Source organism: Methylobacterium aerolatum, from assembly GCF_022179085.1.
In the GTDB taxonomy this organism is placed as follows: Bacteria; Pseudomonadota; Alphaproteobacteria; order Rhizobiales; family Beijerinckiaceae; genus Methylobacterium; species Methylobacterium aerolatum.
Genome location: NZ_BPQE01000012.1, coordinates 1 through 57,423 on the forward strand (window position 1 = coordinate 1; position 57,423 = coordinate 57,423).

General features: G+C 70.4%; 49 protein-coding genes (1 of these 49 only partly in view). 24 read left to right on the forward strand and 25 right to left on the reverse strand.

All coding sequences use genetic code 11. The features are described from left to right. The 5 genes from MFF06_RS09190 to MFF06_RS09210 form a co-directional block, all read left to right on the forward strand. On the forward strand, nt 1-314 hold a 314-nt coding region (locus MFF06_RS09190; protein WP_238203110.1), incomplete at its 5' end, for an SDR family NAD(P)-dependent oxidoreductase. A 5-nt stretch (nt 315-319) separates the two neighbouring features. After that, complete coding sequence (locus MFF06_RS09195) at nt 320-1,585, forward strand: ribulose-bisphosphate carboxylase large subunit family protein (protein ID WP_238203112.1); 1,266 nt, start codon at nt 320-322, stop codon at nt 1,583-1,585. Nucleotides 1,586-1,587: 2 nt separating this feature from the next. Next, entirely contained in the window at nt 1,588-2,964 is a 1,377-nt protein-coding gene (locus MFF06_RS09200; RefSeq protein WP_238203114.1) for a four-carbon acid sugar kinase family protein, read from the forward strand. Then, on the forward strand, nt 2,961-3,749 hold the full coding sequence (locus MFF06_RS09205; protein ID WP_238203115.1) for an SDR family NAD(P)-dependent oxidoreductase: 789 nt from the start codon (nt 2,961-2,963) through the stop codon (nt 3,747-3,749). The genes MFF06_RS09200 and MFF06_RS09205 overlap by 4 nt, the downstream gene beginning before the upstream one ends. Before the next feature lie 134 nt (nt 3,750-3,883). Further along, nucleotides 3,884-4,903, forward strand: a complete 1,020-nt coding sequence (locus tag MFF06_RS09210) for a TRAP transporter substrate-binding protein (RefSeq protein WP_238203116.1) — start codon at nt 3,884-3,886, stop codon at nt 4,901-4,903. A 12-nt stretch (nt 4,904-4,915) separates the two neighbouring features. Here MFF06_RS09210 and MFF06_RS09215 read toward each other — a convergent pair whose 3' ends face one another. From MFF06_RS09215 to MFF06_RS09225, 3 genes are all read right to left on the reverse strand, one after another. Further along, the gene (locus tag MFF06_RS09215) at nt 4,916-6,049 is read right to left on the reverse strand and encodes a M48 family metallopeptidase (RefSeq protein ID WP_238203117.1); all 1,134 of its coding nucleotides are present in this window, start codon (nt 6,047-6,049) and stop codon (nt 4,916-4,918) included. Between the two features lie 3 nt (nt 6,050-6,052). Beyond that, on the reverse strand, nt 6,053-7,336 hold the full coding sequence (locus tag MFF06_RS09220; RefSeq protein WP_370876732.1) for a YjgN family protein: 1,284 nt from the start codon (nt 7,334-7,336) through the stop codon (nt 6,053-6,055). Between the two features lie 309 nt (nt 7,337-7,645). Then, complete coding sequence (locus MFF06_RS09225; protein ID WP_238203119.1) at nt 7,646-10,810, reverse strand: efflux RND transporter permease subunit; 3,165 nt, start codon at nt 10,808-10,810, stop codon at nt 7,646-7,648. Between the two features lie 135 nt (nt 10,811-10,945). Between MFF06_RS09225 and MFF06_RS09230 the strand changes: the two genes are divergently transcribed. Both MFF06_RS09230 and MFF06_RS09235 read left to right on the forward strand, forming a co-directional pair. Next, entirely contained in the window at nt 10,946-12,124 is a 1,179-nt protein-coding gene (locus tag MFF06_RS09230) for an efflux RND transporter periplasmic adaptor subunit (protein WP_238203120.1), read from the forward strand. 7 nt (nt 12,125-12,131) lie between these two features. Beyond that, nucleotides 12,132-12,449 carry a DUF3862 domain-containing protein gene (locus MFF06_RS09235; RefSeq protein ID WP_238203121.1) on the forward strand — a complete coding sequence of 106 codons (318 nt, stop codon included), beginning with the start codon at nt 12,132-12,134 and terminating at the stop codon, nt 12,447-12,449. 203 nt (nt 12,450-12,652) lie between these two features. Here MFF06_RS09235 and MFF06_RS09240 read toward each other — a convergent pair whose 3' ends face one another. Next, nucleotides 12,653-13,786: a branched-chain amino acid ABC transporter substrate-binding protein gene (locus MFF06_RS09240; RefSeq protein WP_238203123.1), complete on the reverse strand. Its 1,134-nt coding sequence runs from the start codon at nt 13,784-13,786 to the stop codon at nt 12,653-12,655. 286 nt (nt 13,787-14,072) lie between these two features. Here MFF06_RS09240 and MFF06_RS09245 point away from each other — a divergent pair, with 286 nt between their 5' ends. The 12 genes from MFF06_RS09245 to MFF06_RS09300 all read left to right on the forward strand — a co-directional run bounded on the left by MFF06_RS09245 (nt 14,073) and on the right by MFF06_RS09300 (nt 27,389). Beyond that, the gene (locus MFF06_RS09245; RefSeq protein WP_238203125.1) at nt 14,073-14,990 is read left to right on the forward strand and encodes a branched-chain amino acid ABC transporter permease; all 918 of its coding nucleotides are present in this window, start codon (nt 14,073-14,075) and stop codon (nt 14,988-14,990) included. A gap of 5 nt (nt 14,991-14,995) precedes the next feature. After that, complete coding sequence (locus tag MFF06_RS09250; protein ID WP_238203127.1) at nt 14,996-16,225, forward strand: branched-chain amino acid ABC transporter permease; 1,230 nt, start codon at nt 14,996-14,998, stop codon at nt 16,223-16,225. 2 nt (nt 16,226-16,227) lie between these two features. After that, a complete protein-coding gene (locus MFF06_RS09255; protein ID WP_238203129.1) occupies nt 16,228-17,040 on the forward strand; it encodes an ABC transporter ATP-binding protein in 813 nt (270 codons plus the stop codon). Beyond that, nucleotides 17,027-17,722, forward strand: a complete 696-nt coding sequence (locus tag MFF06_RS09260; RefSeq protein WP_238203130.1) for an ABC transporter ATP-binding protein — start codon at nt 17,027-17,029, stop codon at nt 17,720-17,722. The genes MFF06_RS09255 and MFF06_RS09260 overlap by 14 nt, the downstream gene beginning before the upstream one ends. 20 nt (nt 17,723-17,742) lie before the next feature. Continuing rightward, nucleotides 17,743-18,888: an acetylornithine deacetylase gene (argE, locus tag MFF06_RS09265; protein WP_238203132.1), complete on the forward strand. Its 1,146-nt coding sequence runs from the start codon at nt 17,743-17,745 to the stop codon at nt 18,886-18,888. Between the two features lie 126 nt (nt 18,889-19,014). Beyond that, on the forward strand, nt 19,015-20,286 hold the full coding sequence (locus MFF06_RS09270) for a flavin-containing monooxygenase (protein ID WP_238203134.1): 1,272 nt from the start codon (nt 19,015-19,017) through the stop codon (nt 20,284-20,286). Between the two features lie 35 nt (nt 20,287-20,321). Beyond that, a complete protein-coding gene (locus MFF06_RS09275; RefSeq protein WP_238203136.1) occupies nt 20,322-20,747 on the forward strand; it encodes a RidA family protein in 426 nt (141 codons plus the stop codon). Further along, nucleotides 20,744-21,418: a DUF1028 domain-containing protein gene (locus MFF06_RS09280; RefSeq protein ID WP_238203138.1), complete on the forward strand. Its 675-nt coding sequence runs from the start codon at nt 20,744-20,746 to the stop codon at nt 21,416-21,418. The genes MFF06_RS09275 and MFF06_RS09280 overlap by 4 nt, the downstream gene beginning before the upstream one ends. 61 nt (nt 21,419-21,479) lie before the next feature. Beyond that, nucleotides 21,480-22,445 (forward strand): LysR family transcriptional regulator, encoded by a 966-nt coding sequence (locus MFF06_RS09285; RefSeq protein WP_238203140.1) that lies wholly within the window; start codon nt 21,480-21,482, stop codon nt 22,443-22,445. Nucleotides 22,446-22,837: 392 nt separating this feature from the next. Then, nucleotides 22,838-24,505, forward strand: coding sequence for an alpha-amylase family protein (locus MFF06_RS09290; protein WP_238203142.1), 1,668 nt, complete (start codon nt 22,838-22,840; stop codon nt 24,503-24,505). Nucleotides 24,506-24,576: 71 nt separating this feature from the next. Then, nucleotides 24,577-26,169 carry an alpha-amylase family glycosyl hydrolase gene (locus MFF06_RS09295; RefSeq protein ID WP_238203144.1) on the forward strand — a complete coding sequence of 531 codons (1,593 nt, stop codon included), beginning with the start codon at nt 24,577-24,579 and terminating at the stop codon, nt 26,167-26,169. A 38-nt stretch (nt 26,170-26,207) separates the two neighbouring features. Further along, entirely contained in the window at nt 26,208-27,389 is a 1,182-nt protein-coding gene (locus MFF06_RS09300) for an MFS transporter (protein WP_238203146.1), read from the forward strand. An 88-nt stretch (nt 27,390-27,477) separates the two neighbouring features. Here the strand turns inward: MFF06_RS09300 and MFF06_RS09305 are convergent, their stop codons facing one another. The 6 genes from MFF06_RS09305 to MFF06_RS09330 all read right to left on the reverse strand — a co-directional run bounded on the left by MFF06_RS09305 (nt 27,478) and on the right by MFF06_RS09330 (nt 32,698). Further along, nucleotides 27,478-28,761, reverse strand: coding sequence for a TRAP transporter large permease (locus MFF06_RS09305; RefSeq protein ID WP_238203149.1), 1,284 nt, complete (start codon nt 28,759-28,761; stop codon nt 27,478-27,480). Next, on the reverse strand, nt 28,758-29,345 hold the full coding sequence (locus tag MFF06_RS09310; protein ID WP_238203150.1) for a TRAP transporter small permease: 588 nt from the start codon (nt 29,343-29,345) through the stop codon (nt 28,758-28,760). The genes MFF06_RS09305 and MFF06_RS09310 overlap by 4 nt, the downstream gene beginning before the upstream one ends. A 27-nt stretch (nt 29,346-29,372) precedes the next feature. Beyond that, complete coding sequence (locus tag MFF06_RS09315; protein ID WP_238203151.1) at nt 29,373-30,374, reverse strand: TRAP transporter substrate-binding protein; 1,002 nt, start codon at nt 30,372-30,374, stop codon at nt 29,373-29,375. A 112-nt stretch (nt 30,375-30,486) separates the two neighbouring features. After that, nucleotides 30,487-31,314 carry an N-acyl homoserine lactonase family protein gene (locus MFF06_RS09320; RefSeq protein ID WP_238203152.1) on the reverse strand — a complete coding sequence of 276 codons (828 nt, stop codon included), beginning with the start codon at nt 31,312-31,314 and terminating at the stop codon, nt 30,487-30,489. Between the two features lie 2 nt (nt 31,315-31,316). Then, nucleotides 31,317-32,213 (reverse strand): NAD(P)-dependent oxidoreductase, encoded by an 897-nt coding sequence (locus MFF06_RS09325; RefSeq protein WP_238203153.1) that lies wholly within the window; start codon nt 32,211-32,213, stop codon nt 31,317-31,319. A gap of 92 nt (nt 32,214-32,305) precedes the next feature. After that, nucleotides 32,306-32,698, reverse strand: coding sequence for a carboxymuconolactone decarboxylase family protein (locus MFF06_RS09330; RefSeq protein WP_238203154.1), 393 nt, complete (start codon nt 32,696-32,698; stop codon nt 32,306-32,308). Between the two features lie 192 nt (nt 32,699-32,890). On the opposite strand from MFF06_RS09330, the gene MFF06_RS09335 reads away from it, so the two are divergent. Beyond that, nucleotides 32,891-33,580 (forward strand): GntR family transcriptional regulator, encoded by a 690-nt coding sequence (locus tag MFF06_RS09335; RefSeq protein ID WP_238203155.1) that lies wholly within the window; start codon nt 32,891-32,893, stop codon nt 33,578-33,580. Beyond that, nucleotides 33,577-34,824: an alpha/beta fold hydrolase gene (locus MFF06_RS09340; RefSeq protein WP_238203156.1), complete on the forward strand. Its 1,248-nt coding sequence runs from the start codon at nt 33,577-33,579 to the stop codon at nt 34,822-34,824. The genes MFF06_RS09335 and MFF06_RS09340 overlap by 4 nt, the downstream gene beginning before the upstream one ends. Here MFF06_RS09340 and MFF06_RS09345 read toward each other — a convergent pair. The 10 genes from MFF06_RS09345 to MFF06_RS22650 form a co-directional block, all read right to left on the reverse strand. Further along, entirely contained in the window at nt 34,809-35,513 is a 705-nt protein-coding gene (locus MFF06_RS09345) for an ABC transporter ATP-binding protein (RefSeq protein WP_442411847.1), read from the reverse strand. The genes MFF06_RS09340 and MFF06_RS09345 overlap by 16 nt on opposite strands. 1 nt (nt 35,514) lies before the next feature. Beyond that, nucleotides 35,515-36,243, reverse strand: coding sequence for an ABC transporter ATP-binding protein (locus tag MFF06_RS09350; protein WP_238203159.1), 729 nt, complete (start codon nt 36,241-36,243; stop codon nt 35,515-35,517). After that, a complete protein-coding gene (locus MFF06_RS09355; RefSeq protein ID WP_238203161.1) occupies nt 36,240-37,211 on the reverse strand; it encodes a branched-chain amino acid ABC transporter permease in 972 nt (323 codons plus the stop codon). Before MFF06_RS09355 ends, MFF06_RS09350 begins: the two co-directional genes overlap by 4 nt. Beyond that, a complete protein-coding gene (locus MFF06_RS09360) occupies nt 37,208-38,071 on the reverse strand; it encodes a branched-chain amino acid ABC transporter permease (protein WP_238203163.1) in 864 nt (287 codons plus the stop codon). The genes MFF06_RS09355 and MFF06_RS09360 overlap by 4 nt, the downstream gene beginning before the upstream one ends. 7 nt (nt 38,072-38,078) lie before the next feature. Next, nucleotides 38,079-39,299 (reverse strand): ABC transporter substrate-binding protein, encoded by a 1,221-nt coding sequence (locus MFF06_RS09365; protein ID WP_238203165.1) that lies wholly within the window; start codon nt 39,297-39,299, stop codon nt 38,079-38,081. 260 nt (nt 39,300-39,559) lie between these two features. Further along, entirely contained in the window at nt 39,560-39,766 is a 207-nt protein-coding gene (locus MFF06_RS09370) for a hypothetical protein (protein ID WP_238203167.1), read from the reverse strand. Between the two features lie 156 nt (nt 39,767-39,922). After that, on the reverse strand, nt 39,923-40,975 hold the full coding sequence (locus MFF06_RS09375) for a glycosyltransferase (protein ID WP_238203169.1): 1,053 nt from the start codon (nt 40,973-40,975) through the stop codon (nt 39,923-39,925). Between the two features lie 402 nt (nt 40,976-41,377). Then, complete coding sequence (locus MFF06_RS09380) at nt 41,378-42,706, reverse strand: HlyD family type I secretion periplasmic adaptor subunit (protein WP_238203171.1); 1,329 nt, start codon at nt 42,704-42,706, stop codon at nt 41,378-41,380. Beyond that, on the reverse strand, nt 42,703-44,427 hold the full coding sequence (locus MFF06_RS09385) for a type I secretion system permease/ATPase (RefSeq protein ID WP_238203173.1): 1,725 nt from the start codon (nt 44,425-44,427) through the stop codon (nt 42,703-42,705). Before MFF06_RS09385 ends, MFF06_RS09380 begins: the two co-directional genes overlap by 4 nt. Nucleotides 44,428-44,512: 85 nt before the next feature. Beyond that, on the reverse strand, nt 44,513-46,498 hold the full coding sequence (locus MFF06_RS22650) for a hypothetical protein (RefSeq protein ID WP_283207258.1): 1,986 nt from the start codon (nt 46,496-46,498) through the stop codon (nt 44,513-44,515). A gap of 345 nt (nt 46,499-46,843) precedes the next feature. Here MFF06_RS22650 and MFF06_RS09395 point away from each other — a divergent pair, with 345 nt between their 5' ends. Beyond that, nucleotides 46,844-47,065 (forward strand): hypothetical protein, encoded by a 222-nt coding sequence (locus MFF06_RS09395; RefSeq protein WP_238203175.1) that lies wholly within the window; start codon nt 46,844-46,846, stop codon nt 47,063-47,065. Between the two features lie 347 nt (nt 47,066-47,412). On the opposite strand, the gene MFF06_RS09400 is transcribed toward MFF06_RS09395, so the two are convergent. Continuing rightward, nucleotides 47,413-47,718, reverse strand: a complete 306-nt coding sequence (locus tag MFF06_RS09400; RefSeq protein ID WP_238203177.1) for a hypothetical protein — start codon at nt 47,716-47,718, stop codon at nt 47,413-47,415. Between the two features lie 470 nt (nt 47,719-48,188). Between MFF06_RS09400 and MFF06_RS09405 the strand changes: the two genes are divergently transcribed. Beyond that, on the forward strand, nt 48,189-48,887 hold the full coding sequence (locus MFF06_RS09405) for a lysophospholipid acyltransferase family protein (RefSeq protein ID WP_238203219.1): 699 nt from the start codon (nt 48,189-48,191) through the stop codon (nt 48,885-48,887). Between the two features lie 245 nt (nt 48,888-49,132). Then, nucleotides 49,133-51,286, forward strand: a complete 2,154-nt coding sequence (locus tag MFF06_RS09410) for a methyl-accepting chemotaxis protein (RefSeq protein WP_238203179.1) — start codon at nt 49,133-49,135, stop codon at nt 51,284-51,286. Nucleotides 51,287-51,400: 114 nt separating this feature from the next. Here MFF06_RS09410 and MFF06_RS09415 read toward each other — a convergent pair whose 3' ends face one another. From MFF06_RS09415 to MFF06_RS09430, 4 genes are all read right to left on the reverse strand, one after another. Continuing rightward, complete coding sequence (locus MFF06_RS09415) at nt 51,401-52,732, reverse strand: HlyD family type I secretion periplasmic adaptor subunit (RefSeq protein WP_238203181.1); 1,332 nt, start codon at nt 52,730-52,732, stop codon at nt 51,401-51,403. Nucleotides 52,733-52,745: 13 nt separating this feature from the next. Further along, nucleotides 52,746-54,905, reverse strand: a complete 2,160-nt coding sequence (locus tag MFF06_RS09420) for a calcium-binding protein (protein ID WP_238203183.1) — start codon at nt 54,903-54,905, stop codon at nt 52,746-52,748. A 1-nt stretch (nt 54,906) separates the two neighbouring features. Further along, entirely contained in the window at nt 54,907-56,652 is a 1,746-nt protein-coding gene (locus MFF06_RS09425; RefSeq protein WP_370876731.1) for a type I secretion system permease/ATPase, read from the reverse strand. A gap of 69 nt (nt 56,653-56,721) precedes the next feature. Beyond that, nucleotides 56,722-57,423: the 3' portion of a peroxidase family protein gene (locus MFF06_RS09430; RefSeq protein ID WP_238203184.1), read on the reverse strand. 7,392 nt of this gene lie beyond the right edge of the window; the window shows 702 of its 8,094 coding nt (coding positions 7,393-8,094); the start codon falls outside the window, past its right edge; the stop codon is at nt 56,722-56,724.

Here is a 57,423-nt window from a genome sequence, read left to right on the forward strand (position 1 = left end):
CCTACCACGCGGCGAAGGCGGCCGTGAACAGCTTCACCATGGGGCTCGCCCTCCAATACGCGAAGGAGGGCATCCGCGTGAACGCGATCATGCCGGGGCTGATGAACACCCCCCTGATCCACCAGCAGATCTCCGAGCAGTACGCCGACGCCGACGAGATGGTCCGGGCGCGCGACGCCGCCTGCCCCACGGGCAAGATGGGCACCGCCTGGGACATCGCGAAAGCCGCCCTGTTCCTCGTCTCCGACGAGGCCGCCTACATCACCGGCGTCAGCCTGCCCGTCGATGGCGGGCTCTCCTGCAGAGCAGCGTGATCCCCTTGAGCACCTTGACCCTCCCGCCGCTTCGGATCGAGGCGGACTACCTCGTGGAGACGGTGGGCGATCCCCGCCGCGCCGTCGAGACCATGGCCGGCGAGCAATCGAGCGGGACCTTCGTCCCGGTCCCCGGCGAGACGCCGGAACTGAAGGCCCGTTCGGCCGCCCGGGTCGAGCGCCTGGACCTGCTGGACGAGCGGGTCGAGACGCCCTCCCTCCCGACCACCGGACTGAAGGCCGGTGCCGACATCCGCCGGGCACGGGCGACGCTGTCCTGGCCGATCGAGAATGTCGGCCCCTCCCTGCCGAACCTGATGGCCACGGTGGCCGGCAACCTGTTCGAACTCCAGGCCTTCACCGGCCTGCGCCTCCTCGACATCCGCCTGCCGCAGGCCTTCGCGGACGCCTATCCCGGCCCACGCTTCGGCATCGCGGGAACCCGGCGGCTCTCCGGGGTCGCCACGGGTCCGGTGATCGGCACGATCATCAAGCCGAGTGTCGGCTTCGGCCCGGAGGAGACCGCCGCCCTGGTCGCCACCCTGTGCGCCGGCGGCATCGACTTCATCAAGGACGACGAACTGCAGGCGGATGGGCCGCACTGCCCCTTCGACCAGCGCGTCAAGGCGGTGATGCGGGTGGTGAACGCCCATGCCGACCGGACGGGCAAGAAGGTGATGGTCGCCTTCAACCTCACCGGCGACCTCGACCAGATGCGCCGCCGCCACGACCTTCTGGTCGCGGAAGGGGCCACCTGCCTGATGGCGAGCCTCCACGCGGTCGGCCTCGTCGGCATGATCGAACTCGGCCGGATGAGCGCCCTGCCGATCCACGCCCACCGCAACGGCTGGGGGGCGCTGACCCGGCATCCGCTCCTCGGCTTCTCCTACGTGCCCTGGCAGAAGATCTGGCGGCTGGCCGGCGCCGACCACATGCATGTGAACGGGCTGTCCAACAAGTTCTTCGAGGAGGACGAGAGCGTCGTCGCCTCGGCCTGTGCCTGCCTGACGCCGCTGTTCCCGGACAAGCCGTGTCTCGCCATGCCGGTCTTCTCCTCCGGCCAAACGGTCAAGCAGGCGCCGGGCACCTACCGCGCCCTCGGCACGACGGACCTGATCGTGACGGCGGGCGGGGGCATCGTCGCCCATCCGGGCGGGCCGGGGGCGGGTGTGATGGCCCTGCGGCAGGCCTACGAGGCGGCGGTGGCCGACATTCCCCTCAAGACCCACGCCCTGTCGCACCCCGAACTCGCCCAGGCCCTGGAGCCCTGACGGTGATCGGAGCCCGCCCCCTGCCCGACGGCCCCCTCGTCGCCTTCTACGGCGACGACTTCACGGGGTCGTCCGCGGCGATGGAGGTGCTGGCCTTCGCCGGCCTGCCGACGGTGCTGTTCCTCGAATCGCCCGCGCCGCACCGGCTCGCGGCCTTCACCGCGATGCGGGCCATCGGCATCGCCGGGACCGCCCGGGCGCAATCCCCCGCCTGGATGGAGGCGCATCTGCCGGAGGTCTTCCGGCTGATCGCCGGGCTCGGCGCGCCGGTCGCCCACTACAAGGTCTGCTCGACCTTCGACTCGTCCCCCACCACGGGCTCCATCGGCAAGGCCGCCGACCTCGCGCTGCCGATCTTCCGGCCCGAGTGGACTCCGATGGTCGTGGCCGACCCCGGCATGGGCCGCTACCAGAGCTTCGGCCACCTCTTCGCCATGGCGGGCGGGACCGGCTTCCGCCTCGACCGCCACCCGACCATGGCCCGCCATCCCTCGACGCCGATGGACGAGGCCGACCTCGGCCGTCACCTCGCCCGGCAGACGGAGCGGCGCATCGGTCTCGTCGATTTCGTGGCGATGAAGCGGGGCGAGGCCGAGGCGTGCCTCGACGCCGCGCGCGCCGGGGGCACGGAGATCGTCTCCCTCGACGTGCTGGACGCTGAGACGCTGATCGAGGCGGGGCGCCTGATCTGGGAGCGGGGCGGTGTCCCCGCCTTCACCCTCGGCTCGCAGGGTGTCGAGGCGGCCCTCGTCGCCTATTGGCGGGAGGCGGGGCTCCTGGCGACGGACGCGACGCCGCCGTCGCCGGGTCCGGTCGGGCGCATCGCCTGCGTCTCGGGCTCGGTCTCGCCGGTCACCGCCGGGCAGATCGCCCATGCCCTGGAGAACGGGTTCGCGGGTATCCGCCTCGACGCCCGCCTCGTCGTCGATCCCGTCGCCTGGGAGCGGGAGACCGGACGGGCCACGGAGGAGGCCCTGTCCGCGATCGGGCAAGGGCACGATCCCCTCGTCTACAGCGCGGCCGGGCCCGACGACCCCGCCGTCCCGGCCTTCAAGGATGCGATCCGCACCGCGGGCCTTCCCACGGAGCAGGTCAACGAGCGGCTCGGAGCCGGATTGGGGCGGATCCTGCGCAGCACGATCCTCCAGGCCAAGCTCACCCGCGCGGTGATCTCCGGCGGTGACACGTCGGGCCGGGCGGCGGCGCAACTCGGCATCGACGCGCTCACCGCCATCGGCCCCCTGGATCCGGGCTCACCCCTCTGCCGGGCCCATGGCGAGGACTGCCCGCTCGACGGGTTGGAGATCGCCCTCAAGGGCGGACAGGTCGGGCGACCCGATTTTCTTCAGGCCGTGAAGCGGGGAGGGCGCCGGACATGAGCGAGGACAGGATGGGCAGGCTCGACGGGAAGATCGCCCTCGTCACCGGGGGCGCGCGAGGGATCGGGCAGGCGGTCGCCCGCGCCTACGCCCGGGAGGGGGCGAAGGTCGTCATCGCGGACCTCAACGGAGAGGGCGCCCGGGTCGCCGCCGCCGAACTCGGTGCGGAGGCGATGGGCTTGGCCGTGGACGTCGCCCAATCCGGTTCCGTCGCGGCGATGATCGCCGCCATCATCGAGGCCCATGGGCGGATCGACATCCTCATGAACAATGCCGGGATCGGCGCCAACACGCCGTTCCTGGAGACGACGCTGGAGGACTGGAACCGGATCGTCGGCGTGAACCTCACCGGGGCCTTCCTGGTGGCGCAGGGCGTCGCCCGCGAGATGGTTCGGACCGGGGAGGGCGGCAAGATCGTCAACATCGCCTCCCTCTCGGGCCAGCGGGGCGCCAACGGCCGGGCCGCCTACGGCGCGTCGAAGGCCGGGCTCGAACTCCTCACCAAGGTCATGGCGGTGGAACTCGCCGAGCACGGCATCAACGTCAACAACATCGCGCCGGGCGCCATCGAGACCGACATCGCCAGGATCATGCACGACCGGGCGACCCGGGCCGCCTACGGCCGCCTGATCCCGATGGTCCGCTACGGCACGCCGGAGGAGATCGCCGACGCGGCGGTGTTCCTGTGCTCGGACGAGGCTCGGTACATCCACGGCCACACCCTCAACGTGGACGGTGGGTTCCGCGAGGCGGGGCTGATGTTCACGCGCGACGCGCCGGCCTGACCCTCCCCGCGAGCGGACGCGGAGCGATCCAGCCCAGCGGGCGATCCCCGGACGAGGCGGATCCCGGGATTGCTGTCCCGCCCTCGCAATGACGGCGGCGGGACCGGACGACACAACAACAACCGGAGGAGACGATGGGCAAGACCTTCACCCGGCGCCGCGTGGCGGTGCTCGGCGCGGCGGCGACGATCGGCGTCGGCTCCCCGCTCCGCTACGCCAAGGCGGCGGAGTTCAGCTTCAAGTGGGGAACGAACGTCCCCGATTCCCACCCCCTCAACGTCCACGGGCGCAAGGCGGCGGCGGCGCTGATGGAAGCCACGAACGGCCGGGTCGAGTTGCGGATGTTCCCCAACAACCAGCTCGGCGGCGACGCGGACATGTTCTCGCAGCTCCGTTCCGGGGCACTCGAATGCTTCTCCCTGTCGGGGGTCAACGTCCTCTCGACCATGCTGCCGGCGGCCGCCATCTCGGGCGTCGGCTTCGCCTTCAAGGATTACCCGACTCTCTGGAAGGCCATGGACGGGAAACTCGGTGAATGGCTTCGAGCCCAGATCGCCAGGACCGGCTTGGTGGTCCAGGAGAAGATCTGGGACAACGGCTTCCGTCAGGTCACGACGAGCACGCGGCCCATCCTCAAACCGGAGGATTTCAACGGGCTGAAGATCCGCGTTCCGGTGAGCGCCCTGTGGACCTCGTTGTTCCAGGGTCTCGGCGCCTCGCCGACGAGCCTGAACTTCGCGGAGGTCTATTCCGCACTCCAGACCAAGGTGGTGGACGGGCAGGAAAACCCGCCGGCGATCATCTCGGCGGCGAAGCTCTTCGAGGTGCAGAAGCACTGCTCACTGACGAACCACATGTGGGACGGCTGGTGGTTCTTGATGAACCGTCGGGCCTGGGGCCAGCTTCCCCCGGACCTGCAGCGGACGTTCTCGACCGTGATCGACGCCGCCGCGATGGCGCAACGCGAGGATGTCGCCCGCCAGAACGAGGCCCTGAAGGCCGATCTCGCGGCCAAGGGCCTGATCTTCAACGATGTCGATCCGGCCCCCTTCCGCGCCACCCTGAGCAAGGCCGGCTTCTATCAGACCTGGAAACAGAAATTCGGCCCGGAGGCCTGGGGCATCCTGGAGGAGAGCACCGGCCCCCTCGCCTGAGCGGCGGATCGCTCAGCGCGGCGCGGGCGTCTCCGACGCACAGAGACCTCGAAGGGCGGTCCACTCGTCTCCCGAGAGGATCGCCCGTCCAGGGGGAGCGAGACCCGCTTGCGCGCGGATCGCCGCGGCGCGCTCGCGGGTGAGCGGATGGCTGCGAAGAATGGCGAGCGCTTCACTCAAGCCACCCTTCTCGTCCCCGGCGATGCGTTCCAGGATGTCGGCGAGGGCCGCGCCGTTGCCGCCCGCCCTCGCCATCACATCGACCGCGAAGGCGTCTGCGGCCCGTTCCGTGTCGCGGCTGTAGCCGGCCGAGAGCAGGGCGTTGCCGAGCCCGACGATGATCGTCGAGCCGGTCAGGTCGCCCAGGACGAGGCTGAGCAGGAACGACGTGCCGGAGGCCCGGATCAGCGAGCGGGTCGGATCGCGCCCCCGCACATGGCCGAGTTCGTGCGCCACGATCGCCGCGACTTCGTCGGGGGTGCGGGCGCGGGTGATCAGGCCGGAGAGCACGATCACACGGCCTCCCGGCAGCGCAAACGCGTTCGCCATGCCGTGCCGCCGCACGCTGACGCTGAGGTCCGGTGGCAGCGAACCTCCGGGTCCCGCCGCGGCGACCAAGCGGGCGACGAGCCCGTCGAGAACCTCACGGCCGGCCGGTGCCGTGCAAGACCCTGGATCGCCGAGGATTCTCAGGAACTGCGGTTCCGCCATCGCTCCGAGCCGCGACTCGGCCGCGTCTGGAACCAGGGGGACCAGTAGGCCCGCGATGCGAGGCATGCCGAAGACCGCCACGAGCAGCACCGCCAAGCCGGCCGCGATGGACCAGAACACGAGCCGCACGGTGCCGCCCGGATCGTCCCGGCGGTGGAGGTTCGGGCAGCGGGCCGCGAGGGCGGCGGAGAGCGTGTCGTCCGAGAACTCGACGCCGCTCGACTCCCCGGCCGGGCCGACCCGCATCAGGGGCGGCACGGACACGGTGGCACGCAGGTCACGGGGGTCCCAGTCCCGGTGGAGAGCGGAGCCCGACACCCGGAAGCGATCGGTGAGTTGCACCGTCACGGGGTGGGGCAGCGCGCTCAGACCGTCGAAGAAGCGACCTTCCGCCGTGATCGGCACGGTCGCGGCCGGGATCGGATCGGCTGTCACCGGTCAGAAGCCGACTTGGAGCGCACCGCCGACATCGAGGGCATCGGCGAGCCCTTCCTGCAGGCCGCTTCCCGCCTTCCGGGCGGAGGCGACGACCTCGTGCAGGACCTCCGGATCCGTCACGGCCGTGCTGGTCGCCACGGCGGCCCACAGCTTGGCTTGCACCACCCGCACGTAGAGAGCCACCAAGAGGGGCATCAGGCCGAGATAGGCCGGGATGAGGAGCAGCGACGAGGGGCCGAAGCCACCGGGCGCCGGTTTGGCCACGAAGAACGACGCCACGAGGAGGCCGAGGCCGAGCAGCACGCCCGCGACCGACAGCATGTAGAGAAGATACGGCCCGTAGAACTGCCGCGCCCGCAGGGTGGAGCGAAGCCGGGCCCGCCCGAGGCTCGCGGCGTCGATGAAGGCCCGCGCTTCCCTGGCGCGATAATAGGGGATCAGCAGCAGCACCGCCGGCACGCAGACCGTGGCGAGCATCTTCAGGGTGAGGCCGAGCTGCAAGGCCGCGTAGGCGGGGTTGACGATGGTCTGCCCCGCCTTGCCGCCGGGCTTCGGCACGAAGAGGTTCTGGGGCAGAGAGAAGTCGGACGCGACGAGGAAGGCGATGCCGAGCGCGATCAGCGGTCCCAGCCCGACGACGTAGAGCAGCAACCAGGGGCCGAGGATGCTGCGTCCCCGAGCGGTGGACTGCATGCGGCTCGTACCGATCAAGGTATGGTTGATCCGGTAGCGCTCGAGGCTCGCGCGCATGAAGGGAAAGGCGAGGCCCGCCGTGCACAGCGTCAGCAGCATCCACCCGCCGGCGCGCGCCGCGTAGACGAGGCCCGAACCGTCCTGCCCCAAGCGGATCCCGCGCCACAGCGTCCGCATCGCCCGGTAGCGGCGTCCACGAAAGAGCGCGAACTGCCCGAGCAGATAGAGGGCGACGATGGAGACGACTGACGAGAACGGCGCGAGGGCGGGCACGACCAGCGAGAGGGCGAACACGGCGATGTAGGTCGGAACCAGGATCGCGAGGGCGACGAGGAAGCCGAGGAACAGCTCCTTGCCCGTGCCGGTGTACTCGGCGGGCGATCCATCGACCTGCGTGCGCTCCCAGAAGAACCGGCGCAAGTCGGTGATGTACCAGAACCGATAGATGCCGAATGTCGCGAGGGAGAGCAGGAGCCCCTTCAGCGCCAACCCGAACAGCCCCCCAAGCCGCTTGTCGAAGGTCACCGTCGCCGGGGGTGGCAGAGAGCCGCCGCCATCCGTCGTCGGTCGCGTTGTGAGTGCAAGAGGCATGGGACCGCCGACATCGCGTAAGTTTCTGCGCCCGGGAAGTATCGAACGGAGCGCTTTCCGAGCGGTTGAAATACCTGCTCGATCTGACGTCCAACGGTCAGGAATTGCTGTTGGGGTAAACGATCTGAGTATGTCTCCAAGACAAATGCTTCGTGATCGATGGGTTGAAAACTTGTGCCGGTGGGCTCCCGTGAGAGGTTGAACGGCGCACAAGACGTGCGCTGCGGTCTCGCTGTTCGGTGCGACACGCCAGGGACGGGTCGCGTCCTCGTGGAAACACCTCCTTGGAAAAAAACCTCCCGCCGACGCTCACTCGGCCGGTTGAACGCCACCGGACTTGCCTGAAACCGCCCCGGCGGCGGGCTTCTTCGCGCCGAACAGACGCTCGAAGGCGACGTAGAAGGTCGGGGTGATGAACAAGGTGATGAAGGTCGCCACGATCAGGCCGCCGATCACCACCGTGCCCATGGAGACCCGGGCGTTCGCCCCGGCGCCGCTGGCGATGGCGAGCGGGATCGAGCCCATGATGAAGGCGAAGGAGGTCATGAGGATCGGCCGCATCCGCAGGCGCGCCGCGTCCTGGGCCGCCTTGAGGGCGTCCTCCCCCTGCCGCCGCAGGTCCTCCGCGAAGGAGACGAGCAGGATCGAGTTCTTGGCTGCCAGCCCCACGAGGAGCAGGAGGCCGATCTGCCCGAAGATGTCGAGGGCGAGGCCGCGCAGGGCCAGTGACCCCACCGCGCCGAAGATCGCGATCGGCGTCGCGAGCAGGATCACGAAGGGCAGTCGCAGGGACTCGTACTGCCCGGCGAGCAGCAGGAAGATCATCAGCACGCCCAGCCCGAAGATCAGGGGCGCGAAGCCGCCCGCCACTTTCTCTTGATAGGCGACATCGGTCCACTCCACGGCGAAGTCGCTGGGAAGGCGGTCCTTGGCCAGCGCCTCGACCTCCTTGAGCACGGTGCCGGAACTCGCGCTCTCGGCCACCTCGATCGCCACCTCGATGGCGGGGTAGGTGTTGTAGGACAGGACCGCCGTCGGGCCGGTGGTGAACTCCGCCCGCACCAGGGAGCCGATGCGCACGGGCTCCCCTCTTCCGTTCAGCACGGGGAGGGCCTCGAGATCCTGGATGGTGCGGCGGCCCGCGGCCTCGCTCTGCACGTAGACCTGATAGACGAAACCGAACCGATTGAAGAGGTTCACGAAGCTCGATCCGACATAGGTCCCGAGCGCGTCGAACAGGTTCTGGAGCGGCACGCCGAGCTGCTCGGCCTTGGCCCTGTCGATCTCCAGCCGGATCTGCGGCACACCGTAGCTCGTGGTCGCAAGCGCCTGGGCGACGTTCGGGCTCTTCGTCATCTCGTCGATGAAGCGTTGGGCCGCCTGGGCGAGCTTGAGGCCGCCCGCGCCGCTGCGGTCCTGGATCTCGAGCGTCAGGCCGCTGCGGGTGCCGAGGCCCGGAAGGGGCGAGGGGTTGACCACCCGCACCTGTCCGGCGGGGTCGCGACGGAACTCCTTCTGGACGCGGGCGATGATGTCGTCCGCCGAGGCCGCGCGCTCGCCCCAGGGCTTCAGCACCGGGATCTGGAAGCCGTAGAACGGCGCCACCGCGTCCGCGAGGATGCTGCGTCCCACCACGCCGATCGTGTGGTCCGCCTCGGGCATGTCCCGCAGGGCCTTGCCCAGGCGCTCGACCATCGCGTCCGTGCGGGCGACGGAGGCGCCCTTGGGCAGGGCGACGTCGGCGAAGAAGTAGCCCTGGTCCTCGTTGGGCACGAAGCCGGTCGGGCGCTGCATCACGAGAAGGACGGTGAGCGCCGCGAAGGCGAGGAAGGCGATGCCGACCACCACGAGGTGACGACTCAGGGCGCCGATGACCCGGGTGAGGACGTCCGCGCTCGCTTCCAGGGCGCGGTTGAACCAGCGCAGCGGCGCCTTCCATCGGCTGCCGTGCCCGCCCGACCCCTCGGGCCGGTGCTTCAGGATCAGGCCGCAGAGCGCCGGGGTGAGGGTGAGGGAGACCACCGCCGAGATCATCACGGAGATCGCGATGGTGAGGGCGAACTGGTTGTAGAGCTGGCCCGTGAGACCCGGGATGAAGGCCACCGGCACGAACAGGGCCGCCAGCACCAGGGTCGTGGCGATGACGGGGCCCGCCACCTCGTTCACCGCCTCGCGGGACGCCTCGCGGGGCTCCATCCCCTCGTCCATCAGGCGCTCGGTGTTCTCCACCACGATGATCGCGTCGTCGACCACGAGGCCGACCGCCAGCACCATGCCGAGCAGGCTCAGGGTGTTGAAGGAAAAGCCGAGCAGCGCCATCGGCCCGAAGGTGCCCACCAGCGCCACCGGCACCGCGATGGAGGGGATGAGCGTGGCCCGCCAGTTCTGCAGGAACAGGTAGGTGACGACGATGACGAGGACGAGGGCCTCGAACAGGGTGTGCACCACCTCGGTGATGGCCTCGCGGACGAACTCGGTCCGGTCGAGGGCGATCTTGTACTTGAGGCCCGGCGGGAAGCGGCGGGCGAGTTCCTCCATCGTGGCCTTCACCCCGTCCATGACCTGGACCGCGTTGGCGCCGGGCGTCTGGTAGAGGCCGAGCGTCGCCGAGGGTTTCCCGTCGAAGCTGGAGCGAACGCCGTACTGCTCCGAGCCGAGTTCCACCCGCGCCACGTCGCGGACCCGCACCACCGAGCCGTCCGGGTTGGCCCGCAGCAGGATGTTGGAGAATTCCTGCGGCTGGCTCAGCCGCCCCTGCGTCACCACCTGCAACTCGAAGGGCGTCGGCTTCCCGTCGGTCGGCGGCTTGCCGAGGGATCCGGTCGTGATCTGCTCGTTCTGCTGGCTCACCGCCTTGATCACCGCGTCCGGGCTGAGCGCCAGCGCCTCCATCTTCACCGGATCGAGCCAAAGCCGCATGGCGTAGCGCTTCTGGGAGAAGTTCTGGATCCGCCCCATGCCGGACACCCGGCGCAGGGGCTTGATCACCTGCGTCTCGGCCCAGTTCGCCAGAAACAGCTCGTCGTAGGGGGAACCCGGTTCGGCATAGAGGACGATGTTGCCGAGCTGCTGGCGCGTGCTCTTCTGGATCTCCAGCCCCTGCGAGCGCACCGAGGCCGGGAGCTTCGCCTCCGCGCGGTTGGCGCGGGTCAGCACCTCGGCGGCGGCGGCGTCGAGGTCGGAGCCGATCTCGAAGGTCGCGTCGAGGTTGACGCTGCCGTCGGTGTTGCTGGTCGAGGCGATGTAGAGGAGGTGCTGCGCGCCGTTGATCTCCTGCTCCAGCGGCGTCGTCACCGCGTCGTAGGCCTGCTGCGCGCTGGCGCCGGGATAGGTCGCCTGGACGTTGATGATCGGCGGGGCGATCTCGGGGAACTGCGCGATCGGCAGGGTAAGCCCGGCCACCGCGCCGATCAGGGTGATCAGCACCGAGATCACGCCCGCCAGAACGGGCCGGTCGACGAAGCGGGCGAACATCGGTCCTCGGCAATCGACAGTGGTCGCGAGGACCGGGCATGCAACGCCAGTCAATTTCGCGTGTTCCCTGTCCGGTCCGGCGCCGGGGGCGCCTCGGAGGGGGCGATCCACGTGCAGGCGGGGGCGAGATACGGTGTGATCGGGGCCGCGGCCCTCGTGGTGCTCGCGGGCGGAGGCTGGTGGCTGGCCGGACGGCCCGCTCCCTCCGCGCTCGTGGCCTCGCTGACGGGATCGAAGCCCCCGGCCAAGGCCGAGGAGCCACCGATGACCGTGACGGTGGCGCAGGCGCACCGGGAGGCGGTGCCCATCACCTTCACCTACACGGGCACGATCATCGCCCCGCAGGATGCGGCGCTCCAGGCGCGGGTGACCGGCAACGTCATGGAGCGGCCCTTCGAGCCGGGGAGCCACGTGACGAAGGGACAGGTGCTGTTCCGCATCGACCCCCGCCCCTTCGAGGTGTCCCTGGCCCAGGCCAAGGCCCAGGAGGCGCAGGCGAAGTCGCAGCTGCAGTTCGCCCAGGCCGAGGTGAGCCGGACGGATACGCTCGCCGACAAGGGCTACGCCTCGGAGCAGCGGCTCCAGCAGTTGCAGGCCAACGCCGCCGGGGCCAGCGCCCAGGTGCAGCAGGCGGAGGCGGCCATCGCCCGGCAGAACCTCAACCTCGACTACGCGACGGTGAACGCCCCCTTCGATGGGCGGGCGAGCCTGTCGATCATCAATCCCGGCGACCTCGTGATCGAGAACCAGACGCAGCTCGTCTCGGTGGTCCAGCTCGATCCGATCGACGTGCAGATGGCCCTGTCCTCGGAGGATTCCGAGACCGTCCGCGAGGCCATGCAGGGCGGCCCGGTGATGGTCGAGGTGCTCGACGAGGCGGGCAAGCCGGTGCGCGAGGCGCGGATCTACCAGCTCGACAACCGCTTCGATCCCCGCACGGCCCGTCGTCTCGTCCGCGCGCTCCTGCCGAACCAGGACGAGCGCTTCCTCCCCGGCCAGTTCGTGCGGGCCCGGGTGAAGACCGGGACGGAGGAGAAGGTTCTCATCCCGACCATCGCCCTCTCGGCGCAACTCGCCCAGCAGATCGTCTACGTCGTCGACGACCAGGGCGTGGTGCACCAGAAGCCGGTGACCACCGGCGACAGCTTCGGGGAGAACACCGCCATCGTCGCGGGCCTCAAGCCCGGCGAGAAGGTGGTGACGGACCACATCCAGGACATGCGCCAGGATCTCAAGGTCGAGACCAAGGTCCAGGACGCCGCCTCGCCCGGCACCGCGCCCGTGAACGGCGCCGCCTCCGGGCAGCCGGGGTAAGGCGGCGATGAACCGGATCCTCTTTCCCCTGTCGCTCGCCCTGCTGCTCGCCGCCTCGGCCGCCGGCGCGGCCCGATCCCCCGGCGCAGCCTCCTGCCGGGTCGACGGCGGCCAGTACGCCGCCCTGAAGCATGGGATGAGCTACGCCCATGTCCGGCACGTCCTCGGCTGCGGCGGCCGCCGCGTCTCGCACCTCACCATCGGCCACGAGGAGCGCGCGACCTATTCCTGGCGCGGGCGCGGCACCTACGGCGCCAACCTCACCCTGACGTTCCGCAACGGCCACCTCACCGACAAGTCGCAACTCGGGCTCAGCACAGACTAAGCGTTCTGCGGTCTTCCGGGGGCAGACCTGCGGCAAGGCCCAGGCGTGGCCCCGCCCGAGCCGGGGCGCCCTGATCCGCGCCGACATGCCGGTCTCCCCGGGGACGCTCGTGGCGGGGGTCTCGCACGGGACCGGCACCCCCCTGGGCATCGCCTTCGGCCTCCCGACGCCGATCGAGAGGCCGAGGCGCGTCGCGAGGAGGCTTATCGGGTGGTCCAGCTGCCGTTCTTGACGGTGCGCAGTTCGAGTTCGACGGGAAGCTTGGTCTGGCCGTTCTCGTCGAAGCTGGTGTGGCCCATGGCGCCGTCGTATTGCGTTTCGCGGATCGCCTTGGCGATGGCGGCCTTGTCCTTGGTGCCCGCCTTCCTCAGCGCCGCGACGATGATGTTGGCCGCGTCGTAGGCGTTCTTCGTATAGGTCGTCGCGGGCTCGGCGAAGTGCGCCGCCCGGTAATCCTCCGTCAGCTTCGCGAGCTGCGGATTGCCCTTCTCCTTGACGATGCCGGCGATCGTGCCTTCCGCCGCGGGACCGGCGATCTTGATGAACTCGGCATCGTGGAAACCATCGACGCCGATCATCGGCGCGGTGATCCCGAGTTCCACCATCTGCTGGCGGACGAGGGCGGCTTCCGTCACCACGCCGCCGAAGTAGATGGCGTCCGGCGAGAGCGCCTTGATCTTGGTGAGCAGCGCGCGGAAATCGGTGGTGCCGACCGGCGCGGCCTCCGTGGCGACGATCTTGCCTCCGGCCGCCGTATAGAATTTCTCGAAGTTCTTGGTGTTGGCCACACCGTAGTCGCTCGTATCGGACACGATGGCGATGGATTGGCCGAGGTCCTTCGCGGCCCAGACGGCGAGCGGCTCGTTGGTGTTGACCAGCGTCGTCACCACCCGTGACACCATCGGGTTGTTGCGCTCGGTGATCTTCGGCGAGATCGCGCCCCAGACGATGAACGGGACCCCGGCCCGCTGAAAGACCGGGATGGTCGCGAGCGCGACGCCGCTGTTCCAGTGCCCGGTGGCCGCGACGACCTGGCTGTCGTTCGTGAGCTTCAGCGCGGCGGACACGCCGGTCTGCGGGTTGGCGGCGTCGTCGAGGATGACGGGCTCGATCTTGAAGGGCAGGCCCGAGGCATTGGCCTGGTCGATCGCGAGCTGGAAGCCGTTGCGCGCGGAGAGGCCCTGCTGGGCGTTGCCGCCCGAGAGCGGGCCGATGAAGCCGATCTTCACCGTCTCCTGAGCCTGCGCGGCGCCCGTGCCCCCGGCCAAGGCCGCAGCCGTCGCCAGGGCGAGGACGGCCCCGAACCGGCCTGCGGCAAACCCGAATCGTGAGCGCATTGTCCCCTCCTGAAGGCGCCCGCGACGGGCCGGTCGATCAAGGGCGCGCCCCCGGGCGGCCCACGCTCAAGCATCCGGTCTTCGATACCGCAGGCAAATCGGATGTTTGGAAGCCACGCTGCTTTTTTTCCGAAGCAGCGGGGCGGCGGCGGAGGTGCCCGGTCCTTTCGCTCCGGCGAAGCTCGGGTTCAAAAAATTAAACCCCTGTCCCTCCGCTCCCCGGTCTACGATCCACGGGACGAGACGGCGCCCGCGTGGCCGGCCGCAGGATCGGGCGAGGGGAGACATGGCCGCGCAGATCACACAGCAGCTCCTGAACTTCGTCACCCTCGGCGCGATCTACGCGCTGATCGCCGTCGGCTTCAGCCTGCTGTTCGGGGTGCTCAACATCATCCACTTCTCCCACGCCGACGTCGCGATGACCGCGCCGTTCCTGGCGCTCGCCATCGTGCCGGTGCTGGGCGGCGCCTTCGGGGGCGCGCCGCTTCCGGCGGGGTTCGCCCTCGCGGCGCTCCTCGCCGTGCTGGTGACGGGGGCGCTGGGCGGCGTGCTTTACGCCACGATCATCAAGCGGTTCCGCAACGCGCCCGCCATGATGGCGCTGGTGGCGACGGTGGCGCTGGGCATCGTGCTGCGCGAGCTGATCCGCCACCTGTTCCCCAACGGATCGAACCCCCAGGCCATTCCCCGCCTCTTCAGCGGAAGCCTCACCCTGTTCGGAACGGCGGTGCCGGTGTTCAACCTCGTGGCGATCGCCGTGTCGGTCCTGTGCGTCGGGGGCCTGTTCCTGGTGCTCGGGCGGACCCGCCTCGGGCTGCACATCCGTGCCGTGTCGCAGGATCGCGACGCCGCCCGCCTCATGGCGATCGCGCCGGAGCGGATCTTCCTCATCACCTTCTTCATCGCCTCGGCCATCGGCGCGCTCGGCGGCCTGTTCTTCGCGGGCTACGCGGGCATCGTCCGGTTCGATTTCAGCGTCGATCTCGGGCTCATCGGCTTCTCGGCGGCGGTGGCCGGCGGCCTCGGCTCGATGCCGGGCGCGATCATCGGCAGCCTGCTCATCGCCGGCATCGACACCCTGGTGCAGGCGACCCTGCCGAACGGCGCCTCCTACCGGCTGGTCTTCGTCTTCCTCCTGGTGATCGCCGTGCTGGTGTTCCGGCCGAGCGGTCTCCTGGGCCGCACCGTCGTCGAGAAGGTCTGAAGACGATGTCCGCATCGACCTCCGCCTCGCATGGGCCTCCCGCCGCCGTCGCCGACGCGACCGGCCCCGCAGCGGCGAATGCCGCTCCCTCCGTCACGGCGCCCCGGGCCATCGCCCTCGTCGCGGCGATCGAGATCGCGGGCGCCCTCTTCCTGCGCCAGTTCCTGCTGGCCGAGGATTGGCGCGTCGTCGTCGGCCTGCTCGCCCTGTTCGGGTGCGCCCTCGTGGCGATGCAGGCTCGCCCGCTCTGGGAAGCGCGGATCGAGGCGGCCTTCGCCGGTCAGGCGCGCTTGGCCACCCTGCTCGGCCTCGCCATCGTGCTCGTCTTCCCCTTCGTCGTGGAGAAGAGCACCTACGCCCTGCATCTCCTCGTCCTGGCGCAGCTCTACGCCGTGCTGGCGCTGGCGCTGAACTTCCAGCTCGGCAGCGCCAACATCCCGAACTTCGCCACCGGCGCCTCCTACGGCATCGGCGCCTACGCCTCGGCGCTGCTCGCCCTGAACTGGGACGTGAGCTTCTGGCTCGCCTTGCCGGCGGCGGCCATCGTCGCCACCGTCTTCGGGTTCCTCCTCGGCGTGCCCTCCATGCGCACGCGGGAGAGCTACCTGGCGCTCGTCACCATCGCCTTCGGCGTCGTGATCCACCAGCTCCTGAACAACCTCGACTTCACCGGCGGCCCGAACGGCCTCGTCGGCATCCCGGCGCCCGAACTCTTCGGGCATTCCTTCGCCTCGCCGCTGGTGATCCTCGGCTACGAGCTGCCGTCGCAGGCGAACTTCTACTACCTCTCGGCCCTGCTCGTCGGGATCGCGATCCTGTTCGCGAGGCGCGTCCACGATTCGGCGGTGGGCCTCGCCTGGAACGCGATCCGGGCGGACGAGCTCGCGGCGCGCTGCCAGGGCATCAACACCACGTGGTACAAGGTGCTCGCCTTCGCCGTCGATGCGTTCCTGGCGGGCTTCGCCGGCACGATCTACGCCTTCTACGTGGGCTTCATCTCGCCCGACAACTTCACCTTCCTCGTCTCGGTGACGATCATGACGATGGTCATCGCGGGCGGCATGGACAACACGCTCGGCGTCATCGTCGGCGCCTTCCTGCTGACGCTGCTGCCAGAGAAGCTGCGCGCCTTCTCCGACTACCGCATCCTGTTCTTCGGCGTGACGGTGATCGCCTTCCTGATGATCCGGCCGCAGGGTCTCTTCCCGCAGCGCCTGCGCCGCTACGGAGCCTGACGATGCCTGCGACCGCGGCGGCCCCCGTCGTCCTGGAGGGGCGGAACCTCACGATGCGCTTCGGCGGCCTCGTGGCGATGGCGGAGGTGGACTTCACCCTGCGCCAGGGCGAGATCCTCGGCATCATCGGCCCGAACGGCGCCGGCAAGTCGACGCTCCTCAACATCATCACCGGGCTCTACAGGCCGTCCTCGGGGTCGGTGCACCTCGCGGGCGAGCGGATCGACGGCCTGGCCGCCCACCGGATCGTCGGCCGGGGCATCGCGCGGACCTTCCAGTCGAGCCGTCTGTTCGGCGACCTCTCGGTCCTCGACAACGTGGTGATCGGGCGGCACGCGCACATAAAGAGCGGCCTCCTCGACGCCATCCTGCGCCGGGGCCGCGCCCAGGCGGAGCTGCACGCGGCGGCCGAGCACGCCGCCTCCCTGCTGAAGGCCGTCTCCCGCGATCTCTACGCCCAGCGCCACCGCCCCGCCGCCGAGCTGCCGCAGGCCGACCGGCGCCGCCTGGAGATCGCGCGGGCGCTGGCGAGCGAGCCGCGGGTGCTCCTCCTCGACGAGCCCTCCTCCGGCATGGACGATGCCGACACCGACGCGCTGATGGCCGACATCCGGGCGCTCTGTGCGCAGCGGCCGGACCTCGCGCTGATGATCATCGAGCACGACATGCGCCTCGTCGCCTCCCTGCCGCACCGGGTGCTGGTACTGGATTACGGCCAGAAGCTCGCCGAGGGCACCTACGAGGAGGTGCGCGCGATCCCCCGGGTGCAGGAGGCCTATCTCGGCCGGAAGGGCGCGCGCCATGCTCACGCTTGAGGGCGTCGACACCAATTACGGCGCGGTGGCGATGCTGCGCGACGTCTCCTTCGCCGTGGGCGAGGGCGAACTCGTCTGCATCCTCGGCCCCAACGGCGCGGGCAAGACCACGACCTTCCGCGCCCTGTCCGGTCTCCTGCCCCTGGCGCGGGGGCGCGTGCGCATCATGGGGCAGGACATCGCCGGCCTCCGTACCGAGGCGCTGAGCGGGCTGGGCGTCGGCTTCGTGCCGGAGGGGCGGCGGCTCTTTCCGGACATCACGGTGCGCGACAACATCCGCCTCGGCTTCGAGGCGCAGCGCGGCACCGGCTTCGCCGCCCGGCTGGAGGAGATGCTGGAGCTGTTCCCCCGGGTGCGGGAGCGCATCGGCCAGCGGGCCGGAACGCTCTCGGGCGGCGAGCAGGCCATGGTGGCGCTGGCCCGCGCCCTCATCGGAAAACCGCGCCTCGTCGTAATGGACGAGCCGTCGCTGGGCCTCTCGCCCAAGCTGATCGACGAGTATTTCGACACGGTGGCGGCGGTGAACCGCCAGGGCACGACGGTGCTGCTCATCGAGCAGAACGCCGAGACGGCGCTCTCCATCGCCCATCGCGGCGTCATGCTGGTGAAGGGTCGCGTCGTGGCCTCGGGCACCGCCCGCGACCTGCTCGATTCCGACGCCGTCCGGCACCTCTACCTGTGATCGCCGCACCGAGGGGCACGATGGACACGCTCGCGCTGCTGGATCGCCTGATCGCCTTCCAGACGGTGAGCCGGGATCCGAACCGGCCGCTGATCGATTTCGTGCGGTCGCTCCTCGCGGAGCACGGGATCGCCTGCGAACTCGTCGAATCGGAGGGCGGCAAGGCGAACCTGTTCTGCACCATCGGGCCCGCCGACCGTCCCGGCATCCTGCTCTCGGGCCACACCGACGTCGTGCCGGTGGATGGGCAGGACTGGACGAGCGATCCCTTCCGCCTGCGCGTCGCGGACGGGCGGGCCTACGGGCGCGGCGCCGCCGACATGAAGGGCTTCGTGGCCTGCGCGCTGGCGCTCGCCCTGCGGGCCGCCGGCCGCGACCTCGCCGTGCCCCTCCACCTCGCGCTGAGCCACGACGAGGAGATCGGCTGCGTCGGGGTGCGCTCCCTGATCGACCGCCTCGCCGGACGGGGCTTCCGGCCGCGCCTCACCCTCGTCGGCGAGCCGACGGGCCTGCGCATCGCCACCGGCCACAAGGGCAAGCTCGCCGCCCGCGCCACCTGCCACGGCGTCGCCGGGCACTCGGCCATGGCGCCTGAGGCCCTCAACGCGATCCACCTCGCCTGCGACCTCGTCGGCGTCCTGCGCGCCCGCCAGGAGGACTTGGCCGAGGGCGGCGCCCGCGACCCCGATGACGCCGTGCCCTATTCGACGATCCATGTCGGTGTGATCCAAGGCGGCACCGCCCTCAACATCGTGCCGGACCGCTGCACCCTCGATTTCGAGATCCGCGCCATCGCGGCGGACGATCCGGAGGCGATCCTCGCCGAGATCGTCGCGCAGGCGCAGGCCATCGCCGCCGCCTGTCACCCTGAGTTTCCCGAAGCCCGCTTCGTGATCGAGCGGCGCAACGCCTATCCCGGCCTCGCGACGCCCCGGGACTCGGAGGCGGTGGCCTTCCTCGGCGCCCTCGTCGGCTCCACCGACACCCACAAGGTCGCCTTCGGCACGGAGGGCGGGCTCTTCGCCGACCGCCTCGGCACGCCGACGCTGATCTGCGGGCCCGGCTTCATGGACCAGGGTCACAAGCCCGACGAGTTCGTCACGCTGGCGCAACTCGCGGCCTGCGACGCCCTGATGGACCGCCTCCTCGACCGGCTGGCGGCGTAGGCACTTCGCCGCGCCATTTCGGGAAAACCGAAGCACGGCCAACCCGAAACGTAATGGGCGCCCGTTTTCCCGGAGGATACGATGCCGGTGAACGTATCCCAGACACGAAGTCCGGAAGTCGCAAACATGTCTGTCGAGACGGTGGATACGCTGGTCGTCGGAGCCGGCCAAGCGGGCGTGGCGATGAGCGAGCACCTGCGCCGGTGCGGCATCGACCATCTCGTGATCGAGCGGGGGCGGATCGCCGAGCGCTGGCGCTCCGCCCGCTGGGACTCGCTGGTGGCCAACGGGCCCGCGTGGCACGACCGCTTCCCCGGCCTCGAATTCCCCGGCGCCGACCCCGATGCCTTCGTCGGCAAGGAACAGGTGGCCGACTACTTCGAGGCCTATGCTCGCATGCTCGACGCGCCGATCCGCTGCGGCGTGGAGGTGCGCGAGGTGCGCAAGCTCGCCCGCCGCCCCGGCTTCCGCATCGAGACCTCGACGGGCGTGATCGAGGCGCTGAGCGTCGTGGCGGCGACGGGGCCGTTCCAGAACCCGGTCATCCCGCCCCTCGTGCCCGAGACGCCGGGCCTGACCCAGATCCATTCGAGCCAGTACCGCAATCCCGGCCAGTTGGCGGAGGGGGCCGTCCTCGTCGTCGGCGCGGGCTCGTCGGGCGGGCAGATCGCGGACGAGCTTCTGCGCGCCGGCCGCACGGTCTACCTCTCCGTCGGCCCGCACGACCGGCCGCCCCGGTCCTATCGCGGGCGCGACTTCTGCTGGTGGCTCGGCGTGCTGGGCAAGTGGGATGCGGCGACCCCCGGCCCCGGCGCCGAGCACGTGACCATCGCCGTGAGTGGTGCGCGCGGCGGCGAAACGGTCGACTTCCGGCGCCTCGCGGCGCAGGGGATGCTCCTCGTCGGCCGCACGGAATCCTGCCGCGACGGCGTGCTGACCTTCGCGCCGGACCTCGTGGAGAACCTCGACCGGGGCGATGCCAACTACCTGTCGGTCCTCGACGAGGCCGACGCCTACGCCGCCCGCAACGGCCTCGACCTGCCGGAGGACGCCCGCGCCCGCGCCATCGTGCCGGATTCGCCCTGCGTGACCGATCCGATCCTGAGCCTCGACCTCGCGAAGGCGGGGATCGCCACCATCATCTGGGCGACGGGCTTCGCCGCCGACTACCGCTGGCTCGCCGTCGATGCCTTCGACGAGCGGGGCAAGCCGAAGCACCAGCGCGGCGTGTCGTCGGAGCCCGGCATCTACTTCCTCGGCCTGCCCTGGCAGTCCCGGCGGGGGTCGAGCTTCATCTGGGGCGTCTGGCACGACGCGGCCTTCGTGGCCGACCACATCGCCACCCAGCGCCGCTACCTCGCCTACCACGCGGCAGCCGGTCGCGAGGCTGCGGCCTGAAGCAGCCAGCCATCCCCCCATTTCAGGAGAGCCCGATGGAGCACACGCGGATCCGTCCGTTCAACACGAAGGACACCTACCCCGAGCAGAAGCTCGACAACGACCTCTGCCACGCGGTGGTCACCCGCGGCGGCCGGACGGTCTACCTGCGCGGCCAGTGCCCGCAGGACCTCGACACGGCCCAGAACATCGCCAGCCACGACCCCGTGGAGCAGACCCACAAGGTGATGCAGAACATCCGCCAGCTCATCGAGGAGTGCGGCGGCCGGATGGAGCATCTCGTCAAGGTCGTGGTCTACATCACCGACGTGCGCCACCGCGAAGCGATCTACCGGACCATGGGCGAATACATTCGCGGCGTGCATCCGGTCTCCACGGGCTTGGTCGTCCAGGCCCTGGCCCGGCCGGAATGGCTGGTCGAGATCGACGGCACCGCCGTGATCCCGGACGACGCGGCATGACCTTCTCCATCGTGGCGCGCTGCGCCGAAACGGGCATGTTCGGCGTCGCCGTCTCCTCCTCCTCCCCCGCCGTCGCGGCCCGCTGTGCCCATGCCCGTGCGGGCATCGGCGCCGTGGCGAGCCAGAACGTGACCGATCCGTCGCTCGGCGCCCGCGCCCTCGACCTCCTCGCGCTCGGTGCCGATGCCGGGCAGGTCGTCGACGTGCTGCGCGGGTCCGCGCCGCACATGGAGTTCCGCCAAGTCCTCGTGGTGGACGGGCGGGGCGGGTCGGCGATCCATTCCGGACCCCGGGCGCTCGGCACCTGGGCCGAGGCGCGGGCCGCGGACGTCGCCTGCGGCGGCAACATGCTCGCCGATGCGGGCGTGCCCCAGGCGATGGTCGACGCCTTCGGACGGACGGGCGGCCCCCTCGGGGATCGCCTCATCGCGGCCATGCGGGCCGCGCTGGCGGCCGGCGGCGAGGCGGGGCCGGTCCACTCGGCCGGGATGATGCTGGTGCGCGAGGTCTCGTGGCCGGTGGCCGACCTCCGCGTCGACTGGACGGAGGACTGCCCGATCGACGCCCTCGCCGCCCTGTGGGAGCGCTACAAGCCGCAACTCGACGACTACGTGACCCGTGCCCGCGATCCCTCCGCCGCGCCGAGTTATGGCGTTCCCGGCGACCTGTAGGCAGGCCCGGCGGCCCGGCGCGCTGCTACCGGGCCGCCGGGCCTTCATGATATGAGCCGCCATGCGGTTCACCTTGCGTCAGCTCGAATACTTCATCGCCGCCGGTGAGACAGGCAGCATCACGCTGGCCTCGGAACGCATCCACATCTCGCCGCCCTCCATCTCCACGGCGATCTCGCACTTGGAAAAGGAGCTGAACGCGCAGCTCTTCGTCCGCCACCACGCGCAGGGCCTGTCCCTGACCTCGGCGGGGCGCGCGCTGCTCAGCGAGGCGAAACGCGTGGTCGCGCAGGCCGAAGGGCTCTACACCGTCGCCTCGCAGACCAGCCTGACGGTGCGCGGCTCGCTCTCGGTCGGCTGCATGGTGACGCTCGCGCCGATGCTGGTGCCCGAACTCAGCCAGTCCTTCATGACGGCGTATCCGGCGGTGCAGGTGAGCCACGTGGAGGGGCATCAGGAGGATCTGCTTCAGGGCCTGCGCCGCTGCGAGACCGATATCGCCCTGATCTACGACCTGCGGCTCGCCGACGACATCGAGTTCCACCCCCTCGTCAGCCTGCCGCCCTACGCCGTCGTCTCCGAGAAGCACAGGCTCGCCCGGCAGGCGGCGGTCACGCTGCAGGAGTTGGCGGAGGAGTCCCTCGTCCTCCTCGACCTGCCCTTGAGCCGCGAATACTTCATGGCCCTGTTCCTGAACGAGGGGCTGGCCCCCCGCGTCTCCGCGCGCTCGGCGCATCAGGACGTCGTCCGCACAATGGTGGCCAACGGCTTCGGCTACGCCCTCTTCAACGCCCGGCCGAAATCGAATCAGGCGCTCGACGGACGCGGCCTGACCTCGGTCCGGATCGCGGGGGAGCACCGTTCGATGACGATCGGCGTCGCGACGCTGCGCGAGTTGCAGCCGTCGCGGCTGGTGGACGCGTTCCACGCCCATTGCCGCGCCCACATCTCGCGCTCCTACATTCCCGGAATGATCGCGCCGGTCGAGTCCGAGCGGCTCCGCCGCGAACCCTGCGAGGGGGCTTAGAGCTCCTCACAAAGCTCCCGATCACCGGGAGTTCTCCCTTTGGCCTCTGCGGCGCAGCGGGAGTTTTGTGAGAGGCTCCTGGCCCGCCTTGCGCGGGGCACCGTCGCCGCGCCGTGGCCAGCCCCCGGATCGCGGATGTCGGGCGGGTCTCCCGACCTATGGCGGGGCCTGTTCCGGACACGGTCCGGCCTTCGGCCGCGCGCACGGTCCCGGCCGAACGTGGGCGGCGCCCCCCGCAATGGCCATGGAGCGGAGGCCATCCGGACATCTCGGAGAACGCTCCGGCCGGGCTCCGGGGTTGGAACCGAATTCGGCCTGAGGCCGTCTCTGGCTCGGCAGCGGCTCCGGGGCATCGTCAGGGCTCCGCCGGGCCGCCGCGGCGGGGGGACGGGATGATCAACGACCTTTGGTACAAGAACGCCGTCGTCTACTGCCTGTCGGTCGCCACCTTCATGGATGCGGACGGCGACGGAATCGGCGACTTCATCGGGCTGGAACGGCGGCTCGATTACCTGCAGGGGCTCGGCGTCACCGCGATCTGGCTGATGCCCTTCCAGCCCTCGCCGAAGCGCGACGGCGGATACGACATCTCGGATTACTACGGTGTCGACCCCGACTACGGCTCGCTCGGCGACTTCGTGGCCTTCACCCACGCGGCCAAGCAACGCGGGTTGCGCGTGCTGATCGACCTCGTGGTCAACCACACCTCCGACAAGCACCCCTGGTTTCAGTCCGCCCGGTCCGATCCGCACTCCCGCTACCGCGACTGGTACGTCTGGTCCGACAAGCGCCCCGCGAACGCCGACGAGGGGATGGTCTTTCCCGGCGTCCAGACATCGACCTGGACCCACGACGAGAAGGCGAAGGCTTGGTACTTCCACCGCTTCTTCGACTTCCAGCCGGACCTGAACACCGCGAACCCCGAGGTCCAGGCCGAGATCCTGAAGATCATGGGGTTCTGGATCGAGCTCGGCGTGTCCGGCTTCCGGATGGACGCGGTTCCCTTCGTGATCGCCGAGAAGGGCGCGCATGTGAAGGGCAAACCCCGCGAGCACTTCACCATGCTCCGGGACTTCCGCGAATTCCTGAGCTGGCGCCAGGGCGACGCGATCATCCTCGCGGAGGCCAACGTGCTGCCGAAGCAGGATATGGACTATTTCGGCGACGACGCCGACCGCATGAACATGATGTTCAATTTCCAGGTCAACCAAGCGACCTTCTACGCCCTGGCGGCCCATGACGCCCGGCCCCTGGTGAAGGCGATCGAGCGGACGAAGCCGCGCCCGCTGTCCTGTCAGTGGGGCATCTTCCTGCGCAACCACGACGAGCTGGATCTCGGTCGCCTGACGGAGACCCAGCGGCAGACGGTGTTCGACGCGTTCGGGCCCGACAAGCGGATGCAGCTCTACGACCGCGGCATCCGCCGCCGGTTCGCGCCGATGATGGACGGCGACCAGCGGCGCATCCGCCTCGCCTATTCGCTGATGTTCTCGCTGCCCGGCACCCCGGTGATGCGCTACGGCGACGAGATCGGCATGGGCGACGATCTGTTGTTGCGGGAGCGGGAATGCGCCCGCACGCCGATGCAGTGGACCGCCGAGGCGCATGGCGGCTTCACCCTGAACGAGCGCTCCGTGAGCCCGGTCATCGCCAGCGGCCCCTACGGCTATCCTCACGTCAACGTCGCCGACCAGCGCCACGACGCCGGGTCGTTGCTCAACTGGATGCAGGGGATGATCCGGCAGCGGAAGGAGGCGCCGGAGATCGGCTGGGGCGACGTCGTTTCGCTCCAAACCGAGCATCCGGGCGTCCTGGCCCTGCGCTACGATTGGCGGGGCAACTCCGTGTTGTGCCTTCACAATCTCGATGCGAAGCCGGTCGAGCTGCGCCTGGAGACCGGGGTGGCCAAACCGGCGGGCGCGGTCTTGGTCGACCTGCTCACCGGGGCACGGAGCGAAGCCGGCGCGGACGGTTCCCACACCCTCATGATCGATGGCTACGGCTACCACTGGTTCCGGGTCGGGGGGCTCGACGCCCTCATGCGGCGGCACACGACCTGAGGTGTGAAGCCACCCGCCATCATGCTCCGGCCGACGTCGGGCCTGTCACACGCGCCAGAAGGGGGATCGCCATGCCGGCTCGGACGTGGTGGAAGAACGGGGTGATCTACCAGATCTACCCGTGGTCGTTGCAGGACACGGACGGTGACGGCATCGGGGACCTCGCCGGCATCCGCAGCCGGCTCGACCACATCGTCGAGTTGGGCGTGGATGCGATCTGGATTTCGCCGATCTACCCCTCGCCGATGGCCGACAACGGCTACGACGTCGCCGATTACTGCGACATCAACCCCCTCTTCGGCACGCTGGCCGATTTCGACGCGCTGATCGCCGACGCTCATGCGCGGGGGCTGAAGCTGATCCTCGATTTCGTGCCGAACCACACCTCGGACGAGCACCCGTGGTTCGTCGAAAGCCGCGCGTCCCGCACCAACCCGAAACGCGATTGGTACATCTGGCGCGATGCCAAGCCGGACGGCTCGCCGCCCAACAACTGGCTGAGCAATTTCGGCGGCCCGGCCTGGCAATGGGACGAGACCACCGGCCAATATTATTATCACGCCTTCCTGACGAAGCAGCCCGACCTGAACTGGCGCAACCCCGACGTGCGCCAGGCGATGTACGACGCCCTGCGCTTCTGGCTCGACCGGGGCGTCGACGGCTTCCGCGTCGACGTGATCTGGCACCTGATGAAGGACGCGGATTTCCGCGACAACCCGCCCAATCCCGCGTGGCATCCCGGGCGCCCCGAGATCGACAGCCTGCTGCAGATCCACTCGACCGATCAGCCCGAGATCCACGCGGTGATCGCCGAGATGCGGCAGGTGCTCGACGCCTATCCGCAGCGCGTGCTGATCGGCGAGATCTATCTGCCGATCGAACGGCTGGTCACCTATTACGGCCGCGACCTCACGGGCGCGCACCTGCCGTTCAACTTCCAGCTCATTCAGGCCGCCTGGAACGCGCCTGCCATCACGCGGCTGATCCAGGACTACGAAGCCGCCCTGCCGGAGGGAGGCTGGCCGAATTGGGTCCTCGGCAACCACGACCAGCCGCGCATCGCCGCCCGGGTCGGCGACACCCAGGCCCGCGTAGCCGCCATGCTGCTCCTGACCCTGCGGGGGACGCCGACCCTGTATTACGGCGACGAGATCGGGCTCGCCCGCGTCGACATCCCGCCCGATCGGGTCCAGGACCCTTGGGAGAAGTCCGAGCCCGGCCTCGGCTTCGGCCGTGATCCGCAGCGCACGCCGATGCAGTGGGATGCGAGCCCCGGCGCCGGTTTCACGACCGGGGTGCCCTGGCTGCCGCTGTCGGCGGACCGGGCCGTGCGCAACGTCGCGGCCCTGTCGGACGATCCCGGCTCGATCCTCACCCTCTACCGCCGGCTCCTCGCGCTCCGCCGGGGCACATCGGCCCTGTCGATCGGCGACTACCGGGCGATAGGGAACGACGGCGCGGTGCTCGGCTTCGAGCGAACGGGCGCCGGAGAGACGATCGCGGTGATCCTCAATTTCGGGGCCGAGCCGGCCGACTGGACCCTGCCGGAGGGGCGAAGGGGACATGTGCTGTTGACGACGATGCTGGACCGGGAGGGCGAACCGGCCGGGCCCGTGATCCGGCTGCGTCCGAATGAGGGGCTGATCGTTCGGTTGACCGAGTAGGGCCCTCATCGGACCGGGCGATGCGGGGAGCGGACGCCATGGAGACGACAACGCCCCGGAGGCGCGTCCTGTCGGGCTCGTTTCCCGCCTTCGTGCTGCTGCAGGGCGCGCTCTACGCCGCCTACGGCACCGTCTCGCCCTTCCTCCCGAGCTTCCTCGGCGAGCGCGGCCTCTCGCCCGGTGAGATCGGCATCGCGCTCGCGGCGGGGACGCTGATGCGCATCGCGGCGGGTCCGATCACCGGTCACGTCGCGGACCGCTACGCCGCCACGCGGGGTGTGCTCGGCATCGCCGCCGCCGCCTCGGGGCTGATCGCCTTCGCCTATCTCGCCGGCGTCGGCTTCTGGCCGATGCTGGTGGTGAGCGTGCTGCACGCAGGCGCCACCGCGGCCCTCGCACCGCTCGCCGATGCGCTCGCCCTCGCCGCCGCGGAGCGCGAGGGGACGTTCTCCTACGGCTGGGTCCGGGGCGCGGGCTCCGCAGCCTTCGTCCTCGGAACGCTGGTCTCGGGGCTGCTCATCGGCTGGGCCGGATTGGCGAGCATCGTCGTGTCGTGCGGCCTGCTGTTCCTGCTGACGGCGGCTGCGACGGCGTGCGTCCCGCGCGCGCCGGCACGGACAGGGCTTCCGAGCCTCGGCTTCGGCGGGTTGCGCGAACTCCTCGCCCTTGCGCCGTTCCGGCGCATGTCGGTGGTGGCGGCGCTCATCATCGGCAGCCATGCCCTGAACGACGGCTTCGCGGTGATCCGCTGGCGGGAGGCCGGCATCGGCCCGGGCGCGATCAGCCTGCTCTGGTCCGAGGCGGTCGCCTCGGAGGTCGTCGTTTTCGTCCTCGTTGGCCCCTGGCTGCTGGCGCGCTTGGGCACGGCCCGGGCGGCGATGCTGGCGGCCGGGATGGGCGTCCTGCGCTGGTCCGTCATGGCCACGACCGTCTCGGTTCCGGTTCTGGCCATGGTCCAGCCGACGCATGGGTTCACCTTCGCGCTGCTGCACCTCACCGCCATGCATCTGTTCGCCGGGGTCGTTCCGGAGCGGCTCGCGGCGAGCGCGCAGACGCTCTACGGCAACCTCGGTCTCGGCGTGGCGTCGGCGGCCCTGACCGCCATGGGCGGCCTGCTGTACGGCGCCTTCGGCGCCGGGGCGTTCTGGGTCATGGCCGCGCTGTGCGCCCTTGCCCTCCCGTTCGCCCGCCGCCTGCACGCGAAGCCGGTTCTACGATGACGGGAGAGCCCGAAGGCCCCTTCCCCCCGGCGGAGACCGGCACTCCACCCGCCCACGGCCGCCGCCTGAACGGCGTATCCGGCGGCTGTCACATCGCCCCGAGCGCCCGGGGAAGCCACAGGGAGAGGCCGGGCCAGTAGGTGACGAGGATCAGGAACACAAGCATCGTCAACAGCCAGGGCATCACCGCGACGGTCAGCTCGGAGATGCCCATGTGGGCGATGCCGCTCGCCACGTAGAGGTTGAGCCCGACCGGCGGGTGACAGAGGCCCACCTCCATGTTGACCGCCATGATGATCCCGAAATGGATCGGATCGATCCCGAGCTTCACCGCGATGGGGAACAGGATCGGCGCCATGATCAGCAGGATCGAGGAGGGCTCCATCACGTTGCCGGCGATCAACAGGATGATGTTGACCACGAGTAGGAAGACCAGCGGGCTGAAGTTCATCGCGATCAGCCACGCCGCCATCGTCTGCGGGATGTTCTCGGAAGTCATCAGGAAGGAGAACAGCACCGCGTTGGTGATGATGTACAGGAGCATCGCGCTCATGTTCGCGGAGGCGAGGAGCACGCGCGGCACGTCCGACAGCTTCAGGTCGCGGTAGACGAACACCGCGATGACGAAGGCGTAGACGGCGGCCGTCGCGGCGGCCTCGGTCGGCGTGAAGATCCCGGCATAGATGCCGCCGATCACCATCACCACCAGGAACAGGCCCCAGGCGCTCTCGCGGAAGGCGCGCAGGCGCTCCCCCCAGGTGGCCTTCGGCATGCGCGGATAGCCGCGCCGCTTGGCGATGACGAAGGTGACGCCCGCCAGCATCGCCGAGAGGACGATGCCTGGCACCACGCCCGCCAGGAACAGGTTGCCGATCGAGGAATTCGTCGACACCCCGTAGAGCACGAGGATGATCGAGGGCGGGACGAGGATGCCCAGCGCCCCGGAGGTGGTGATCACCCCGGCGCCGAAGCGGCGCGGATAGCCCTCGGCCACCATGGCGGGCAGGATGATGGAGCCGATGGCCACCACCGTCGCCACGCTCGATCCCGACACGGCGGCGAAGAGCGCGCAGGCCACCACCCCGGCGAGGCCGAGGCCGCCCGGCCAGTGCCCGACGAGGGAGGTGGTGAAGGCGATCATCCGCCGCGCCACGCCGCCATGGGCCAGGAAGTTGCCGGCGAGGATGAAGAACGGGATCGCCATGATCGAGAAGTTCTCGATCCCGGTGAACAGCTTGAGCGCGACGCTCTCGATGGGCACCTGCGTCAGCGTGAACAGGAAGGTCAGCACCGTCAGGCCGAGCGCGATCGAGATCGGCATGCCGGTGAGCATCAGGGCGATGAGCAGCCCGAAGATGATCAGGCCGCTCATGCGGGTCCTCCCTCGCGGCCGAGCTGAACCGGATCGACGCCCTCCACCGTCGGGACGCCGTCGACATGGGCATGGTCACGGGCGGGAAGATGCCCGGTCGTCCAGTAGCCCCACGCCACCTGCAGGAAGCGGAAGCACATCAGATAGGAGCCGAGCGGAATCGCGAGGTAGACGATCCAGACCGGGATCTCCATGTCGGGCGTGGTCTGCTCGGTGTGGCCGATGCGCCAGACGAAGTTCGTGCCGAGCGTTCCGACGATGCCGGTGAAGAGCGCGCCGGCAGCGAGGCTGAACAGGACCATGGTCCGCCGCGCCCCCGGCGGCAACCGGTTCACCAGCACATCGACGCCCACATGGATTCCGGTGCGGACGCCGTAGGCCGCGCCGAACTTCGCGACCCAGATGAACATGTAGATGCACAGTTCCTGGGACCAGCCGAAGTCGATCCGGTCGGTATAGTCCTGCAGGGCCGGGATGCCGGACAGGAAGCGGTGCACCACGGTGGCGAAGGTGATGACTGTGGCCGCCGCCATCAGCGATCCGATCAGCACTTCTTCCAGCCGGTCGAGGATTTTCAGGAACATGGTCGGTCCGGGGGTGCCTCGGCGGGATCAGTTGTTGGGAGCGCCCTCGGTCTCCTTGTTGAGCGCCGTGATCAGATCCTTGCCGACCCGCGAGGCCATCTCGCGCTGGACCGGCGCCAGAGCCTTGCGCCACGCGGCGTTCTCCGCCTCCGTCGGGGTGTAGACCTCGGTCTTGCCGGTGGCCCGGATGTCGGCCAGCGCCTTCTCGTTCTGCTTGTCGGCGATCTCGTGCTCGTAGGCCGTCGCGTCCTTGATCGCCCCTTCGAGGGTGGTGCGGATGTCGGCGGGCAGGCCGTCCCAGAAGCCCTTGTTCACGATCACCGCGTAGCCGACATAGCCGTGGTAGGTCAGCGTGGCGTGCTTCTGCACCTCGTTGATCTTCTGGGTCGTGATGTTCGAGGGCGGATTCTCCTGCCCGTCGACGACGCCGGTCTGCAGGGCTTGGTAGAGTTCGGAGAAGGCCAGCACCTGCGGCAGGGCACCGAGCTGCTTGAACTGCGCCTCCAGGACCTTCGAGGACTGGATCCGGAACTTCAGGCCCTTGACGTCCTCGGGTCCGTGCATCGGCTTGTTGGACGTGAGGATCTTGAAGCCGTTGTCCCAGTAGCCGAGGCCCTTGATCCCCTTGGTTTCGAGCTTCTTGAACAGGCCCTGGCCGATCGGCCCGTCCTGCACGCGCCGCAGCGCCTGCTCGTTGGGGAAGATGTAGGGCAGGTCGAAGGCTTCGTATTCCTTCACGCCGAGGGGCCCGAACTTGCTCGTCGACGGCGCCAGCATCTGCACGGCGCCGAGCTGGAGCATCTCCACCTCTTCCTTGTCCTTGTAGAGTGTGCTGTTCGGATAGATCTCGACCTTGACCGCACCCTTGGTGCGCTCCTCGGCGAGTTGCTTGAACCGCTCCGCGCCCTGGCCCTTGGGCGTGTCCGTCGTCACGACATGGCTGAACTTGATGACGATCGGGGTTTGCGCCGCGGCCGGGGCCGCGAAGGCGAGCGCGCAGACAAAGGCACCGAGGATCCGAACCGTCATCTTGACCTCCCACACCGATCCACGTCTTCGCGCGGATTGAATTTTGGATAGACTTGCAGGTGAGGGCCGCCGCCGCAAGTACCGATGCGGCGTGACGGCCGTCCCGCCTCGGTCAGGCCCCCGGAACCCCCGGGGCGCGCCGTGGCGGCTCGTGGAGCCGTACCGCCTCGCCGCCGCCGAGGGGCTCGGCCGGATAGAACGAGCGCACCAGCGGGTCGTGGCCGGGGACGATCCGGTCCGGGTCGCCCGCGAGCCGCAGGAGCGTCGTCCAGCTCTCCATCATGGCCGCGAGATCGACGACGATGGGAAAGGGGTTCTGCCGCTCCAGGTTGGCGTAGAAATGCGCGGCGTCGGAGGCGAGGACGACCGGCCCCCGGACCGTGTCCACCCGGACGCATTGCAACCCCCGCGTATGTCCCGGCACGTGATGCACGCTGAGGCCCGGCGCGATCTCGGCCGCGCCGTCCACGAAGGCGACGCGCCCGTCATAAACCCGCCGGACCATGCTCACGACGTCCTCGACGGCGAAGGCGGACCTCAGGCGGGCATGGCACATGCAACGCCCGGTGGCGTAGGCCATCTCCTCGTCCTGGAGGTGGAAGGTGGCGTTCGGGAAGGCCCCGAGGTTGCCGGCATGGTCGTAATGGAGATGGGTGATCACCACGTCGCGGACCGCTTCGGGATCCACGCCGAGCGCCCTCAGGCCCTCCACCGGGTGGCGCAGCATGGTGCGCCCGTGCGCCCGGGCCGCCGGCCAGTCGAAGCCCGTATCGACCACCACGGTGCGCTGCGCGTTGCGGCAGACCCAGACGAAGTAGTCGATCGGCATCGGCCCGTCATGCGGGTCCTCGCCGGGGCCCGGCGGGTAGAGGAGGTTGGCCGAGGCGGGGCGCTCGTGCGTCGCGTAGCGGAGGGCGAGGACCTCGTAGGGCTCGCCCACGCTCACGCCTCCCGTCGGCCGAGGAAGGCGTCGATCGCCGTGTGGTCCGCCGAAGTCCCGAGTTCGGCGAGCGCCTCCGCCCACAGCGCCGAGACCGCCCCGGAGAGGGGCGCGGCCACGCCCTCATGGCGGGCGAGGTCGTCCGCCGTGCGCAGGTCCTTCGCCATCAGCGCCAGGGAGAAGCCGGACGTGTAGCTCTGCGGAATCACGAAGGGCTTCAGCTTCACCTCCGTCGAGTTGTTGCGGCCGGTGGAGACGTTGAGGATGTCGGTCATCAAGGTCGGATCGAGGCCGAAGCTCCGTCCCACCCGCAGGGCCTCGCAGGCCGCCGTCAGGCCCGCCGCCGAGACGTAGTTGTTGAGCGCCTTCATGGCGTGGCCGGAGCCGATGGGTCCGGTGGCGAAGATCGACCCGCCCATGACCTCCAGGAGCGGCGTTGCCCGCGCGACGGCCTCCGCCTCGCCCCCGACCATGATGGCGAGCGACCCGTCGATGGCGCGCTTGACGCCGCCGGAGACCGGCGCGTCGATCAGGGTGACGCCCTCGGCCGCGAGTTCGGCGGCCAAGTCGCGGGTGCCGACGGGGGCGGAGGAACTCATGTCCACCACGAGGGTGCCGGAGGCGAGACGGCCCGCGACCCCCTCGGTCTGCGTCAGGAGGGTGCGCACCGCCTTCCCGTCCGGCAGCATCAGGATGAGGGTGGCGGCCCCCTCCACCGCCGCGCCCGGCTCGGCAACCGCGCGGCCTCCAGCCGCCGCGAAGGCGTCGCGGGCGGCGGGGAACGGATCGAAGCCCGTGACGGACCAGCCCGCCTCGACGAGGCGCGTGGCCATGGGCAGGCCCATCTTGCCGAGCCCGAAGAACGCGATGCGCGTGGCGGCCCCGTCGCGTGTCGTCATGGTGGTGTGCCTCCCTGCCGGGCCCCGCCCAGGGGCCGCCGATCATTGTAAGACAATCGGCCCACCGCCCCGGGCCGGTGGGCCGCGGCGGGTCAGGCCGCGGGGACGGCGCCCTCGGCCTTCAGCACCTCGTGGGCCGCCTTGAAGGCGTCGAGCCCGGCCGGGATGCCGCAATAGACCGTCGCGTGCAGGAGGATTTCCTTGATCTCCTCGACGGAGACACCGTTCGCCAGCGCGCCCTTCACGTGGAGCTTGAGCTCGGCGGGCTTCGAGAGAGCGGTAAGCATGGCGAGGTTGAGCATCGAACGCGTCTTCCGGTCGAGGCCGTCCCGCGTCCAGGCGTAGCCCCAGCACCATTCGGTGGTGATGCGCTGGAAGGCCATCATGAAGTCGTCGGCCTTGGCGAGGCCGCCGTCCACGTACTCGGCGCCGAGCACGGCGCGGCGCACCTCGAGGCCCTTCTGGAATTGCTCGCTTTCAGCCATGTTGTCCTCCGTGGTCGCGCAACCTATACCTGATCGTCAGTCAATCTGACAATCGAGTTTGCGCGACAGGGCAGGCGCGCTGTCCGCGGTCCGGCGGTGGCGGACGGGGCGCCCGGTCATGGGAATCGTTGCATTTCCGGGCGCCGAACCAGCGCGGCCTCCGGCGGGAATGCTCAGCAGCGGGTGGGTGGGATGAGTGAGTCGTTGCGGATCGTGCCGCAGCCCATGCGGAGGCAGGTCGAGGAGGGTCTGCGGGCCGCGATCGTGAACGGCCGCTTCGCGCCGGGCGAGCACCTGCCGGACCGGGTGCTCTGCGACCTGTTCGGCGCGAGCCGCAGCGTGGTCCGCGAGGCGGTGCGGCTCCTGGAGGCAGAGGGCCTCGTCACGGTGCAGCCGAACCGGGGTCCCTTCGTCGCCCATCTCTCCCCCGAGGAGGCCGCGCAGATCTACGACGTGCGCGGCGTCCTGGAGGCGCTCGCGGGCGAGAGCTTCGCCCGCCACGCCACGGACGAGGAGCGGGCGGAGCTGCGCGCCGTGTGGGAGGATCTCGCCCGGCGCGGACCGGGGGCGACCCGCGAGGACCTGCTTGCAATCAAGCGCCGGTTCTACGACGTGCTGCTCGCCGGTGCCCGCAACGCCTACGTGGCGCGGATGCTGGACCAGCTCCTCAACCGCAACATGCAGTTGCGGGCGACCTCCCTCTCCGATCCCGGCCGCCTCGCCTGGACCGTCAAGGAACTGAAGCGGGTGATCGACGCCATCGACCGGCGCGACCCCGACGAGACCTTCACGGCCTGCCGCGAGCACGTCCAGCGGGCCGCGGACGTCGCGTTGCGCCTCCTCGCGGCGCACCCCTCTCCGAACGCCGAGGACCGGTCATGATCCTCCCCCGCCTCGCCGGGCGGCTCCGGCTCGCGCTCGCCGACCCGGAATTCCTGGCCTCGGCCCGGGGCCTGTCCGTCCGGGTCGCCTTCTCGGTCGAGGGCGCGCGGGTCGATCTGTCCGTCGCGGACGGGGCGCCCTCGGTCGAGTCCGGTGAGACCGGGCGGGCGGACATCGCGGTCACCGCCACCGCCGCCGCGTGGGAGGAGATCCTGTCCGCCCGGCCGCCGCGGGGGGCGAGTTCCTTCACGGCATGGCAACTCGCCAACCCGGCGGTCTCGCTGGAGGGCGATCCCCTGCGCATCGCCCAGGCGCGGCCGGCGCTGGAGCGGCTGGTCGAGATCCTGCGCACGCCGGAGGCGTTGGCGGCGCCGCCGGTCCGGCGCGACGTGCGGCAGATCCGCGGCCGCTACGTCCCGGCGAGCGCGGCCGGTGCGGACGCGGACCTCTATGTCGAGGAGGCGGGGTCGGGCACGCCCGTCCTTTGCCTGCACACGGCGGGCGCCGATTCACGCCAGTACGGCGCCCTCCTGGCCGACACCGACCTCGCCGCGCGCTTCCGGCTCGTGGCCTTCGACCTGCCCTTCCACGGCCGCACGATGCCGCCACCGGACTGGGACGGCGGCGCCTACCGGCTCGACGCCGCGACCTACCTCGCCTGGGTGGTGGCCGCCCTGGAGCGGGTCGTCGGCGAGCCCGCGATCCTCGTGGGCTGCTCGATGGGGGCGGCGATCGCCCTCGTCGCGGCGGCCGAGCGGCCGGACCTGCTGCGCGGCGTCCTCGCCCTCGAGCCGCCCCTGCGCTCGCCCGGCCGGCGCAACCCCTACCTCGCCCACGCCGCCGTCTCGGGCGGCGCGCACAACGCCGCCTACGTACGGGGCCTGATGAGCCCGCTGGGTCCCGTCGGCCACCGACGCCGCGCCGCCTGGATCTACGCCCAGGGCGGGCCGGGCGTGTACACGGGCGACCTTGCCTTCTACTCGGAGGAGTTCGACGGGCACGTCACGGGGCCGCGGATCGACACGGGCCGCGTGCCCGTGACGCTGATGACCGGCGAGTACGATTACTCGGCCACCGTCGCGGACGGCGAGGCGCTGGCCGCCCTGATCCCCGGAAGCCGTTTCGTGCCCATGCCGGGGCTCGGCCACTTCCCGATGAGCGAGCACCCCGACCTGTTCCGGACGCATGTCGTTCCGGAACTCGACCGGATGGCCGGCGAACCGGGCGATCAGAGCCCCAGATAGGCTTCCCGCACCCGGGGATCGTCGCGCAGGGCCGCCGCGCTGCCCTCCAGGGCGACGCGACCGCTCTCCAGCACGAGGCCGCGCGTCGCCACCGACAGGGCGAGCTGCGTGTTCTGCTCGACGAGGAGGATGGCGGTGCCGCCCGCGTGGATCTTGACCAGGGCGGCGTGCAGCTCCTCCACCACCATGGGGGCGAGGCCGTGGCTCGGCTCGTCCAGCATGAGGAGGCGCGGGGCCAGCATCAGCGCGCGGCCGACGGCGACCATCTGCTGCTCGCCGCCCGACATGGAGCCCGCGCGCTGCGTCCGCCGCTCCCGGAGGCGGGGGAAGAGCGCGAAGATCTCCTCCATCCGGCTCGGGATGGCCGGATCGGTGCGGCAGGTGAAGGCGCCGGTGAGCAGGTTGTCCTCGACGCTCATGTCCGGGAAGACGTGCCGGCCCTCCGGCACGTGGGCGATGCCCAGCGCCGGCACCCTGTGGGCCGGCATCCGCATCAGGTCCTGGCCCCCGAAGGCGATCGTGCCCGCCGAGCGGGGCACGAGGCGGGAGATCGTGCGCAGCAGCGTCGACTTGCCGGCGGTGTTCGCGCCGATGACGCAAACGAACTCGCCCGGTCCGACGGAGAGCGACACGCCCCGCAGGACCTCGACCCTGTCGTAGCGCGCCGTGACGTTCGCGACGGTGAGCAGGTCAGCCGACATATTCGCGTCCGAGATAGGCGGCGACGACGTCCGGGTGCCGGGCGATCTCGGCCGGGCTGCCGCTGGCCAGCAACCGGCCGAAGGAGAGGGCGACGATCCGGTCGCACAGCGCCATCACCGTCTTCATGTGATGCTCGACCACGATGAGCGTCAGCCCCTCCGCCCGGAGCTGGCGCAGGAGGGCGACGATCTCGGCGGTCTCGGCGTGGTTCAGGGCGGCCATCACCTCGTCGAGGAGGAGGACGGTCGGCTCGGTGGCCAAGGCCCGGGCCACCTCCACCCGCGCCCGTTCCGGGAAGGAGAGGTCGCCCGCCTTCTTGTCCGCGATGCCCGTGAGCCCGACACGCGCGAGGCACTCGGCGGCGAAGGCGCGCGCGCCCGCCACGTCCCGCCGCAGCAGGCCGCCGATCAGCACGTTGTCGAGCACGCTCGCATCGGCGAACAGGGCGACGTTCTGGAAGGTCTTGGTCAGGCCCAGCGCCGCCACGCGGTGGGGCGCCAGCCGGGCGATCTCGCGCCCCCCGAGGAGGATCGAGCCGGAATCGATCCGGTGCAGGCCGACGAGGGCGCTGAACAGCGTCGTCTTGCCCGCCCCGTTCGGGCCGATCAGCCCTAGGATCTCGCCCCGGCGCACGTCGAAGGTGACGTCGCCCAGCGCCTGGAGGCCGCCGAAGCGCTTCGAGACGCCCCGGAGGGAGAGGATCGGTTCGGCGCTCACGGCGTGCCCTTCCCCTTGCGGCGCCACCGTTGTCCCAGTGTCGCGAGGCCGTGCGGCTGGATGAGGATCACGGCGATGAGGATGAGCCCGTAGGCGAAGCCCGACAGGCCGGCGACCTGGCTCGACAGGAACAGGTTCGCCGCCTCCTCCAGGGGGATGATGACGAGCGCCCCGATGATCGGGCCGACGACGGTGCCGACGCCGCCGACGATGGCGATGAGCGCGACCCGGATGGAGACCGGCGCGGCGCCGAACACGGTATCGGGATCGAAGAAGAAGTTGAGCTGCGCGAACAGGGTGCCCGTCATGGCCATCAGGCCCCCCGACACCACGGAGGCGATCAGCTTGGTGCGGGCCGTGTTCACGCCCACCACCTCGGCCGCGTCCACGTTCTCCCGCACCGCCCGGAGGCGGTAGCCCAGCGCCGAGCGCTTGATGGCGACGAAGACGCCCGTGACGAGGCAGAGGGCGGCCAGCGCGATGTAGTAGTGCGGCAGCGTCGATTTGAAGTTGAACAGCCAGAGGGAATCGGGGGCGAAGGGCACCGAGATGCCCGCCGGTCCGCCGGTCAGCCCCGACCAGGAATTGGCGACGACCCGCATCACCTCCCCGAAGGCGAGCGTCGCGAGGGCGAAGTAATGGCCCGAGAGCCGCATCGTCGGCAGGCTGATGAGCGCCGCCGCGGCGGCGCCGAGGACCCCGCCCGCGAGCATCCCGATCCAGGGCGAGAGGCCGACATGCACGAGGAGGAGCGTCGAGGTGTAGGCGCCGATGCCGAAGAACGCCGCGTGGCCGAGCGACATCTGGTTGGCGAGCCCGCCCACCACGTTCCAGCTCTGCGCCATGGCGCCGAACAGGAAGACCAGCGTCGCGACGCGGATGGCGTAGCCCTGCGGATCGAGCCCGAGGGGCAGGGCGAGGGCGGCCGCCAGGGAGGCGGCCGCGCCGAGGGCGAGGGGCCGGCTCATCGGCGTGCTCCGAGCAGTCCCTCGGGCCGGAGCGCGAGCACCGCGATGAAGACGCAGAACAGGACGAGGTTCTGCAACTGGATCGGGAAGACGAGGCCCGACAGGGATTGGACGATGCCGACGAACAGGCCACCGACCACCGCGCCGGCGATGGAACCGAGCCCGCCGATGACGACCACCGTGAACATCAGCACGACGAACTGGCCGCCGACCGTGGGCGAGACCGTCAGGTAGGGCAGGATCACGGCGCCGCCGAAGGCGGTGAGGCCGACGCCCAGCCCGAAGGCGAGGCGCCGCATCGCGTCCGCGTCGATCCCCGAGAGCCGGGCCGCCATCGGATCCTGCGCGGTGGCCCGCATGGCCCGCCCGTAGGGGCTCGCCCGCAGGAACCACCACAGCGCCAGCCCGGAGACGGCGGACGCCGCGAAGGCGAGGAGGTAGGGGACGCTCACGAAGAGCGGCCCGAGCCTCAGCGCCTCCGCCTGATAGGGCGTCGAGACCGAGCGGTAGTCGGATCCGAACAGGAGGAGCGCCCCGTTCTCCAGGACGATGAGCAGCCCGACCGTCAGGAAGATCTGCGCGACCGGGGGGGCGTTCATCACCCGGCGGAGCAGGAGTTCCTGCGTCAACATCCCGATCCCGCCCACCACCACGAAGGCGATGGGCGCCGCGAGCAGCGGATCCAGGCCGCAATAGGCCCAGAGGAACCACGCCACGAACATCCCGAGCATCAGGAACTCGGCCTGCGCGAAGTTCACGATGCCCATCACGCCGAAGACGAGGGTGAGGCCGATCGAGATCACGGCGTAGACGCCGCCGATCATCACGCCGTCGAGGACGGCCTGGGTCAGGGCGAGCATCTGCGCGTCAGCTCTGCCAGAGGGCCTTGCCCTTCGCGTACGGCTCCGGCCACACGGTCACGAGCTCCTTCTGCCGCCATTGCACCATCACCGGCACGGAGAGCGTGTTGAGGCCGTTGGCGTCGAACTGGACGGCGCCGCCCGTCATGGCCCGGGTCCAGCCGCCCTCGAACCGGGCGCCCGCCAGGGCGGCGCGGATGGCGGCGGGATCGGCCTTGCCTGCCTTCTCGATGGCCTTCGCGAGCACGTCCATGCAGACGGCGTGCTCCAGCGCCTCGTGGACCATGAAGTAGCCGTAGCGCTTGCGGAAGCGCTCCGTCAGGTCCGGCGCGAGATCGTAGTTGGCGGGTGCCACCGACAGCACGCCCTCGGCGAAGGGGCCGAGGCCCTTCTCGAAATCCGGGATCACGTAGCCGGCGGCGCCGCCGATGGCCGGGATGGTGATGCCCTGCTGGCGCATCACCCGGATGATCTGCAGGCTGTCGCTCAGATAGGAGACCGGGAAGACCGCCTGGGCGTTCGAGGCCCTGAGCTTGTTGATGAGGGGCGTGACGTCGGTGATCCCGAGGGGGTAGGCGTCGTCCATCACGATCTGGACGCCCGCCCGCTTGGCGCCCTCGCGCAGGCCCACCGCCTGGGCGGTGCCGTAGGCCGTGTCCTCGTACATGATGGCGACGCGTTCCAGGGTCTGCCCGGCCGCCTTGGCGATGGCCAGCGTGCCGTCGAACTGCGCGGCGCCGATCACCGAAGCCTTGGCGACCACCTGGAACACGTTCTTGAAGCCGCGGCCCGTCACTTGGTCGGCGAAGGACATGGTGAGCAGCGGCACGTCCCGGCGCTCCGTCACCTCCGAGATGGCGATGGTGAGCGAGGAGGCGAAGGCGCCGAGAATCGCGCTGACGCGGTTCTGGGTGATCATCCGCTGGGCGACGTTCGCGGCGTTGGTCGGCGTCGAGGTGGAATCCGCGATGACGAGGTTGATCCTGGCGCCGCCGAGCGCCTTGATCCCGCCCGCCGCATTGATCTCTTCGGCCACGAGTTCGATCCCGTTGCGGGAGTTCACGCCGAACTGGGCGTTCGCCCCCGAGAGCGGCACGGCGACGCCGACATTGACGGTCTCGGCCGCCCAGGCGCTCCGCATCAGGGCCGGCGTCGAGATGGCCCCGGCGAGACCCGCCAGCGCCGCGCGGCGCGTCGGACGCGCTCCTCCGCTCACCCGATCCGCCATGGTATCCTCCCTCCGAGCCTTCGGGACCGATCCCGGCCCCGCGGAGGGGATGGCCGCGCCCGCACCATGCCCCGCCCGGGGGCGTGAGTGGCTGGACGGTCCGCGATGTCTCCCCCGCTTTCTGTCAGATTGTCTGACTGTTTCCGCAAAAGCAACGCCCCTGAAGGCGATTTCCGCGACGAATCGCGGGGTCTCTACGCGAGGGGCGGGTTCGGATCGATGGGGAGTTCGCGGATTGTCTGGCGATCATGCCGCTGACCCTACCGCCTGAAGGCGACCGGGTTGAACGCCAGACCGTTCTGGATGAAGGCCCGGAACCGGGTGTCGTGCCCTCCATGCATCGTCTCCGTGTTGGAGACCGTCTCGGGTGGGGGCTTGGCCTTGGCGGCGCTCGAACTCTTCTCGATCGCGGGCCTGCGCTGAGTGAGGCCGCCTGATGGAAGCTCCTCAGATGAGGTCGTCCGCATCGTGGCTCCGGATCGCGCGTCGGGTCCCGGAAGAGGTCCGACCTCTCGCAGGGGAAGGCCGGTGAAGGCCCGCGTTGCGGTTGCAGGCCGGCACCGGATCGGGGCGGCGGGTCCGGTGGGGGGCGACGGCCCCGGGCGAACGGTATGCGTGCGCCGTCAACGACGAAGAAGCGCGAAAGTCAGATCCTTCGCCATCGATCGCCACCGGGGGCGGCCGTTGTGGACCGCCCGATAGGTCCCCCCTGCGACCCGGGCCGAGAGGCGCCGGAGCGCTTCGGCGCGCGTCCCGGCCCGGTAGATCGCGTCGCGCTCGTCGAGCTGCCTCAGCGCGCTGCGGAAGAAGGCGACCGCCCGCGCCCGATCAAAGAGCGGGAACGACTCGGCCGTCGTGTCCGGGAGCCGCTCGACGACATCGATCATACCGGACGTGGCGGTCCTGTAGACGCTCGACTTGTCGGCGATCGATTCCAGCTTCTCGATCCGCTTGCGCTCTCCGTTGCCGAACAGGTTGTTCTCGTGTTGGCGATAGCGGACCAAGGGGACATCGATCTCGACGATCCGCCCGACGACCTGTGACAGGAACATCACCCATCGGTCGTGGGCAAGGAGTTCGTCGGGGTCGATAAAATCGATGAAGCGATCATCGAGATCCCACAGATCGAGCAGATCGCGGCGAAACACCATCGAGAAGCCGAAGAAGGTCCCCCAGGGGTCGTAGCTCAGGGGCGGCACCACGCCGTGACGCTTGATCCCCTGCCGGAAGGGGCCGAGATCGCGATTGTCGGAATCCACGCTGACGGCGGCATGGACGATCATCGAAACCGTGCGATCCTCCATGTGGCGGGAACAGAGCTCGAGTTTCCTCGGGTCCCAGATGTCGTCCTGATCGCAGAAGGCGACGAAGCGGCCCGAGGCCGAGAGGGCGGCTCTCAGGAAATTGGTGCGATAGCCCAGCGCCGGCACGTTCCGGATGATCTTGAACGTGATCGTGCCCGCGGACAAAAAATCCTGGACGATCTTGAGTGTATCGTCCGTCGAGGCATCGTCGGAAACGATGATTTCGAGCGGTGGGACGGTCTGGTGGAGAAGAGTATCGAGTTGCTGCCGGATGAATCTCGAACCATTATGCGTCGCGAGAACAATAGAAATTCCATGTTCATACGGCATGCTGTCTACCTTGCGGACAAAATGAGCATCGTGCGCTGCCATGTGCAGAGAGACGGACGTGTCGGGTTATCGGTTCTTCGTTCCGCAGCGTTTCGAGCGGCATGCAGCGCTCTCTGAACATCGGTCGCTCTGATGTGTCACGGGTGTTGGCTCATGTGGTCCCTGTGCTTCGTGTGCCTGCCTGTTTTATAGCTCCGAAATAAAGAAAAGAACTGTTCCGTCGCAAATCAACGGGGTGTTTGTGCCGTGCATTTTCATAATCTCTTCATGGAATGCAAGGGTGCCCGTGAGCGTGTGGGTCCATCGGCGTCGGTCCTTTGGCGGGGTCCGCTTCGACGAGTCGGGGGGCGTGGGCGCGGATTATCGCAAATCCGCCCCGTCCGGTCATGCGGGCGGTGACGCCATTCGGCGACGTCCCGCCACGTCCCGTCGTGGTTGAGGCGGTCACTTCTCGCGGAAGGCGCGCCGGGCCTGATCGACGAGGGGCTTCGTCAGGTACGACAGGACCGTCCGGTCGGCGGTGCGGATGAAGGCTTCCACGGGCATGCCGGGGATCAGCTTCGCCCCGTCCAGCCGGCCGAGTTCGTCCTTCGTGACCCCGAGGCGAACGAGATAGAAGAAGCTCCCCGTGCGCTTGTCCTCGCTCACGTCGGCGGCGACGCGGCTCACGTGCCCGTTCAGTTCCGGCGTGGTGCGCTGGTCGAAGCTCGGGAAGCGAAGGCCTGCGGCCTGGCCGGTCCGCAACCGGTCGATGTCCTGAGGGGCCACGCGGACCTCCACCACCAGGGAATCGGCCGTGGGCACGATCAGCATGATCGGCTCGCCGGGCGTGATCACCCCCCCGCGGGTATGCACGGACAACTCGTGGACGTAGCCCGTCTGCGGCGCGCGGATCTCGATGCGCTGCAACTGGTCGAAGGCGGTGATCCTCTGCTCGGTCAGGGTCGCGGCCTTGGCCCGGTTCTCCGCGAGGTCCTTGGCGACCTCGCTGCGGAGGTTCTGCTCCAACTGGATGATCTGCAGTTCCGTCTCGGAGATCTTGCCCTTGGTCTGCGCGATGGTCGCCACGAGGACGCCGCGCTCGCCCTTCAGGCGGGACATGTCGCGCTCCAGGCCGGTGAGGCGGTTGAGCTGGACGAGGTTGCGCTTCCAGAGGCTCTCGACCCCCTCGTACTCGCGCCCGATGATCGCCGTCTCCTGCTCCTTGGCGGCCGCCTGCTCTTCGAGGCCCTTGATCTCCTCGCGCAGCTGCCCGATCCGCTGCTGCAGCTGCGCCTTCTGGCCGTCCCGCGCATCGCGCCGGAACCGGAACAGCTTGCGCTCGCCGTCGGTGATCCGCGCGACCTCCGGGCCCGCCCCCGCGAGGTCGGACGGGACGGCGACGGCGTCGCGGCCGTCGCGCTCCGCCTCCAGGCGGGCATTGCGGGCAGCGATCTCCCACAGGCTCTTGCTCACGCTGTCGAAGGTGGCCCGCGCCGTCGTGGCGTCGAGCCGGATCAGGAGGTCGCCGGCCTGCACCCGCGCCCCTTCCTCCACCAGCAGGTCCGCCACCACGCCGCCGGTGGGATGCTGGACCTTCTTGATGTTGCTTTCGACCACGAGGGAGCCCGAGGCGATGATCGCGCCGGACAGTTCCGTCGTCCCGGTCCAGGCCCCCGCGCCGAGCGCCACCGCGACGATGGCGCCGACCCCGGCGATGTGGCGCCTCAGCGAGGCGCGCGTGCCGGCGGTGGGATCCGCTGCCGCCGCCGCGGGCGTGTCGGGCTTGGTCATGCGACCCTCGTGGGTACCTGCCGCGTCAGCGCGTTCAGCTTGGCGAGAACCTCGTCCCGGGGCCCGTGCAACTGCACCCGCCCGTCGGCGAGGACGAGGATCCGGTCCACCGCCGTCAGGGCGCTCGGTCGATGCGCGACCACGACGGCGATGCCGCCGCGGGCCCGCACCGCTTGCACGGCGGCCGCCAGGGCCCGGTCGCCCTCGACGTCGAGGTTGGAGTTCGGCTCGTCGAGGACCACGAGGAACGGATCGCCGTAGATCGCCCGCGCCAGGGCGATCCGCTGCCGCTGGCCGCCGGACAGGGCGAGGCCCCCCGGCCCGATGCGCGCATCGTAGCCGCCCGGCAGGCGCAGCACGACCTCGTGGACGCCCGCCGCCCGCGATGCGCGCAGAAGCGCCTCGGGATCGGGCTCGGCGTCGAACCGCGTGATGTTCTGGGCGATGGTGCCGTCGAACATCTCGATGTCCTGCGGCAGATACCCCACCGCGCGGCCGAGGGCGTCGGGGTCCCATTGGTCGATCGCGGCGCCGTCGAGGCGGATCACGCCCCGGCTCGGCCGAGCGAGGCCGACCAGGGCGCGGGCGAAGGTCGACTTGCCGGATCCGCTCGGACCGATCACCCCCAGCGCGCTCCCGGGGGCGAGGGCGACGTTGACGTCGTGGAGGACCAGCGTGTCCGTGCCCGGCGCCGCGATCGTCAGGGCGGTGACCCGCACGCTCTCCCGCGGGGCCGGAAGGGGCGTGAGGGCGCCCGGTTTCCGCTGCGGCAAGAAGGCGACGAGCCGGGTCCAGGCGTGGCGGGCCGCCGAGAAGGACTTCCAGTTGGCGATCGCGAGATCGACCGGCGCCAGGGCGCGGGCCGAGAGGACGGTGGCGGCCAGCATCACCCCCGCCGTCGCCTCCTCCCGGACCACCAGGTAGGCGCCGAGGCCGAGGATGCCCGATTGCAGCACGGTTCGCGTGAGGCGCGCGGCGGCGCCGAAGCCGATGGCGAGGTCGTTGCCGGCGATCGCCGTATCGAGGTTCCGGGTCGCCCGGTCCTGCCACAGCGCCGTCATCCGCGCGCGCATGCCGAGCGCCGACAGGAGGGGGGCCGTCCGGTGCGCCATGTCGACGAAGGCGCGGCGCTCGCCGGCCACCCGCACGCCCTCGCGGGTCGAGGCGGCGGTGGCCCAATCGGTCACGAGGGTCAGCAGGCACAGGAGCACCGCGCCGGCGGCGATGGCCGTGCCGAGCCACGGATGGAACAGGAAGCAGACGGCGATGTAGAGCGGCACCCACGGGAGATCGAAGAACGCCGTGAAGGCGAGGCTCGCCAGGAAGCCGCGCACCGTGTCGAGGTCGCGCAGGGCTTGCGGGCCCTCGTCGGTGCGGGGCATCTCGGCGCCGCGCGCCAGCAGGGTGCGGAAGATGCGCCCGCCGAGCCGCTCTTCGACGAGACGGCCGAAGCGGGCGAGGATCCGGGCGCGGAAGACTTCCAAAACGCTCTGGATCAGGAACAGGATCAGCGCGATGCCCGCGAGGCCCACCAGCGTCGCGACGCTCCGGCTCGGTAACACGCGGTCGTAGACCTGCAGCATGAAGATCGGCGCCGTCAGCATCAGCACGTTGACGAGGCCGCTGGCGACCATGACCGTGACGAGGGAGGCCCGGCCGTCCCGGGCCGCCGCCCGGATTTCCCGCCATGTCGCGGCACGCACCGCACGCTCGTCGCTCACGGGCGCAACTCCAGCTTCTCGAGGGTGCGGGGGGGACGTGCCGTCGCGGCGCCCCCGCCACGGCGTGTGGCGGGGGCGCGCGTGCTCAGAGGCCGAGCAGGTGGAGGCCGGTCGTGGCGCCGTGCGCCATCGGATCGGCCTGGGCCGCCTGGGCATGGCCGCCGAGGTCGAGGGAGGCGAGGCCGAGATCGGCCATCGCCTCGTGGGCGGTGCCGGCCTCGGCCGGCGCGGCGCTCGCCACCGGGACGACGTCGTGGAGCAGGCCGACCAGGGAATCGGCCGTCTCACCGGTCACGGGGAAGGCGATGTGGTCCCCCGTCAGAAGGGTGGCACTGGCCACGCCCGGCGCGCCGGAGGGCGCGGTCAAGGCGCTCGCCTCGACGGTGTGGGAGGGGTCCGTGCCCGGCGACAGGACGGCGACGTCGGCGGCGGGCGTCGCCGTCGCGGGGCCGGCCGAGACACCGACGAGCGGATGGCTCCCGGACGCGTTGCCCGTCAGGTCCCCGAGCAGGCCCCCGAGCGGATTGCCCGCTCCGCCCACTCCCGCACCGGCGAGGAAGCCCGTCACGGAGCCGGCCACCGCGCTCGCCGCCTCGATCCCATGCCCGGCATCGGCGACCGTCTGGCCGATGGCCGTCGTGCCGCCGCCGCTCGCGACGGCGCCGGGCAGGTTCGCGGCATCGGTCAGGATGGTGCCGGTTTCGCCCAGTTCCCCGAGGCCCAGGGTGGTGCCGAGCCCGATCACCGAGTGGACGGGATCGTTGAGGACGGGCGTGGCGTGGCCGACCTGCTCCAGGTTCGCATGGACGCCGTCGATCAGCTGGTTGGCCGGATCGGCCACCGGCTGCGCCGGAGCGCCCTGGCCCAGCAGGGCCCCCGCTCCGCCGAGGGGCGATCCACCGCCGAGAAGCGATCCATCGCCACCGAGGCCGCCCGCGAGGCCGGTGACGCCGCCGAGGAGACCGCCGGCCGCGCCCGCCACCGCACCGGTATCGGTCAGGATCGGCGAGAGCACGGAGAGGCCCTGCCCCTGGAGGAGGCCGCCCGGCAGGTCCGCGACGTCGGTGAGCAGGGTGCCGCTCTGCCCGAGATGGCCCAGGCCGACCGTCTCGCCAAGGGCGGTCAGGCCATGGACCGCCTCGTTCAGCGGCGCCACCTCGTGCCCCACGGTCTCGAGTGTCGTGTGGAGGTTGAGGATGCCGGAATTGGCGAGGGTGGCGACCGGCGACAAGGGACCGTCGCCCGCCAGCAGGCCGCCGTCGCTGAGCGTTCCGGTCAAGGAGCCCAAGAGCGTGTCGGTGGCGCCGAAGACCTGGGCGAGATCGGTCAGGACCGGGCTCGCCGAGGCCAGGCCGCCCCCGCCCAGGAGGGAGCCTGGCAGCGTCGAGAGGTCGGTCAGCAGCGTGCCGGCCTGGCCGAGATGGCCGAGTCCCACCGTTTCGCCGAGGCCCGTCACCGCGTGGAGCGGTTGATTGAGGATGGGGGTCTGATGCCCGGCCTCCTCCAGGGTGGCGTGGGTCTGGAGCACCGCCTCGTTGAGGATCGTCGCCGCCGGCGCGAGGGCGCCGCCGCCGCCGACCAGGCCGCTCCCGGCTGCGGGCGCGGCCGCGACCGCCCCCACCAGCCCGTCGGCACCCATGGCGATGCCTCCCGCGTCGGTGAGGATCGGAGCGAGGCTGGCCGGATCGGCCGGGTTCGCGGCGAGGCCGCCGAGATCGGTCAGGAGGTTGCCGCCCTCGCCGAGATGGCCGAGCCCGATCGTCTCGCCGAGGGCGGTCAGGCCGTGGAGTGGTCCGTTCAGGGGCGCGACCTCGTGGCCGACGGTCTCGAGCTGCGCATGGGTGTCGAGGACGATCTGGTTGGCGGGCGCCGCGAGGGCATCCGGAAGCGCCGAGGGATCGGCCTCGCCGGAGGCGGCATCGGTGGTGCCTTCGATCAGGGACGCGATCGGACCGAGACTGCCGAGTTGTGTCGTCGAGAGGGCCGTCGAGGACAGGAATGCGCCCGGCCCGCCGAGCCATTCGAGGGATCGCGAGGGCGACCCGAGCAGTGAAAGAGGAGATGTGGACATGAATACCTCCAGTTTCACCGGCCAACCCTGCACTCAATTCAGAGTTGCAAAATCTGAGGCCGTGAGCCGCCGCTGGAGTTAATGGTTTGTAAGAGTTTGCGTCGATTTTTTCTGTTTTTTCACCGCCGATCTGGCGCCGATGCCTGTCCGCAGCGCATTGTTGTCATGCCACGGATCGTCACATTGAATTCAGAATGAGCGAATGCACTCATTCCGTCCAATATGCGGCGCGGCGCCGTCTGTATTCGGCGCCAATTCGTCCTTCGTTAACTGTGCGGTATTGGTCCGTGAACTCGCGCACAGGTTGAAAGTTGACGGGCATCTCATTGTTGGCTGGTGACGATCATGCCGCACTCGATATTGATCAAAGAGCAGAAAGGCGATGCGGAACGTCCGCCGGAGCTGATCGCATACGACATCGACAGTATCGCCTTGGCCAATCGACTGGTTCGCTCCATCGCCAAGGCCAATCGCGTCCACGGCTTCGATCCGGAGACCCATCAGCGCTGGTTCAAGTTGAAGGACTCGATTTTCCACGTGTACAGGCTGAAGGTCGAGTACAAATGACACGATCTTCCGGCGTCGCGGCGGACATCGAGGACGAACGTTCGTCCCGAGGCGCGCCCGCCGCGCCGCCGGTTCGGAGGCGAAGGGGCGCGTGAGCCGGGGACCGCGACGACGAAGCCCGCCGCGACGGGGTCGGGCGGGCTTGTCGGAGTCGGTCTGCGCGGATCGGAGGCGGCGCCTCGGCCCGTACTCGCCGACACGACGGCGACCGGCGAGGGGGCACGCGCGCGCGTCGCGGTGTTTACGCGATGTCGTTTTACCCTCTATCGCCGCGCCCTCCCGCCCGCGCATCGCTCCGCTCGCAAGGGATGTGAAGCGGGGGCGACCCGGATATCCCGGAGAAAGCCTTAGAAGAAACCGGGGCGCCCATAGCCACGGCCGTAACCGTGCCTGTAGCCGCGACCGTAGCCGAAGCGATGGCCGTAGCCGTGGCCCCGTCCGTACCCGTAGCCCCGCCCCCGGAAGTGCGGCCGGCCGTAGCCCCGGTGACCGTAGCCGAAGCGCGGGCCGCCATAGCCGTACTGGACGTCAGTCACCGCGGAAGCCGCCTCGGGAACGGCCCCGATGCCGATCTGCGATGCGGAGGCCGGCAGGGGTGCGAGGAACAGGCCGGTCGCGAAGAGTCCGGCCGTCAGTGCTGATGTCTTGAACAAGGGCTTGCTCCAGGCCACGCTCGTGAATGTGCCGCGTTGGCCGAAGGCAACCCCACCGACCCTCGGACCGTTCCAAGTTTCCTCGCTCCCCCGCACGGCTACAGAGCCTGGGGACGGCGCATGAAATCCCGGCGGCATCAGAAAAGCGGAAATTCTCGGCGCCGCCACCGCATCGGATTCTTTGATGAAATGCCCCGGGCGATTTGCGCTCGTCTGAACGGCGCGATGGGTTTACCTTGGCGTGCCGCCCCTTCGACGCCCATGCATCCGAGGCGAACGCTCGGGCGGTACGCCGCCGCAGGACGGGCGTCCCACGCGGCGGGGGGCGAGCGAGGGACGGGCCATCCTGCTGTCGAAACGCCGTGCGTCCTGACCGGTTAAGCGCTATTCACACGGCCCGCCCTGGATTGGGCCCTATCGTGAGGCCCTTCTTGGCACGCGTCCGCTTCTTTCTGTTCGCCTCTTACTGGATGGGCTGGACGGCGCTGTTTCTCGCGCCGCTCGCCATCTTCGCCCTGGCCGGGGCACCGACACGGCCCATTCGCGCGGCGACCCGCCTGTGGGCGCGCGGCATCCTGTTCGGGCTGCGCCGCTTCATCGGGCTGGACTTCGTGGAGGAGGGGCGGGAGCACATCCCCGCCGCCCCCTGCCTGATCGTGGCGAACCACCAATCCGCCTGGGAAACCCTGGCCTTTCTCGTGCTCGTCCCGGACGTGGCCATCATCGCCAAGCGCGAGCTGCTCGCGATCCCGGTGGTGGGCTGGTTCCTGCGGCGCTCGCCGATGATCGTCATCGATCGCGCCAATGGCACGCAGGCCCTGCGCACGATGATCGACGGATGCCAGGAGGCCGTGGCGGCGGGCCGCTCGGTGCTGATCTTCCCGGAGGGCACGCGGGGCGAAATCGCCGATCCCGTGCGCTTCAAGCGCGGCGTCGAGATCCTCTACAGTCGGCTCGGCCTACCCGTGGTTCCGGTCGCGGTGAATTCCGGCCTGTTCTGGCCCGGCGGGGCGACCGCGCGGCCCGGCACCGTCGTCGTGAGCTATCTCGCCGCCATCGCGCCGGGACAGCCCAGCGCCGAGTTCCTGCGCGGCACGGAGAAGGCCATCGACCGGGAGCTCGACCGCTGGCGGACAGCCGCCCCCGCCGGCGCGACGGCCGGGATCTAGAGCGAGGGCGTCGGAACCCGGGGCGACCGCCGCCGGGTTCCGGGGCGGCCCTCGGCCGTATCTCGCCGGTCGCCGAAAGCCGCGGCGGGACGACGCTTCTCGGCCGGCATTTCAGGGACAAATAGTATATAACCTTTCGCCGAAAGCCGCGTGACAGGTATCGAATTATGTCTAAGTTAACTTTTTAGCAGCTTCGGCGTGCCAGCGTGGCTGTACGTTCCTGAGATCGTCGGCCTTCTACCATCATGATCAATCTCTCCCGTTTGGGTGTTCGTCTCCCCGCCACAACGATCGGCCTCGCGATGTTGAGTGCGGTGGCGATGGGCGGGTTCAGTTGGTCGGCGGCCAAGTCCGGCCTGATCGAGGCGGCGGACGCCCGGCTCTCCCTCGCGGCGGCGGCCCGGCGGGACGGGATCGAGCTGGTGGCCGACCGGATGCAGGCGGATTTCCTGTCCGTCGCCAACCATCCCCAGGTCGTCTCGAACTTCCCCGACCTCCTGGAGACCCTCGACCCGGGCAAGCCCGATTTCGCCGCCCTCGTCGAGGCGTTCCGTTCCCCCGCCACCGCGGAGGCCCGGGTCGCCCTCGACAATCCTCCCGCCTCGGGCATGTACGGGCGGCGCCACGGCAAGGTGCAGGAGGTGGCCCGCCGCCTCGTCGCCGAGCCGGGCTACGGCGACCTGCTCTTCGTCGACGAGAACGGCCGGGTGGCCTACACGACGACCAAGGGCGCGGATTTCGCCCAGTCCCTCGCCGACGACGCCCTCAAGGACACCGGGCTCGCCCGCCTCGTCGCGCGCCTCAAGGGGCAGGATCCGGCGGCCACGGCCTTCGAGGACTTCGCGGCCTATCCCGTCGGCACCGGCCCCTCGGCCTTCATCGGCCGGGCGATGACGAAGCGCGCCAACGTCGCCATGGGCACGGCCCAGGCGGCGGAGCGGATCGGCTTCATCGTCCTGCGCGTCACCCCCGCCCTGTTCGACCGGACCCTGTCCAAGCGCGAGGGGCTCGGCGAGACCGGACAGATCCTGGCGGCGGGCGCGGACGGGCTCCTGCGCTCGAACCCGCCCCTCAACCCCGCCGTCCAGGCCGGCTCCCCCGTCGGCGCCCTCGGCATCGACACGAAGTGGCTGGCCGGCGGCGGCTTCAGCTACGCGGGCGGGAACGGGGACCACAGGGCGGCGAGCAGCACCGTCTCGGTGCTCGGCGCGCCCTGGACGGTCGTGGCCGAGCAGTCGGAGGCCGAGGCCATCGGCGCCGTGCAGGCGCTGTCGCGCACGCTGGCCCTGATCGGGATCGCGGTGCTCCTCGGCACGGCGATCCTCGGCCTCCTCGTGGCGCGCTCGATCGTCGGACCCCTCGGCGCCCTGACCCGGGCCCTGATGGCGCTCGCCCGCCGGGAGCCCCTGGCCGAGGTCCCCGGCAGCCGCCGCCCGGACGAGATCGGCGACATCGCGCGGGCCGTGGTGACCATCCGCGACATGTCCCTGGAGGAGGCCGCCGAGCAGCTGAAGACCACCGAGGCGGCCCGGCTGCGCGAGGAGCAGGCGCGGCGCGTCCTCCTGCGCGACCTCGCCGACCGGTTCGAGCACTCGGTGGGCGGCATCGTCGCCAGCGTGTCCCAGGCCGTCGCGGGGCTTCAGGGCTCGGCCGCGACGATGAGCGGCGCCGTCTCCGAGACCGAGAACCGGTCGACCAGCGTCGCCGCGGCGGCGCACCAGACCGCCGGCAACGTCAACACGGTCGCGGCGGCGGCGGAGGAACTCGGCGCCACCGTGCAGGAGATCGGCCGCCAGGTGGAGCAGGCCGCCGGCATGTCGGCCTCCGCCGTGGAGGCCGCGGCCCGCACCGAGGAGACGATGGCGGCCCTCGCCCGGGCCGCGACCCGGATCGGCAACGTCGTCGGCCTCGTCTCCTCCATCGCGAACCAGACCAACCTCCTGGCGCTGAACGCCACGATCGAGGCGGCCCGGGCCGGCGAGGCCGGACGCGGCTTCGCCGTCGTCGCCGCGGAGGTGAAGGAGCTGGCGGCCCAGACCACCCGCGCCACCGACGAGATCGGCCAGCAGGTGCAGGAGATCCAGACGGCGACCCAGGGCGCCACGCACGCCATTCAGGACATCGCCGGCCAGATCCAGGCGATGAGCGGCGTGACCACCAACATCGCCGCCGCGATCGAGGAGCAGGGCGTCACGACGCAGGAGATCGTGCGCAGCATGTCCCAGGCTTCGGCGGGCACGGCGCAGGTGACGACCAACATCGCCGAGGTGGCGCAGGAGGCCCGGGGCGCCGGACACGCGGCCCAGGCGGTCGCCGCCGCCGCCGACGGCCTCGCGAGCCAGTCCGGCGCCCTGCGCACGGAGATGGAGCAGTTCCTGTCGAGCGTCCGCGCGGCGTAGCCCCGGGGCCGGCTCCGGCGCGGGCGGGACGGCAGCGGGCGGCGATGGCGCCGCCCGTCCGGTCGCCCCGCCTCGGGCGAGCCTTATTTGCCGGGGCGGCGCCCGGCCGCCGGATCACCGCTCCTGCATCGCCCGGGCCATCTGGTCGGTGAAGGGCTTGAGCAGGTAGGAGAGCGCCGAGCGCTCCTCGGTCGAGAGATAGACCTCGACCGGCATGCCCGGCACGACGGGCCGGTCCGCCACGGTCCTGACGTTGTCCTGGATCGCGATCGTCGTGAGGTAGTAGGCCTGGGCGCCGGGACCGTCCACCGAGGCGGAGGCGCCGATCGTCTGAACCTGGCCGAGGATCTCGGGCGTGGTCCTGCGGTTGAACGCGGTGAAGCGCATCCGCGCCCTCTGTCCGACGGCCGCCTGGTCGATGTCGTTCGGCGAGAGGCGCGCCTCGACGACGAGTTGCGCCTCGGTCGGGACGATGGACATCAGCGTCTCCTTCGGCGCGACCACCCCGTTCACCGTATGGACGGACAGATCGTTGACGTAGCCGTTGCACGGCGCGGTCAGGGAAGCGCGCGTGAGGCGGTCCTGGGCCGCCACGAGGCGCTCTCGCAACTCGCCGAGCTTGCCCTCGATGTCGCGCAACTCGCGCTGCGAATCGGTCCTGACCTGCTGGTCGAGCTCGATGATCTTGATCTTGGTCTCGCTGATCTGCCCCTTGACCCGGGCGATGTTGGCGGACAGCTCGCCGCTGACGCCCTCGGTCTTCACGAGGTCGCGCTCGGACGCCTTGTACTTCGTGATTTCGATGAGGTTCTTCGAATACAGCAACGCGAGGCGGGTCAGCTCCTCGCGGACGATGCCGCGCTCCGATCCGTTGGCGATCTGCTGCGCGCTCAGCGCCTTGATCTGTTCGTTGAGCTGGTCGGTCTGCAGCACCAGTTGTTCCCGCCGCGCCTCCCGCACCGACCGGTTCTCGTTGAACAGCCGCGTCTCGCCCGACTGCACGGAGACGCCCTGGGGCGACTCGCTCACCTCCCGGTCGAAGGCGATGGCCGAGGCACCGTCTCGCTCCGCGACGAGGCGCGCCTTCCGGCCGAGGGCCTCCGTCAACTGCGTCCGCACGATGCCGAGTTCGGCGCGGATCTGGGTCTCGTCGAGGCGGATCAGCACGTCCCCGGCGCGCACGTAGTCGCCGTTCGCGACGAGGATCTCCGAGACGATGCCGCCGTCGCGGTGCTGGACGAGCTGCACCTGGGATTTCACCGCCACCTTGCCCTGGGCGATCACGGCCCCGCCGAGGGGCGCGTGATAGGCCCAGGCGCCGCAGCCGCCGACCAGGGCGACGGCCATGACGCCCGCGACGGCGACCCGCCCCGCCAGCCCGCGCGGTTCGCCGGCCTGTTCCGCAAGACGCTTCGCGTGCATGGATGGTAGCCGCTTCGCGGTCATGGATCCTGTCCCCTCAGATGTGGTGATCGGTGGCAAGAAGCGGGTGGGACAGGCCGTGCGAGGCGAGGACGAAGTCGCCCGCCACGAGGTCGTGCCGCCCGTCGAGGACGATCTCGAAGGCGGGCTGGCCGCCCTGGTCGAGGAAGCCGTCCACGACGGTCTCGTCCCGGCCGTGCCCGTCGGTGTCCCAGTGGTAGGTCACGCAGCCCGCCATCGGCGGCTCGTCCCCCTTCGACAGGCCGGCGAAGAGGGTGATCGCCGCCGCGGCGGCATCGCCGTCGCCGTGCAGGCCGGACAGGTCGATCCGGTCCCCGACCTTGAAGTTCGTGATCGTGTCGTGGCCCTGCCCGCCGTTCGTGAGGGCGTCGAGGTCCCTGAAGGCGTAGGTGGTCGGCCCCTCTCCGCCCGTGAGGACGTTCACCGCCCCGCTCGCCACGATGAGGGTCGGCCCATGCCCGCCGCGGGCATCCTCCACCTCGGTGATCGTGGCGCGCACGGCGCCGTCGATCGTGACCACGCCCCTGGCGAGGTCGATGGTGACGCTGCCGTCGGCATCCGCCAGATCGACGAGGTCCTCGCCCGCGCCGCCATGGATCTCGTCGATGCCCGTTCCGGCCCCCAGGTGGATGACGTCGTCGCCGCCGCCGCCGTCGATCCGGTTGGCGCCGTCGCCGCCGTCGAGGTCGTCGTTCCCGTCGCCGCCGTCGAGGCGGTCGTTGCCATCTCCGCCGATCAGGACGTCGTTCCCCGCGCCGCCGACGAGCACGTCGTCGCCCCGGCCGCCGTCCAGGATGTCCCGGCCTGCGCCGCCGAGGAGGATGTCGTTGCCGTCCTCCCCGAACAGGATGTCGTTTCCGTCGCCGCCCACGAGGACGTCGTCGCCCGCGCCGCCCCGGAGCAGGTCGTCGCCGGGGCCGCCGACGAGGTGGTCGTTCCCGCCGCTCCCCAGGATGACGTCGTTACCCTCGCGCCCGTAGACCGTGCCGCCGCCCTCCCGCGCGGCGATGAGGTCGTCCGCCGCCGTGCCGAGGAGGATGCCGGTCCCGTCGCCCGCCGGGTCGCCGGCGGTGTTCCCCGCCGTGAGGGTGAGGGTGGCCGTCTCATCGACGGTGAGGGCGCCGTCCGACACGGCGTAGGAGAAGGTGACCGTGCCGGTCTGGCCGGCCTCCGGCGTGTAGAGCCAGTGGTCGGGATCCACGGGCAGCAACGTCCCGCCATCCACGTGCAGGTCGACGACGCTGAGGAGATCGCCGTCGGGATCGGTCGCCTTCGCGAGCAGGTCCGCCACCGCGACGAGGACGGCCTGATCCGGCAGGGCATCGTGCAGGTGGACCGGCCCCGAGACGGTCGGCCTCCGGTTGCCGGGAGGCGTGGCCTCGCCGCCCTTGGTATCCCCGCCCTTCGTCTCGCCGCCCTTGCTTTCCCCGCCCTTGGCCGATCCACCGGCATCGGCCGATTTCGTGTCCTGCGGGGCCGGAATGCCGCCCTTCGCGCTCCCGCTCCCCGGGGACGGCGTTCCGCCGCCGGACGCCCCGTGCTCGCCCGGAGATGGCTCCGGGTGGCCCGGCCTCCCGCGATGGACGATGTCCTCGCCGGACCCGTTCTTCGTATCCGGCGCCTCCACGCCGTTCCTCGCATGCCCGGAGGCCGTGCCCGTCGCGGGGGCAGGGGGCGCCTTCGGGGCGGCCTCGGGCTTCGGAAGGGCGGGCTGCGGCAGGCCGTTGCCCGCCGGGTTCGGCGCCCCCACCCGGGGCAGGAGATGCAGGGCGGTTCGGAGCGGGGCGTCGCCGCTGTCGAACCGCAGGGTGGCGACGTCCATGGCCTGGTGCAGGCTCACCTCGGAGGGTGGAAGCGCCGCGATCACCGCCTCGCGGTCGGCCGCCGGGGAGGAGGAGCCCCGCATCGCCGGCCCCGGCTCCACGACCGGGTCGTCGTCGTTGGCCGGGGCGGCGGGCGGCGCATCCGCCTCGGGCCGCCGCGCCTCCCCGTGCGCGTCCGGCCTGTGCGGCGAGAGGAAGGTCTTCAGGAATCCCACGAAGGCGACGAGCAGGCCGGGGGCCAGCACCGGCAGGCGGACGCCGCCCTCGTCGTGATCGAACCGCCGCTTCGGCGCCGAGGCTTCGAGGTCGTTCGGGAGACCGAGTCTGAGCCGGTCCGGATCGGGCAGGGACATGTCAGGCCCCCGCCAGCGTGGTGTGCGCCTTGGCGGCCCCCGGGAAGGGGATCGGCGCGGTGTTCTTCATGATCTCCGACCGCGGACCCAGGGCCACGAGCTTGCCGCCCCGGACGACGCCCACGTAATCGACCGATTCGAGGACGCGGGGCCGGTGCGCGATGACGATCACGATGGCGCCGCGCTCGCGCATGGCCCCGATGGCGTGGCCCAGGGCCACCTCGCCGTCGCTGTCGAGGTTGGAGTTCGGCTCGTCCAGCACCACGAGGAAGGGGTCGCCGAACATCGCCCGGGCGAGGCCGATGCGCTGCCGCTGCCCGGCGGAGAGGGACAGGCCGTTGGGGCCGAGTTCGGTCTGGTAGCCCTGCGGCAACTGCGTGATCATGTCGTGGACGCCCGCGGCCTGGGCGGCGGCGACGATCGCGGCGTCCTCGGCCTGCGTGTCGAACCGGCTGATGTTCTCCGCGATGGTGCCGTCGAGGAGGGATACCTCCTGCGGCAGGTAGCCGATCTCGCGCCCCAGGATGTCCGCGCGCCACTGGTCGAGGTCGGCGCCGTCGAGGCGGACGCTGCCGCGCAGGAGGGGCCACACGCCGACGAGACCCTTCACCAGCGAGCTTTTCCCGCCGCCGCTCGGCCCGATCAGCCCGAGGGCGCTGCCGGCCTTGAGGTCGAAGCTCACCTCGCTGAGGAGCACCGCGCCCGAGCCCGGTGCGACGACGGTCATGCCCTGCACCTTGAGGGCGTGGCGGGGCCGGGGCAGGGCGAGGCGCCTGTCGTTGTCCTCGATGGTCGCCAGCGTGTGCCGCAGCCGCCGCAGGCTGCGCCGGGCGGCCACCACGATCTTCCAGTTGCCGATGGCGAGATCGACCGGGGCCAGGGCCCGCGCCGAGGCCACCGAGCAGGCGATGATCGAACCCGCCGACAACTCGCCCGCGATGGTCAGGTAGGCCCCGAGCCCGAGCAGGGCCGATTGCAGCATCATCCGCACGACCTTGGACAGGGAGCCGAAGGTGCCGACGATGTCGCTCGTGCGCATCTGGATGCGCAGGTGCTCCGCGTTGGCCTCCTTGAAGCGGACGACCGCGCGGTCCGCGAAGCCCATGGCCTTCAGGATGTCCGCGTTGCGGGCATGGGCGTCGGCCAGGAGGTTCCGGCGCACGGCGGCGGCGTGCAGCTTGGCCGCCGAGCGGCGGGTGAACAGTTCCGTCAGCCCGGTGAGCGCGCAGAGGACGAGGGCGCCGCCCAGGGTCAGCAGGCCGAGATAGGGGTGCAGGAGATAGACGAAGCCGAGGAAGATCGGCATCCACGGCAGGTCGAAGAGGGCCACGGGGGCGGAGCCGGACAGGAAGCCGCGCACCGTGTCGACGTCCCGGCCCCGCTCCATCGCCTCCGGCGTGGAGTAGCCGTAGCGGGTCATCTCGATCACCACCTCGTGCGCGAGGGGCGCGAGGCGGGCATCGAACCGCGCGCCCATCCGCACGAGGATCTGCGAGCGCAGCGTGTCGAACACGCCCTGGAACAGGTAGAGCCCGATCGCCAGGACGGAGAGGGCGACGAGGGTCGGGACGCTGCCGCCGGGGATCGCCCGGTCGTAGATCTGCAGCATGTACAGCGAGCCCGTCAGGGCAAGGAGGTTGATCACGCCCGAGAGCAGGAACAGGGCGAGGATCATCGTCCCGAACGAGCCGATCCTCTTCGAGAGGTCGGCGAGCTCGGTCGGCTTCTTGGTGCGCTGGGAGGCCATGGCGCTCGACACCGGAACAGAGGGGAGGGGGGCTCGGGGCCGGAGGCGTCCGCCCCCGGCCCTCACGCGTCAGTGCACGCTGTGGAAGTTCGCGGCCGTCAGGTCGTGGTGCCCTTCGAGCACGATCCGGAAGTCGGCCTGCGGCCCGCCCGTCGTGCTTGCCTGGACGAGGGTCTGCTCCTGCCCGGCCACGGTCTCGTGCGAGACGATCACCTGGCCCGCCGCGGTGAAGTTCGTCCCGGCGAAGAGCACGAAGGATTGCCTGCCCTCCGCCGAGGCGTCGGCGTCGATGCCGGTGAGGTCGATCACGTCGCCCGGCTGGAAGCCCTTGATCGTATCCCCGTCGGCGTCGGCGGCGGAGCGGAAGACGAAGGTGTTGTCGCCGCCGCCGCCATCGAGCACGTTGGCTTGGTCGTTGGCGATGATGGTGTCGTTGCCCGCGCCGCCGATGAAGTTCTCGAAGCCGAAGATGCTGTCGGACCCGCTGCCGGCGCTGACCACGCTGCCGTGGTGATCGATGCCGTTGCCGAGATCGACCGTGATGGCGTCGCCGATCGCGGAATAGTCGATCGTGTCGCTGCCCGCCTCGCCGAAGTAGAGGTCGTCGCCGTCTCCCACCGTGGCGAGCACCCGGTCGTCGCCGCCGCCCGCGAAGACGACATCGTGGCCTTGGCCGCCCTCCAGCACGTCGTCGCCGGCCTCGCCGAAGAGACGATCGTCGCCGGCCTCGCCCGCGACGAGGTCGTTGCCCGCTCCGCCGAACAGGCTGTC

What these genes read in the sequence shown, in the direction of transcription:
- MFF06_RS09205 (WP_238203115.1), top strand. Translation starts at nt 2,961, where the DNA reads ATGAGCGAGGACAGGATGGGCAGGCTCGACGGGAAGATCGCCCTCGTC.
- MFF06_RS09210 (WP_238203116.1), top strand. Translation starts at nt 3,884, where the DNA reads ATGGGCAAGACCTTCACCCGGCGCCGCGTGGCGGTGCTCGGCGCGGCG.
- MFF06_RS09220 (WP_370876732.1), bottom strand. Translation starts at nt 7,336, where the DNA reads ATGCCTCTTGCACTCACAACGCGACCGACGACGGATGGCGGCGGCTCT.
- MFF06_RS09225 (WP_238203119.1), bottom strand. Translation starts at nt 10,810, where the DNA reads ATGTTCGCCCGCTTCGTCGACCGGCCCGTTCTGGCGGGCGTGATCTCG.
- MFF06_RS09235 (WP_238203121.1), top strand. Translation starts at nt 12,132, where the DNA reads ATGAACCGGATCCTCTTTCCCCTGTCGCTCGCCCTGCTGCTCGCCGCC.
- MFF06_RS09240 (WP_238203123.1), bottom strand. Translation starts at nt 13,786, where the DNA reads ATGCGCTCACGATTCGGGTTTGCCGCAGGCCGGTTCGGGGCCGTCCTC.
- MFF06_RS09245 (WP_238203125.1), top strand. Translation starts at nt 14,073, where the DNA reads ATGGCCGCGCAGATCACACAGCAGCTCCTGAACTTCGTCACCCTCGGC.
- MFF06_RS09250 (WP_238203127.1), top strand. Translation starts at nt 14,996, where the DNA reads ATGTCCGCATCGACCTCCGCCTCGCATGGGCCTCCCGCCGCCGTCGCC.
- MFF06_RS09255 (WP_238203129.1), top strand. Translation starts at nt 16,228, where the DNA reads ATGCCTGCGACCGCGGCGGCCCCCGTCGTCCTGGAGGGGCGGAACCTC.
- MFF06_RS09260 (WP_238203130.1), top strand. Translation starts at nt 17,027, where the DNA reads ATGCTCACGCTTGAGGGCGTCGACACCAATTACGGCGCGGTGGCGATG.
- argE (WP_238203132.1), top strand. Translation starts at nt 17,743, where the DNA reads ATGGACACGCTCGCGCTGCTGGATCGCCTGATCGCCTTCCAGACGGTG.
- MFF06_RS09270 (WP_238203134.1), top strand. Translation starts at nt 19,015, where the DNA reads ATGTCTGTCGAGACGGTGGATACGCTGGTCGTCGGAGCCGGCCAAGCG.
- MFF06_RS09275 (WP_238203136.1), top strand. Translation starts at nt 20,322, where the DNA reads ATGGAGCACACGCGGATCCGTCCGTTCAACACGAAGGACACCTACCCC.
- MFF06_RS09280 (WP_238203138.1), top strand. Translation starts at nt 20,744, where the DNA reads ATGACCTTCTCCATCGTGGCGCGCTGCGCCGAAACGGGCATGTTCGGC.
- MFF06_RS09285 (WP_238203140.1), top strand. Translation starts at nt 21,480, where the DNA reads ATGCGGTTCACCTTGCGTCAGCTCGAATACTTCATCGCCGCCGGTGAG.
- MFF06_RS09290 (WP_238203142.1), top strand. Translation starts at nt 22,838, where the DNA reads ATGATCAACGACCTTTGGTACAAGAACGCCGTCGTCTACTGCCTGTCG.
- MFF06_RS09295 (WP_238203144.1), top strand. Translation starts at nt 24,577, where the DNA reads ATGCCGGCTCGGACGTGGTGGAAGAACGGGGTGATCTACCAGATCTAC.
- MFF06_RS09300 (WP_238203146.1), top strand. Translation starts at nt 26,208, where the DNA reads ATGGAGACGACAACGCCCCGGAGGCGCGTCCTGTCGGGCTCGTTTCCC.
- MFF06_RS09305 (WP_238203149.1), bottom strand. Translation starts at nt 28,761, where the DNA reads ATGAGCGGCCTGATCATCTTCGGGCTGCTCATCGCCCTGATGCTCACC.
- MFF06_RS09310 (WP_238203150.1), bottom strand. Translation starts at nt 29,345, where the DNA reads ATGTTCCTGAAAATCCTCGACCGGCTGGAAGAAGTGCTGATCGGATCG.
- MFF06_RS09315 (WP_238203151.1), bottom strand. Translation starts at nt 30,374, where the DNA reads ATGACGGTTCGGATCCTCGGTGCCTTTGTCTGCGCGCTCGCCTTCGCG.
- MFF06_RS09325 (WP_238203153.1), bottom strand. Translation starts at nt 32,213, where the DNA reads ATGACGACACGCGACGGGGCCGCCACGCGCATCGCGTTCTTCGGGCTC.
- MFF06_RS09330 (WP_238203154.1), bottom strand. Translation starts at nt 32,698, where the DNA reads ATGGCTGAAAGCGAGCAATTCCAGAAGGGCCTCGAGGTGCGCCGCGCC.
- MFF06_RS09335 (WP_238203155.1), top strand. Translation starts at nt 32,891, where the DNA reads ATGAGTGAGTCGTTGCGGATCGTGCCGCAGCCCATGCGGAGGCAGGTC.
- MFF06_RS09340 (WP_238203156.1), top strand. Translation starts at nt 33,577, where the DNA reads ATGATCCTCCCCCGCCTCGCCGGGCGGCTCCGGCTCGCGCTCGCCGAC.
- MFF06_RS09355 (WP_238203161.1), bottom strand. Translation starts at nt 37,211, where the DNA reads ATGAGCCGGCCCCTCGCCCTCGGCGCGGCCGCCTCCCTGGCGGCCGCC.
- MFF06_RS09360 (WP_238203163.1), bottom strand. Translation starts at nt 38,071, where the DNA reads ATGCTCGCCCTGACCCAGGCCGTCCTCGACGGCGTGATGATCGGCGGC.
- MFF06_RS09365 (WP_238203165.1), bottom strand. Translation starts at nt 39,299, where the DNA reads ATGGCGGATCGGGTGAGCGGAGGAGCGCGTCCGACGCGCCGCGCGGCG.
- MFF06_RS09370 (WP_238203167.1), bottom strand. Translation starts at nt 39,766, where the DNA reads ATGCGGACGACCTCATCTGAGGAGCTTCCATCAGGCGGCCTCACTCAG.
- MFF06_RS09375 (WP_238203169.1), bottom strand. Translation starts at nt 40,975, where the DNA reads ATGGCAGCGCACGATGCTCATTTTGTCCGCAAGGTAGACAGCATGCCG.
- MFF06_RS09380 (WP_238203171.1), bottom strand. Translation starts at nt 42,706, where the DNA reads ATGACCAAGCCCGACACGCCCGCGGCGGCGGCAGCGGATCCCACCGCC.
- MFF06_RS22650 (WP_283207258.1), bottom strand. Translation starts at nt 46,498, where the DNA reads ATGTCCACATCTCCTCTTTCACTGCTCGGGTCGCCCTCGCGATCCCTC.
- MFF06_RS09395 (WP_238203175.1), top strand. Translation starts at nt 46,844, where the DNA reads ATGCCGCACTCGATATTGATCAAAGAGCAGAAAGGCGATGCGGAACGT.
- MFF06_RS09405 (WP_238203219.1), top strand. Translation starts at nt 48,189, where the DNA reads ATGGGCTGGACGGCGCTGTTTCTCGCGCCGCTCGCCATCTTCGCCCTG.
- MFF06_RS09410 (WP_238203179.1), top strand. Translation starts at nt 49,133, where the DNA reads ATGATCAATCTCTCCCGTTTGGGTGTTCGTCTCCCCGCCACAACGATC.
- MFF06_RS09415 (WP_238203181.1), bottom strand. Translation starts at nt 52,732, where the DNA reads ATGACCGCGAAGCGGCTACCATCCATGCACGCGAAGCGTCTTGCGGAA.
- MFF06_RS09420 (WP_238203183.1), bottom strand. Translation starts at nt 54,905, where the DNA reads ATGTCCCTGCCCGATCCGGACCGGCTCAGACTCGGTCTCCCGAACGAC.
- MFF06_RS09425 (WP_370876731.1), bottom strand. Translation starts at nt 56,652, where the DNA reads ATGGCCTCCCAGCGCACCAAGAAGCCGACCGAGCTCGCCGACCTCTCG.